Genomic DNA, 57671 nt, shown 5'->3' with positions numbered 1-57671 from the left:
TGATCGAAATGTTGACAATCTATCAGTTTAGTTATAAACTGAAGTTGAAGGAGGCATTCTCCATGACACTATCCAAGCGCGATAAACAGCGGGGACTTCTTCTATGGTTCCGGCTTGCCCATTTTTATAATCAAAGCGTCAAAGCGTCAAACCAGCATTTGATTCAATTCGATCTCTCGATCGCCCAATTTGATGTACTCGTGCAAATCGGCGCCCACCAACCAATCACTCAACAAGAACTCGCCCACAAGTTACTCGTTTCCAAAGGAAACATTACGCAATTGATTCAAAAATTGGAAGATAGAGCATTAATTACACGCAGACAAGAGTGGAAAACAAAATATATCAGCTTGTCGGAGCAAGGAACACAGCTCTACCAAAAGGTTGTTCCACAACAAGAACAATTCCAAGCCTCCCAATTCCAGGCGTTAAGCAAGGAAGAACAAATACAACTACTTGAGCTGTTAACGAAATTACAAAAACAACAGGAGGATACTTAAACGATGGAATTAAAAGGCATTCACCATCTCTCAGCCCTCACCGCCAATGCCGATAAAAACGTTGAATTCTACACCGAAGTAATGGGCATGCGGCTCGTCAAGAAAACCGTTAACCAGGATGATGTCGGCGTTTACCACCTTTTCTACGGCGATGAGCGAGGCAATCCCGGCACAGAACTCACCTTTTTCGAAATTCCGATGGCTGCTCCCAATCATCGCGGAGCAAGCAGTATATCCGGAACCTCTTTAAGGGTGAGAAATGACGCAGCCCTTGGCTATTGGAAGAAACGGTTTGAAGAGTATGAAATGGCACATGAAGACATTCGCATACGCGCGGGACGAAACACCCTTGCCTTTGAAGATTTTGAAGGCCAACGCCTCGTCCTCGTCTCTGATGAAAATAACACAGGCGTCGCGGGCGGAGTTCCATGGGAGCAGGCGTCGGTGCCCCAGGAATATGGCATCATCGGCCTCGGCCCCATTTACCTTACCATTCGTGATCCCGATCCTACGGCCCAAATCTTGACAAAAGTAATGGGTTTTCGCAGAAAAGAAAATGCCGACTATACCACGGATGACAGTGATGTCCTCGTGTTTGAAACCGGTGAAGGCGGAACCGGGGCAGAAGTGCATATCATAAAAGCGCCGGAACTTCCCTTTGAACGCCAGGGACGGGGCGGTGTTCACCACGTCGCGTTTCGGGTTGAAAACGAGGAAGAGCTAAAGAAATGGATCAACCATATTAATGACACCGGACTTTCCAATTCCGGGTTTGTCGAACGTTACTATTTCCGTTCCCTATATTTTCGCGAACCGAACGGGATTTTATTTGAACTTGCCACCGATGGGCCCGGCTTTGACACCGATGAAGATCTTGCTCATTTAGGCGAATCGTTGGCATTACCGCCCTATCTAGAATCGCAACGCGAGCAAATTGAAGCAAAACTAAAGCCATTGGATACAAAACGTTCGTAAGGAGGATTGCTCAAATGAAGCATATTTTTAAGGAAGGTACGAACAAACAAGCACCCGTTCTTTTGCTTTTACACGGAACGGGTGGGGATGAAAATGATCTGTTGCCACTAGCGGAAATGATTGCCCCTGAATCGTCGGTATTAAGCGTCCGTGGCAACGTCTCCGAAGGGGGCATGCCCAGGTTCTTCCGGCGCCTGGCCGAGGGTGTCTTTGACGAAGAAGACCTTGTAAAACGCACAGAGGAACTGGCCGGTTTCCTTGATAAAAGCGCTGAAGATTATGGCTTTGACCGCAGTCAGATTGTCGCTGTCGGTTATTCCAACGGCGCCAACATCGCTGCCAGCCTGCTCTATCACTATGAAGATGTACTAAAAGGCGCGATATTGCATCACCCAATGGTGCCGTTGCGGAATGTCACACTCCCTCCGCTAAAGGAGTTGCCTATATTTATTGGAGCCGGAAAGCAAGATCCGATCTGCCGCCCGGAAGAAACGAATGAATTGGCTTCAACCCTGGAAGCAGGCGGATCGAACGTCGAATTATTTTGGGAAAATGCCGGCCATCAACTTACAAAAAATGAAATCGAGGCTGCGAGCGAATGGTTTCGGAACAATTTTTAACGTTTTAAAGATGCTTTTTAAGGCATCTTTTTTTCATCGTGCTACAATAGGAGGGTAGCATTTCAGCAACAAAGGAGTCCTGTCACGTCATGAAGAAGCGTATATTTAACCCTAAGGTGTGGATCATCCTCGCGATCATCCTCGTCGCCTTTAATTTACGTCCGGCGATCACGGGGGTCGGTCCGCTAATCGGCATGATCCGGGATGATCTGCAATTAACGAATAGCCAGGCAGGGATACTCACAACCCTTCCTTTGCTCGCTTTTGCCGGTCTTTCCATAGCCACCCCAAGGCTCGCGAGAAAATGGGGGATCGAATGGGCGATTTTTGCAGGACTTTTCACATTACTCATCGGTATCCTTTTGCGATCAGGCGGCTATCCTACCACTTTATTTATGGGGACTGCCATTATTGGCATCGGCATCGCCATTTGCAACGTCCTCTTACCGGGATTTGTGAAATTAAAATTTGAAAAACATACAGGAGTTATGACGAGTGTGTACACCACTTCCATGAGCCTTTTCGCCACCGTCGGTTCCGGGCTCAGCATTCCCCTTGCTATAAATCTTGGATTGGATTGGCGAGGCGCACTCGTATTTTGGTGCGTGATCACCGTAACAGCGATGGCGGTTTGGACGAGCCAACTCCGAAGTGCGCAAAAACCCGAGAAAAATGAGGGACGTGAAGCAGAAGCCCCAAAACTATGGCGCTCTCCGCTCGCTTGGCATGTCACCGCGTTTATGGGATTACAATCAACTATCTTTTATAGCCTGGTCACGTGGCTCCCCGAGATCGTGCAAGCGAATGGGATCAATGCCGCAACCGCGGGATGGTTACTTAGTTTCATGCAACTTTGCGGTCTGCCCGCCAATTTTATAACACCGATCCTCGCTTCCCGCATGCAAAATCAACGAATCATTGTGTTGGCCATTATCTTTTTATATTTAATCGGATTTAGCGGATTATTGATTGTCGGAAATTCTTTGCCCCTTCATTTTGTGTTTACTTCATTTATTGGCGTTTCCATGGGGGGCAGCATAAGTCTATCTTTCATTTTATTTAATTTACGAACGACATCGGCCCCGCAAGCCTCCCAGTTATCGGGCATGGCCCAATCGTTCGGGTATTTACTGGCAGCTGTCGGACCGATATTACTCGGATCCCTTTATGATTACACAAGTGCGTGGACCTTGCCACTGCTGATCCTTACCGGCGTAAGCCTCCTCCTCGCGATCGCCGGATGGAACGCCGGGAAGGATACGTATGTGTTTTCGAAGAAGCCGGTGCGAGGGGAGAGAGCGTAAATACTTGGGGGAGATCGCTAGTGGCGCATCCATGCTTCACGACTGCTTCATCGTCAGGTTCAACGACGTCGACAACGGGGCGATCCGTTTTTGAACGTCGCGAGGCACCTAGGCTGTATCGTTTATCAGCCAACCCCGACCTTGTAGTGTGAGAGAATGAACGGCTCTTTCCATGCCGATCGAAAGAAGAGTAAAGAAGTTAAAAAACTCCTTGAAGAGGAAAAATAGCAAACAGACAAAATGAATCTGATCGTGTTTTTTGAAAGATCGCAACGTATTTTTCGTCCTATCAGGGAGGCTCTCCTTCGATCATAAACGGAAAGGAAAACTCTATTTCTCCGATCACTCATCCCCCAAAATAATATACGTCGCCCTCACCGGTCCGTGCACACCGACGACGAGGCTCATTTCAATATCAGCGCTATTGGATGGTCCGGAGACAAAATGAATCTGCGAAGAAATCTCCTCGCCGTTTTGTACGCGTTCATGAACGCGGCGGGTCGCTTGCGTCATGCGCGGCACCAATGAACTGCGGGGGATGACCGCAATATAATTTTCCGGGAGGAGGTTGACGAGCCTGCCTTTCTCGGGAGAGTTAAGCAATACGACGGTCCCTGATTCAGCTAGCGTAATATCGCTGTACGTAATGCCGACACCAGCGCGTTCCGCTAGCCTGATGTTCTCTTCCCCTTTAGACGTGTCCCACACCTTTGTTTCCACGCCCAATGCGCTCATCTGCGATCGAAAGCCATCATCAAGCCCTGCGCGTTCAAGTCTGACATCGTCCCACATGATCACCGAATCTGCTTGATAAGCACCGATCGTTTCCGCTACTGCTTCCCGGAACCCGTTAACATCTGTTTCAATTACATTTGTATGAATCTTATCGCACTGTGCCTTAAAACGTTCCATGAGCTGTTCAGTGTTTTCACCCGCAAAAACATCCCATTGCGGTTGCACCTGCCACTCGGGACGTTCCACATGTTCACTCCGTGGCCGACCAATTTTTTCGGCGATTCGATTTAAAAAATCCTCACGTCCTTGGATTGTGCCTCTACTCATCGAACTCTGACCTCCTTCGATTCGCAAACCAGTCGCGAAAACGTTCGCTAGCCGGGGCGGGTAAATCGCGAAAATTTGTCCATGCTTTCAATGGCCCGGGCCCATTTGAAATACGCGAACCTTTCGTCCATGGCGACATGACGCGGTGCGCTTGTTTAGATGCCAGTCGATAAAGTTTTGGTGCAGAGACCCCCGTGCCGAACATTTTCATTGCCCATTTTTCCGGCATGGAACCGAGTTTTTCCTTTTCCGTAATGATCTGGCGATGAGCGATTAATTGCTCATGCAAAGGAATTTTTACCGGACATGCTTCTGTACAGGCTGCACAAAGGGACGATGCATAGGGTAAATCTTTATTATTTTCATAGCCATCGAGAAGCGGCGTCAACACCGCACCAATCGGACCATTATAAATGGAACCGTAAGCGTGGCCGCCAACGTGACGATAAACCGGGCATACGTTCACACACGCGGCACATCGGATACAGTGAAGAGCCGATTGAAATTGCGTGCCGAGGATATCGGAGCGGCCGTTATCTACAATGACGAGATGGAAGTCCTCCGGTCCATCGATCTCCTCCTCGCCCTTTGGTCCCGTTAAAGTGGTAATATAGGACGTCAACTTCTGACCAACAGCGGAACGGCACAGCAGGCTCACCATGACATCGAGTTCTTCCCACGTGGGCACGATCCGTTCCATGCTCATCACTGATATCTGTGTTTTCGGCAACGCCGTTACCAGATCGGCGTTCCCCTCATTGGTGACGAGCGATATCGAACCTGATTCGGCGACGGCAAAATTGCAGCCCGTAATGCCGATGTCCGCATCCAAAAACTCCTCGCGCAGCTCGCCCCGGACAAAGCGAGTGATATCATTTGCGTTGTCACTGTCTTCATAGTCTTTTTTTTCAGCAAAAACGTCTTTAATTTGTGCGCGATTTTTGTGCAAAGAAGGAGCTACAATATGGGATGGCGGGTCATGGTCATCCACTTGCAAAATGTACTCCCCCAAATCCGTCTCCACAACTTCCAAGCCATCCTCTTCCAGAGCATCGTTTAACGACATTTCCTCGGTGACCATTGATTTCGACTTCACGATTTTTTTCGCTTCTTGCTCACGGGCTACTTTCCGGACGTAAGCATTCCCTTCTTCAGCTGTCTTGGCAAAATAAACATGGCCGCCCCGTTCCGCAACCTTGTCGCTTAACTGTTCAAGATAGTAGTCGAGGTGCTCGAGCGTATGGGTGCGTATTTCCTCCCCGAGTGACCGCCACGCTTCCCAATCGCCCAGTTCTTCCGAGGACGCTTGCTTTCTTGTTCGCAATTGTTCTTGTGCAGAACGGACGGTGCCGCGCATAAAAGCATCGTCCAGCCCTTTGTTCACGCGTGTTTGAAAATCTTTTTCCCCTACTCGCAGTGGCATGGGATCACCTCTCTTCCGTATGATTTAGAACTTCGGCAATGTGCATGACTTTGACGGGGGTCTCTTCGCGACTCATACGCCCACCTATATTCATCAGGCAGCCAGCATCAGCACCGATGAGAATGTCAGCTTCGGTAGCTTGAATACAGTTCACCTTCTCATCAACCATCTCTTTTGAAATTTCCGGCATTTTAACGGCAAACGTGCCTCCGAATCCACAACAATCGTGTTTATGGGACAAGTCAACCATTTCCAAACCGTTCACGTTGCCAAGTAACGTTTGCGGTGCACGTGTCACCTGAAGCAGGCGCGACATGTGACAAGACGTGTGATAAGTCGCTTTGGCATGAAAGGAAGCACCAGTGTTCTCGACTTGAAGTACATCGACGAGAAACTGCGTGAGTTCGTAACTTTTCGCGCTCAGTGCATCCGCTTCCTGTTGCCACTGCGGCTCATCTTTCAATAAATGGCTGTACTCATGCAACATCGCCGCGCAAGACCCGGACGGCGTTACGACATAGGCAGCGTCTTTAAACGCTTCGATCGTCTGCTTTGCGGCTTTGCGCGCATCGCTGTGATACCCGCTGTTAAAAGCCGGTTGCCCACAACACGTCTGTTGTTCCGGGAAATCCACAGTACAGTCGAATTTCTCCAGCAATTCAACCGTCGCCTTTCCGGCATTTGGATAAAACATATCGCCTAAACAAGTAATAAAAAGTGACACCTTCACAAAAAATCTTCCTCTCCTTTACAGTCATCTGATGACCTGTCCTCTTAGTATAAACGAAAGCGATTTCATCATTCAATAGCCTTTTTCTTTACTTTGGTGATCGCATAATGATCGCAACAAGCAACTTCGTTATTCTCCTACTGAAACAAAACTTGTTCCACGCTTTCCAAATGTTCACGCATGCGTTGCTGTGCAAGTACAGCGTCTCTTGCTTTTATCGCTTCATAGATGCACGCATGTTGCTCATATAGACGTTCCGCTCTGACTTTTTCGGAAAAAAGCCAAATTCTTCTAGTCTCAAGCATCGTTCGCTTCGTTTTCTGCGCAATGTTTTCCTGGAAATCGACAAGCATGTTATTTTGCGTAGCTCGCGCGATCGCGAGATGAAATTGCCAATCGGCTTCCTCACCGAGCTTTCCATCTCTAATTGGCACAGCCATCTGTTGAAGGGCCTCTTCGATCACTACTAGTTGATTCTTTTCCCAACGATGCGCAGCGCTCCCTGCAGCGCCAACTTCTACGATTTTTCTCACTTCCAAAAGATCTCGAATCTCTTCCGAGTTTAGGTTTAATAAAGCGGATACCGGCAATTTTAACGTAAGGCGATTCACAGATTTGATGAACGTGCCTTCTCCGTGTTTAATATCCACCAATCCAATGGCCTTCAGGGCGCTCAATGCTTCGCGAACGGCAGAGCGTCCGACATTAAACTGGCGGGCCAGCCTTTCCACGGAATCCAGCCGATCACCCGGTTGCAACTCCCCGTTATCAATGCGTCCTTTGATATCATCAGCTACTATTTCGTATATTTTTTTCGATTGAACTTGTTTATAATTCATGGACATCTCCATTCCCGTTCACCCGGAATATAGCCCCATTCCTGCACCGTAGGATTCCGATTCTGAAAAAGAAAACACCGTCATTCGGAAACGTTTTCCTTTTTCGCACGCCTAACGTTCATTTCCTCTTCTCTTTTTCGTCTCCGTTCTTCAGCATCTCCTAACACTTCTTCCAGATCATCTTGCACACTTTCCTCATAGAGGGGGACCCCTGAGCGATAAGCCGCGCGACAGCAGACATGGCCGACAACGGGAGCGGTTAAAAACACAAACACAATCCCCAAGAGCAAACGGACACTAAAAAAACCTTCCACTAAACCAAAGTGGATAAAAACGCCTGCCAACGTACATAAAACACCTAATGTAGCGCTTTTCGTCGCGCCATGGGAACGTGTATACACATCGGGGAGCCGCATGAGCCCAAAGGCGCTGATGAGGATCATGATCACACCGACGATTAAAAGGATGGCAACAAATATCTCAATCATCACGTTTGCGCTCAATGATAACCCCCCTTTCAATATACTTCGCAAAGGCTATAGCCCCGATGAACGCCAGAATTCCGAGTAACAGTATCGCTTCCAAAAAAGCATCCGTTTCTAAATAAAGGGAAACCACCCCTATCAACGCGATCATCATAATGCTGATAAGATCTAACGCGATGACACGATCAGCCATCGAGGGTCCTTTTATCGCTCGATATAACCCCGCCAGTATCGCGATCGCAAGTAAAAGAAGCAACAAAAGCAGGACAGCGTCAAACATTAGCGCGTCACCTCCATAATCGCTTTTTCAAATCTCACGTGTGAGGTGAAAACCATATCGCTGGAAACGGGGATATCCATCGCGTGCATATAAAACGTTCGCCTATCCGGAGAAACTTCTACAACGACCGAACCTGGTGTGAGCATAAAAAGTAAAGCGAGTGTGGTAATTTCCCAATTGCTTTCAAGCTCTGTTTCCAACTTGAAAATCCCGGGTGTAATATTTAATTTCGGTCGCAAAATTTGTCCGGTGACGATAATAGTCGAGTGAATGAGCTCCCACAAGAATATAAATAACAATACGATAATCGCCCAGACTCTGTATAAATAAAATTTTTCGTTGAAGAAACGCCGCATCAAAAACACGATCGCGAGCCCCAGTAAATACCCTAACGTGAACGTAGGAAGACTCCAATCATCTTGTAACGTCACCCATAAGAGGGCAATGATTAAGTTGGTCAGTATTTGAAAAGGCATTGGTTCACCCCATTTCGATCAATTTTGCAGAACAGCGTCGATATAAACTTGAGGGTTGTTCAAAACTTCCGCTGCCTGTAACACATACACATTCACCCATTCAACGCCGACCCCGAGACCGACGCTCAGGATCGCCAATATTGCACACGGAAACAACAGTCCTTTGGTCGACATTTTCTCATCTTCGACAGACAATTGATTTTCTCCCCAAAAGCCATTCATAAATATTTTCATGACCGAATAAAGCACCATAAGGCTTGTAATCAAACCGGTCGCAGCCATCACATAAAAGCCTTCGTCGATAGCCCCCTGCAGTGTCAACAGCTTGCCGATAAACCCACTAAGCGGCGGTACGCCGGCCAATGCAAATGCAGCGAGGAAAAACATCCAGCCCAGCAATGCGTGATTGCGAATCATACCACTCATCTCACGCAATTGATTCGTTCCTGTCAACCCGATCATCACTCCGCCAAGTAAAAACAACAACGCTTTAACGATCATGTCATGGATCAAATAGTAAATGGAACCTGCCAGTGCGCCTTCTGTAAAAACGGCAAGCCCGATCATAATAAATCCAACGGCGATAATAACATTGTAGGCTAGAATTCGTCGTAGATCCCAGTATGCCACGGCGCCGATGCCGCCGAGAACCATCGTTGCGACACCTAACCAGCCAATCAACTCATGAGTGATGGCAGTTTCGTGATAAAAAATCAGCGTGAATGTCCGGAAAATAGAATAAATACCAACCTTTGTCAACAATGCCGCAAACATGGCAGAAATGGCCATGGGTGGAACAACGTATGCGCCCGGGAGCCAAAAAAACATGAGCAGGGCAGCTTTGATGGCAAACACGAGCAAAAGAAAGATAGCCACCGTTGTAATTAACCCGTCTTGTCCCGTTTCGGCAATTCTCACCGACAAATCGGCAAAATTCAACGTGCCGGTAATGGCATAAAGATATCCAATCGCCACCAGAAAAAACATGGACGAGACAATATTGATAACCACATACTTCAAAGACTCCCGCAGTTGGCTTTTTTCTCCCCCGAGGGAAATGAGTATGTACGAAGAAAGCAGCATAACCTCAAAAAATACAAACAGGTTGAAAAGATCGCCGGTTAAAAATGATCCCATGATGCCAACGATCATAAAATGAATAAACGTGTAAAGATAATGCTTTTCTCTTTCTTCTCCGATCGTTCGAAAGCCATAAAGCACACAGCAAAAGGTAACAATCGCCGTTGCCAGCACGAGCAGCAGGGCAAACATATCAGCAACAAGCACAATGCCATAAGGCGGCTCCCATCCGCCCAAATTCAACGTTTGTATCCCCTCCACCGACACTTGATGGATAAGCACAATTGTCACGGCCATTAACAACAATAAAGACACGGTAGTCACATAACGTTGCACACGTATTTGTTTTCGGAAAAAGATCAGTAGCACACCCGTCAACAACGGGATGAGCAAAGGTAAAATAACTAAATTATTCATCTTCAGTGCCCCTTAATTCCTCCATATCATCTGTTCCCAACTCTTGATAAGAACGATACGAGAGTACGAGGAAAAATCCCAGCGTTCCAAAATTAATGACGATAGCAGTTAAAATCAATGCTTGCGGCAGCGGGTCGGTGTAAGAAGCACTTTCCAACCCCAATAACGGGGGCGCTCCGGTCTTAATCCCGCCCATCGTGAGCAGCAAAAGCAAGGCGCCATGGCCGATAATTGCCGTGCCTAAAACGATCCGTATTAAACTTTTGGCCAGTACCAGGTAAGTGCCTGCTGTAAACAAAATCCCGGCAAGGACAGACATTAAAATTTCCATATCTATGCATCCTCACTAATACTTAGGATAATCGTCATCGTAGCGCCTACAACGGCAAGCGACACACCCACTTCAAACAATACGGAAGTCGCCAGTTCGATTTCGCCGAAAAAGGGGAAATCCACATATTCAAACGTATGGGTGAGAAAAGGAAAACCGAGGAGCATGGCCCCGATTCCCGTCAGTGTGGAGAGGCCAACGCCTATGCCCGTTAAAATTTTATAGTCGACACGGATGCCTTGTTGAACAGTTTCCATGTCAAATGCCAAATACAAAAGCACAAGCGCGGAAGCAAATACAAGCCCTGCGATAAACCCGCCTCCGGGATCATGGTGACCGGCAAAGAACAAATAGGCGCCAAACGCAAGAATGATAAACGCCGAAACACTGCTGATGGTTTGTAAAATCACATCATTGGTTTTCATTCTTTTCCCTCCTTGCCAGCCTTACTTTGACTAGCGCAAAAACGCCTAGACCTGCAATACAAAGCACAAAGATTTCAAGCAATGTATCAAGGGCGCGAAAATCCGCTAAAATCGCATTTACCATATTTGCTGCACCGGCCAGTTCGTAGGCATCCAAGTAGTATTCGGAAATCGCCGGAAAGAGACGGTGACCGTTTGCGGATAACGCCACCAACGTTACAAGGGTCCCTACGGCACCCGCAATCAACATATTAATCACATTGAAGCCATCTCCTTCCTCCTTTTGCCGCAATCGCGGAAGATGATAGAAACACACCAAAAACAATGCGACGGTGACCGTTTCAATCGCGAGCTGTGTCAACGCCAAGTCCGGTGCTCGCAACACAACAAAGAATAAAGCAACGATATAGCCCAAAACACCGACACAGATCACTGCTGCCAATCGTGATCGTGTAAAGACAACCATCGCCGTGGCGCCTACGAGCACAAGAGAAAGGATGATTTCAAACATATTGATATGCGCGACATTACCCGTATCAAAAGAAAACCCATCCAACAGAAATAAGCTTGCACCGACGACCAAAACAAAGATTAAGAAAATATAACGTAGATAGTCACGGCTAAATCCGGTCATATGCGCATTCGTGATTTTTCTTGAAATGCTTTCCATCCCTTTAAGCCCCGAATTATATGCGTTCGTAATCGTTAGAACTCTTGGCATATGGTTGTACAATCCAATCCACTTTTTTAACGTCAAATACAAGATTATACCGAGAGCAACGAGGGCAATCGTCATAAACAATTCCGGCTCAAAACCATGCCATGCTTCAATATGAAAATCAAATTGCCCGGCCAATGTCGGCAAGATTGACGCCATCATTGGTTCCAAAACATATTCGCCAAGTACGTTAGGAACAAAAAAGATCACAACGACGAACAGCGCTAAGATCGCCGGCGGGAGCAACATCCCCCACGGCGCTTCGTGGGCCTCTTTTTCCAAACGTTCCGGTTGATAGTTGCCGAAGAACGTTTTAAATACAAGAATGAGGCTGTAAATGAACGTAAACACACTGGCAACCCAAGCAATAACCGGGATTAAAAATCCATATGTCTCCATCCTGAAGATGTCAAGGCTTGCTGCATTTAGCGTCCCGGTAAAGAAAAGTTCTTTGCTGAGAAAACCGTTAAACGGGGGCAAGCCTGCCATCGATAAACTCCCGATCAATGCCAGCGTAAACGATATCGGCATAATTGACATAAGACCGCCGAGTTTGCGAATATCACGCGTCCCCGTTTCATGGTCGACGATACCGACAACCATGAACAGGCTGCCTTTAAAAGTAGCATGGTTCAGCAAATGAAAAACAGCGGCAAGGACTGCCATGGAATGTAGGTCGGCCAGTTCACCCTCTCCGTAATAAAGCGCCGCCGAACCCATTCCCAAAAGCGACATGATAAGCCCAAGTTGGCTGATCGTGGAAAAAGCCAATAATGCTTTTAAATCCCGCTGTTTCACTGCCAACAAAGCACCCCAGAAGAGTGTGAGGAGCCCAACGCCCGTCACGATCCAAAACCACTCCATCGTGCCCCCGAAAAGCGGTGTGAAACGGGCGACAAGATAAATGCCCGCTTTTACCATTGTCGCCGAATGCAGATAGGCACTGATCGGCGTCGGGGCTTCCATGGCATCCGGCAACCATATATGGAACGGAAATTGCGCCGACTTTGTAAAAGCTCCAATCAACAGCAAGATCATCGCAGGAATAAACAACGGGTGCTGCACAAGTTGCCCACCCTGGGAAATCAATTCGCGGATGCTGAACGTATCACCCATTATGCCAAGCATAATGATCGCCGCCAGCAGAGAGAAGCCGCCAAAGATCGTAATGAGCATTGCTTTTTGTGCGCCATAACGCGATTGCCGCCTTGCGTACCAATAAGCAATCAATAAGAAAGAGGAAATACTCGTCAATTCCCAGAAAAGATAAAGGACAATGAGGTTATCCGAAAACACAACCCCAAGCATGGCCGTCATGAATATCATGAGATAGACATAAAAATTATGAAGCGCTTCGCGGGCTTTATCCAAATAATAAATAGAATAAAGAACGACGAGTGTTCCGATCCCCGAGATGATCAAGCCGAAAACGAGTCCGAGACCATCGACATAAAAGCTGATGTCAATATTAAAAGCCGGGATCCACGGCAATGCATACATCGCCGTTTCACCTCCTGCAATCATAGGGAGAAACATAAGCAAATAAACGAAAATCGACAGCGGAACAACTAATACGAACCAGCCAGTATGTATCTTTGCGATTTTTTTATACAAAATCGGAATAATAACGGCAAATAGCAAAGGTAACAAAATAAATAGATGTAACCAAGACAAGATGTATCAACCCCTTATGTACTTCGCATTGGGACAGGCTTTATTCTCCCCAAATGACGGAACGAGATACCATCAAACATGAAAGTTGATTTCCCCCTTGAAAAGGGTACAAAAAAGGCGTATTATCCTTTTAAGTAGATCATTATTAGTTGGCATTTTTAATTTTCTGCAAATATTCATCGGTGCTTCTTGGACCTACATCTGCTACTTTATTATAATAAAGCCTTTTGCCTCTGTATAGCGATAAGGCCGAACGGTTGAAGAATTGTAACATTTTTTAATCCCGCCTTTAGATCAGTGTATAAGAAACAGAAAAATGACGTACGGTAAAATGGATAATTGCAACGGATGTCCTTTTCGTTATCTATCCTTTTCACCCCTGCTATGACAGACGCCTAAAAAAATTTTAAGAAAGAACGAAAATGACATTGACAGCATAAAACAAACAGGAGTAAGCTGTTAATTGGCATTATCAAACAGCGCATAATGCTCCCTATTTTGTTGTAAGAGGTGAAGGCATATGGATCAAAACCAAACGCAAACAGACGAATGCATTCTAACCTGCGTTTACTACGGTCCAAATGGGGAAAAATTGATCAAAAGAGGCGGCAAAATCGCCAAAAAACTAGGGTGTCCATTCTATATATTAACGATCAACGAAGCGGACGTAGATGATCTTGACCATGATAAAAGCCATTATCTGGAGTATTGGAAGACGCTCGCCGACGAATATAACGCGACGGAGTTCATTATAAAATCAAATAACAAACGCCCCATCACCAAAGTGATTGCGCAAGTGGCTAAGGATAAACAAGCAACACAAGTTGTCATCGGGCAGACCGCCAGAAACCGCTGGCAGGAGCTAACAAAGGGATCTCTTATTAATTCGTTGCTCAAAGAGCTCCCCTTTGTTGACCTGCATATCATTGCCATGACACGAGGATTGGAAAATTATAAAGATGAGCATTTCGAAACAGGCGTTCGTGCCTACCTCATCAAAACCGATGACGACAACTATCGCCTGTCCTTTAATCATACGCATGCCTGTTCATACTCGGGTGTTTTTTATAAAGAAATTGGCACTGATTTCAACAATGGCGTTTTTTCATTCATCAACGGAAACAAAAAGTGCGATGTCCACGTAACGGATGATTATGTGCAAGAGTCTCTGCCTCCGCAACAGAAGTCCGGGACATCTAAATCTTAACCGCCAATAAAAGAGATCTCATAGGCTCGTACGTTCACCAATCCCTTTGCACAGCCATTCCGCCTAAGTGAAGCAGCGGGATGGCTTTTATCATTAGGCGTTTGTTAGTGCATGGGCTGCTATGTATCTGCACAAACCTAGCCAATTATCGATTTTATGCCCCAAGAATGCTTCTATTGATCACTGTAATTGGCGCCCTAGACAGGAGTCGAACCTGTGACCTACAGCTTAGGAGGCTGTTGCTCTTCCTCTGAGCTACTAGGGCAGGTTAATTATAATTATCTACAATTCTTTTTACCGCTTTTATATCTTAACAAAAATCGCTTTCGGCTGTCACGAATAACGAATTTTACTTGTCAAATATTTCCGGAGAATAGGAGGATAAATCAATTCTTATCTCTTTTCCTGGAAGCGACTGCAACGATCCGGGTCAGGAAACTTCAATTTTCCCGTCAATGGATGTGCAAATCACATCGCATTCGGCCACATCCCCTTTGGTCCTTTATTGTACATAGGGAATGCTGAACAACTTGCAGCTATCAGCTGAAGCCGGGATGCCGCTTCCATGGCTTCGCTTTCCGCGGACGAACGGTCAAGCCTCCTAGCGCAAAACCGGCGCTGCGGGGGCTTGATGCGTCCGTTTTTCCGCTGGAGTCTCGCCATTGCAGCACCGTCCCTCCGTCCGTTGCCAGAAGTGCAAGGGTTTTTTGCTTATAGGATGGATTTCCTTGCATCCAGTTTTGACAACACCAACGGAAAATGCTTATGTGCCAGTCTTTTTCCATTATTCAGCAGTCCCTACATATGAGAGTGAAATGGCTCAAGTTAGGCGAAAATAATCAGACCCCCTCCGTGCTCACTTCATGTGCGCTTTTGACATAAATTACTTTAGGAACGGTACGTTAGCTTCTTTTTATCTGAATCATACTTTCGGATAGTGTTAGAAAACTTGGTTTTTCGCCAAACTTTTATGGCGAAAGCCTTCGTTGCACTTTCTTATCTACCAAAAAAATGGTAGCCTTGCTATGATAGAAGGGTTTGTATGGATCGAACGCAAAGGGTGAACAAACATGAGTGATGATAAATTATATGAGGCTTTAAAGCTGTCGTTGCCGAGTGAAAGGATTCGTCGAAATGAGTCGCTTGACAACTATACACACACGAAAACTGGGGGAAAGGCAGATTATCTCGTATTGCCGAATACGTATGAAGAAGCAAGCGCGGTGACTGCTCTTGCTTATAAAACAGGAGTCCCGCTGACGATGCTCGGCAACGGCTCCAACATGATCATACGAGACGGCGGAATAAGAGGAATCGTTCTGCATTTTAATCGCTTAAACAAAATAACCGTACAAGGAAACACCATTATTGCACAGAGCGGAGCTGCCATCATAGATGTTTCAAGAACAGCCCTTAACCAAACACTGACAGGCATAGAATTTGCTTGCGGCATTCCCGGTTCCGTAGGCGGAGCGCTTGTCATGAACGCAGGGGCGTATGGCGGAGAGGTTGCGCACGTGCTAGTAAATGCAACACTCCTAACAACAGACGGGGAGATTATTTCTCTCAACAATGAAGAATTGGAACTTTCTTACCGTAGTAGTATTATATCAAAAAAGGATTTCATTGTTTTGGAAGCTGTTTTCCGGTTGAAGCCGGGGCAGTATTATGCCATTAAAGCAAAGATGGATGAATTGACCTATTTACGAGAGTCCAAACAACCGTTGGAATTCCCCTCGTGCGGAAGCGTGTTTAAACGCCCGCCCAATCATTTCGCAGGAAAATTGATTCAAGATAGCGGCTTGCAAAAAGTGCGCATCGGCGGCGCTGAAGTTTCCGGCAAGCACGCAGGTTTTATCGTCAACGTCGACCGGGCAACCGCCACTGATTATTTATCATTGATCAATCATATCCAACTTACCGTAAAGGAAAAATTCGACGTCGACTTACACACGGAGGTCAAAATTATAGGAGAGGATCAATAAAAGCACTGAAAAGGGATGCCCAAAAACAGTATTGCAAGAAAGCTTGACCACCGCTTATAATTAAGTAAACTTCCATCAGAGGGGATTCTTTCCTCCCCTCTGTTGATTTTAAGTCCGGTTTCCGAGGCCTGACTTCCGGAATAATAGGTGCTTGACCAAAAACATAAGCAGTAAGCCAATCTTTTGAGTATGATAAGGGGGTATTTACGATTGAACATCGGATTTTTTCTGTTGCCAAAGCAAGAAGTAAAATATTTAAGCCCGGAAGCAACGGTACGACAAGCACTCGAAAAAATGCGCCATCATAGTTACACAGCAGCCCCGCTCGTTAATGAAGAAGGAAGATATGCCGGCACAGTCACCGAAGGAGATCTCCTTTGGCAGCTTGTCGATAATAAAGAAGAGGGACTCGACAAAGCGATGAACCTCAGACTTAAAGACATTACGCTACGCGTGCAAAACATACCTATTTTCATTCACGCACAGATGGAAGATCTCGTCGCCCTGTCAGCAGATCAAAACTTCATTCCCGTCACGGATGACTCGGAATATTTCATCGGAATTGTAAGACGCCGCGACATTATTAAACATTGCGCTTCGTTAATATTTGAACATAAGGAATAAAAGACCCCCCTCCCAATTATCCGGAGAGGGGGTTGCTTATTGGTTAGATCCTTTACGGCGTTTCTCCTTTTGAAACAGGATTATGGCCGTACGAGGCCCAATCGCTCCAACTTCCGGGGTACAATTTCACATTTTTTATGCCTGCTTGTTTTAAAGCGATAATGTTCGCATTCGCGGACACACCGGAGCCACAATAAACGACGACGGCGTCCTTCTCTTGCAAGGAACGGAAGCGTTCGACGAGTGCCTCGGTTGATTTCCACTTTCCGTCGCTTCCCACATTCTCCTTCCAAAACCAATTTTCTGCCCCCGGGATGTGACCGGCTTTTTTATCCAGTGGTTCCTGTTCTCCGCGGTAACGTTCTGGTGTCCGCGCATCAAGAACGACGACGTTTTCTTTTTCTTTTAATTTTTTAACATCGTCTATATCGACACGCATGTCAGATTGTAGTCGGGCTTCGAAATCGGTTGGTTGGGGAATCGGGACTTCCACGCTCGTCGGATACTCTTGGGCCTCCCATTCGGAATAGTTCTCATCCAGAAGCGAGACAGTGGGATGGCCGACATAGCGCAACAACCACCATAACCGAGCCGCCATTGATCCGTGCTGGTTGTCGTAGACGACGACATGCTTGTCACCGTCGATTCCGGCAGCATTCAATGTTTCCGTGAAGTCACCGATCGCCGGCAGTGGGTGTCTTCCGCCATGGGTACCGACGGAGCCTGAAAGATCTTTTTTCAAATCAAAAAAGACGGCTCCAGGAATATGACCCTTCCGATAAGCTTTCCAACCGGATTCCGGATCCTGTAGATCATAGCGACAATCGGCAATGACAACGCCGGAATCATCGAGATGGTCGTAAAGCCATTCTTTTGTGACAAAATAATCCACGTGCATATGATCGCCTCCTTGTTATGGGATGATTTTGGTTATTTATTAAACTATCCCTATAAAGTCTTGTTCGTAAAATGTTCTCTCGTCTGAGCGTCTCATGGCGACCGAACTGGGGGATCGGCTTCGAATTCAGGGACCATGCACGCTTGATGACGACCGAACCCGGTGGCCTGTTCGAATTTCGGGATCCATGAGCACTTCATGGCGACCACATCAGAGGCTCGATCAAGATTTCGGGCATCATGGACCCTTCATGACACCCGAATCGAGCGTCACATGCTTTATGGTGACCGAATCGGATGATTTGTTCGAAATTCAGGCTCCCTATCAAGCACGCAACCACTGCAATTGATCACCGGGTACGAGCCCTTCTTTGGCTGCCCGCCCCAAAAATGCCTCAACAGCGCCGTAGCCTTCTTCGCCCAGTTCTTTCGTGAATTCATTGACGTATAGATCAATATGATTTTGGGCGACGGTCTCATCCATTTCTTGTGAATGAGCCCGCACATATTCTCGCGATGCTTCCGGGTATTCCCAAGCGTAGTCAACCGATTGCTTAATCCATCCGGCGAGGGCTCCCCGGTCCATAGAGCGGCGGGCAATGATCGCACCTAGCGGAATCGCATAACCGGTGTCTTTTTCCCACCAATCGCCGAGGTCGACTAATTTTTTCAACCCATAGTTTTGGTACGTAAAACGAGCTTCGTGGATAACGAGTCCGGCGTCCACATCCCCGTTTTGTACGGCCGGCATAATCTCATGGAACGGCATCACAACGATGTCGCCAATATTGCCTTCCACTTGCTGTGCCGTCCACAGCCGAAACAATAAGTAAGCGGTGGAACGTTCGCTTGGGACCGCCACCCGTTTACCTCGCAAATGATTCGGATCATTTTCATTACTTACGGTTAAAACAAGTGGGCCGCAGCCACGTCCGAGCGCACCGCCACAAGATAGGAGCGCGTAATCTTCCAACACCCACGGGAGAGCCGCGAATGAAATTTTCATAACGTCGTGTTTGTCGGGATCCCCGTCAATCGCCAAATGGTTCGTGACATCGATATCCGCATAGGTAACGTCAAAAGGGGGTGTCCCTTCAATCAAACCGTGGGTCAGGGCATGAAAAACAAATGTATCGTTCGGGCACGGGGAATAAGCGATTTTCATGTAAATAACTCCTTTATTGCCACACCGGTATTTTCAAGCGTGGCAAGCGCTTCTTTAATGTTCCAGTTTTCTTTATTTCTTAGGCCTATGAGGTTGGAAATCGTGCGGATTTCCAAGACGGACAGATTTTTTTCAGCCGCTGCTGTAGCGACACCGAATCCTTCCATTGCTTCTGCACGGGCATCGGTAAATCTTTGCATAAGCATTGCGGCAGTGTCTTCCGTTCCCGTCACTGTCGAGAGTGTCACAATGGTACCTGATCGCACCTTTTGCCCATTTTCGCGTAATCTGGCGGACATTTGTTGAGTGGAAGAAGCATCGGCAGCAATCTCGTTCGAACCAAACCCGAGTTCATCGATGGGAAGGAAGCTTTCCGATGATTCCGCACCTAAGTCAGCGGCAATCAGGCGCTCGCCAATAACTACGTCACCGACCTCTGCTCTGTTTTTAAAACCGCCCGCGATTCCCGCGCTTATCACCATATCGTAGTCATCTTTTGTCAAAGCAAAAGCAGTCCGAGCCGCTGCCTGAGCCGGACCAACACCAGAGAGCGCGACATTAATGTTTTGCACCTCGCCGATCCCGCGTTCAACCGCCTCTTTCTCTGCTTCTACTGCGGTCATAATCAGTATTTTTACCACTTTCGTGATCAACTCCTCTGCTTTATTTATAACATTTTCAGCAAAAAAAGTAGAGAAAAATTGTTTTTGTTAATATTCCGCTATCGAACGGTCTATCGGTTCTACAAATCTTTTTTGTACATATTTATTAGTGACCGATTGTGATCCTATTCTTGAATATTGATATTTGATAGTGTATTCTTCATAAAAGAATGTGGGGGTGGATGATATGGTCACAAAGGTGTAAACGTTTTATTATTTATTTTTTCTGATTCATCAGTCTTTTCTTCATCACGAGCCTGTTCATCCCTTCATAAAAAGAAAGGAGCGTTTTAGGTGCGACTATCATTAGTCACGCAAATTTTAATCGCATTCATCCTTGCCATCCTATTCGGTGCGATTTTCGGTGAAGGCATGTTCGTTGTGGAACCGCTCGGCGACCTCTTTTTGCGGTTGATTCAATTTATCATCGTTCCGCTTGTGCTGGCCTCGCTCATCGTCGGTGTAACTAGTTTGGGATCCGGAAAGCAAATGCTCAGGCTCGGCGGGAAAACGGTTGGTTATTTTCTTGTCACTTCTTTCATAGCAGTAACCATTGGTCTAGCTATGGGCTTTTTGTTCAACCCCGGCGAAGTCGCCGATATCGATGAGCCGACCGAAGAAGAAGTGGACGAAGAATTGGAAGACGCCGAAGAAGAAGACGATGATATCATTGACGTGATTTTAAACATTGTCCCCGAAAACCCTATACAGGGCATGGCTGAAGCAGAAATTTTGCAAGTCATCTTTTTCGCATTAGCTTTAGGGATTGGCATTCTTCTCGTCGGTGAACGTGCGGCGCCTGTGAAAAACTTTTTTGACGCCCTTGCCGAGATTATGTTTAAAATTACCGGCGGTATCATGAAAGTCGCTCCGCTTGGTGTTTTTGGCATTTTGGCACCGGTGGTCGGCGAGCATGGTTTGGCTGTTTTAATGCCGCTATTCGTCGTTATTCTTGCTCTCGCGGTTGGTTGCTTGCTCCATATCCTATTTATTTACGGGGGCACAGTCCGGTTGCTTGGAAAGATTTCACCGCTAAGGTTTTTCAAGGGGATGACTCCCGCGTTTCTATTTGCCTTCTCAAGCGCGAGCAGTGCGGCCACCATCCCGCTTTCCATGAAAAACGTACAAGAGAATGTCGGTGTGTCCAACAAAACGAGCAGTTTTATCATCCCTTTCGGCTCGACCATAAACATGGATGGAACCGCTCTTTACAACGGCGTCGCGGTCCTGTTTATCGCCCAGTTTTACGGGGTTCAGCTCTCTTTTCTTGAGATAGGCACCGTCATGATTGTAGCCACACTTGCCGCTATCGGCACCGCCGGTGTACCCGGGGCAGGGCTCATTATGCTGACCATTACCCTTACAGCGGTCGGCTTGCCGCTCGAAGGGGTTGCGCTCGTCGCTGCCATCGACCGTATCCTTGATATGATTCGAACCGGCACGAACATTCTCGGGGACAGTGCTGCTGCCGTTTATGTTGAGCGGTCCGAATACAAAGACAAAGCATTCCAATCGAAAACTAATGAAACGTCCTAGCAACCAAAGAATGATTGACACGTTGGCACGGTAAGTCAGCGTGTCTGTTTCTATACAATGAAACTTTTTTAGAAAAACTTGGCTTCTGCCAAGTCCTTATAACGGAAACCTTAGTTTTACTTATACTTTAATCCTTTACTAAGGTTAAATATTCCTAAAGTGAAAAAAATACTAAACGTTTGCAGGTTTTTGATAAACAAATGTCGTATATTGTAAAGGGAAATGATAAAATCATGGGGTTGGCAACAGCAAAGCAAGTCTTCGTTACTTATCTATGAAAGGAGTAGGTACTGAATGGAATTCGGAGTTTTATCGTTGCTTCCTCCGATGCTGGCGATCATCCTCGCAATCATCACGCGCAATGTGATTCCTTCCTTATTCGCCGGTGTTTGGATTGGGGCAACGATGTTGGCAGACTGGAATCCGTTGGCGGGCATTTATGTTTCGTTTCAGAATTTTATTATTCCTGTCATTGGGGATGAAGGGAATGCAACCATTTTAGTTTATGTCGCGTTATTTGGCGTCTTGATCGCGTTTTTCCAACGAACCGGAGGCGCTGAAGCGTTAGCCGAATTTATCTCGGAAAAAGTGAAAAGCCGCCGGGGCGCACAAGGAGGTACCGGAGGCTTAGGCATCCTTTTATTCATTGATGACTATTTTAATGCGTTAACTGCCGGAAGCGTTATGCGGGCTGTGACGGATCGAATGAAAGTGTCACGGGAGAAACTTGCCTATATCGTTGATTCTACTTCCGCACCCACTGCGCTGCTCGTTCCCGTTTCCACCTGGGTCGTGTTTGTCATGGGGTTAATCAGCGCCCAATTTGCGGAAATCGGCATTTCCCAGTCGGAATATTTCGCCTATCTATCAACGATCCCGTTTAACTTTTACTCCATCTTTGCAGTCTTGTTTGTTTTTGTCATTATTTATTTAAAACTTGATTATGGACCGATGGCAAAAGCGGAATTCCGTACAATGACGACCGGAAAAGTACAACGTGACGGTGCGCAACCGCCATCCGCGGATGAAATCACCCAAGCAGAACCAATGACTTCCAAGCCAAAATTAATGAATTTACTCATTCCACTAATTGTCTTGCTTGCTATGATTCCACCGTTATTTTTATGGACGGGAGGATATCCGGAAAATGATTTTGTCACCGCCATCGGCGAAGCAGACGGTGCGATATCCATTCTTCTCGCCGCGTTCACGGCAGGGATTCTTGGCTTGATTATGGGGTTGTCGCAAAAATTATTCTCATTTAAAGAAGCGATATCGATTTATATGGGCGGCATTAAAGGAATGGTCCTGGTGTTCCTCATCTTAATCCTTGCCTGGTCCATCGGGGATGTCGCCTCGGAAGTCGGAACAGCGGAATACGTGAGCAACCTCGCTCAGCAGTTGTTTACGCCTGCGATTATACCGGCGCTGATCTTCATCGTATCCGGGATTGTTGCGTTTACAGCCGGTACTTCTTACGGCACCTTCGCGATTATGATCCCGATTGCGATGCCAATTGCTGCTTCCCTGGACATCTCGATGCCGTTGGTAATTGCTGCTGTGCTAAGCGGAGGGGTATTCGGGGATCATTGTTCTCCGATCTCGGATACGACCGTGCTTTCATCTGCAGGTTCATCGTGTGATTTGGTCGATCATGTTTATACCCAACTCCCCTATGCGCTCACCGCGGGTGTGAGTGGAATTATAGCCTTCGTGATTGCCGGATATACAGAATCCATATGGCTGTCACTCGCAGTGGGCATTATCGCCCTGATTCTATTGGCATTTTTATTGAATCGCATGTTCGGACAAAAAATGCCAAAAGAACAGGAAACGAATGCTTAGATTAGAGATTGCTGAACAACTTGCAGCTATCAGCTGAAGCCGGGATGCCGCTTCCATGGCTTCGCTTTCCGCGGACGAACGGTCAAGCCTCCTCGCGCAACACCGGCGCTGCGGGGGCTTGACGCGTCCGTTTTTCCACTGGAGTCTCGCCATTGCAGCACCGTCCCTCCGTACGTTGCCAGAAGTGCAAGGGTTTTTTTGTTTATGGGATAGATTACCTTACATCCAGCTTTGACAACACCAACGGAAAATGCTTATGTGCCAGTCTTTTTCCGTTATTCAGCAGTCCCTAGATTAGAAAAAGCCTGAGTTCACCGGAAATGAACTCAGGCTTTTTATTTTTCCTCTGTTTGAAAAATCATCTCGAAACTTGGATGCCCCGGGTTATAGGCCTTTGTACCATCATCCGTTCTTCATGATGACCGAAGCCGTGGGAGATCGGCGATTTCGGGATTCATGGTCCGCTTATGGTGACCGAAGCTAGAGCGATGCGGCGATCTCGGACTCTATATCCCACTCGACCGCATCCGGCGCAGATCAGCACTTTATGAACGCTTCACTCATTTTCAATTAATGTTTTCTCAAGCTCGTGATCTTTCACGTATGCTTTCGGTTTCATGATGCTTCCGGCATCAAAGGCCTCCAACGGCTTATTTTCCAATACGCGATTAGGTGTATCCGGATTGGCCAACGCTTGCCGGGCGATTGCGACGAAATCGCATTGCCCATCGGAAATGAGTTGGGCCGCAGTCTCCGGATCGCTAAGGTTTCCGCAAGCAATAATCGGTTTCCCGGAATATTTTTTTGCCGCTTCAGCCATCGTCATCGTTCCTTCCCCAAAGCCGGGGGTACTCGCATCGTCATCGGAAAGATGGATAAAATCCACGGACGTTTCCCCCAGTGTCGAGAAAATGACTTCCGCATCCTTCTCTCCACCTGGCCATTTATAAGCCCCGTTCGTCGCTTTCAATTGAGAAATGCGAATGCCAAGCATCATTTGCTCTCCCACTGCTCCTCGCACATCATCGATTAATTCAACGAGAAAGCGCAGACGATTTTCGATGGAACCGCCGTATTCATCTTCTCTTTTATTAATATTCTCCGATAAAAACTGATCGAGAAGATAGCCATTGGCGCCGTGAAGCTCAATCCCATCAAACCCGGCACTCATGGCTAAGCGGGCGGACCGGACAAACCCATCTTTCACATCTTCGATTTCATCTTTTGTCAACGCTTTTGCGACTGGAAAATCTCCTTGGCCGCCGTATACTTCCACCTTCGGATTCGGTGGTTGAAAGGGTGAAGGGGCAACACTCGTATCCTTGTAATAATTCCCTTGTGATTGACCGCCGGCGTGCATCAGTTGCACAATCATTTTTGCGCCGTGCGCCTTTACATCGCTTACGATCGGCGCCCAAGCCTCGGCGTGTTTCTCTGTTGCCAGCCCTGCCTGGTTTTCATACCCCTGGCTATACATCGTATCCGGGTACGTGCCCTCGGTCATCACCGCGGCAAATCCGCCTTTCGCAAAACGTTCATAATAACGATGGACCCGTTCATTCGGCGTGCCATCAGCCTCGGAACTTACCCTCGTCATCGGCCCGACGATATATCGGTTTTTTAAAATGTGATTACTGATATGTTCTTGATCGAACAATGTATCCTTATATCTTTGCATTCCCATCACCTTACATTATTTTTTCCTGGCTTCTATTCCTTTTTATTGTTCACGTTAAACCTCTCGAAATTCCTTTGCTTTGAAAAAAACAACGAGCGCGATCATCATTCCTATTGTTCCCAATCCAAACAAAACCATTTGCACCGGGATTCCCGCTGATACAAAGCCGGCAATAATGCCATAAGAAACCGGGTCAAATCCATTCATGGCAAGGAAAATAATACTCATAACCCTTCCCATGATCCGGTTTTCCGTTTTCTCTTGCGACACCGTAAAAAAAGGAATGTAAACGAAAACCATCGCGAAGCCGATAAAAAACAAAAACACGGTGAGCCACGATAAAGACGGCACTTGACTAAAGGCCACAAAAAGAAGCAAAGACGCTATTAATCCATAAATGGTCACCGCTCCCCGTCGTTTTTTTATCGTATACACACTTAAAATAAAACTGCCCAGCAGCATGCCGATGCCTAAACTAGCCTCCATAAAACTTAAATTCAACGGCGAGCCACCATGCACGTCCACGAGTAACGGCATGGCTATGTGAAGCGCGCCGAACACAAAAAAGTTAAGGGCGATCAAAACGATAAGCCCGGTCAGGAGAAAACTTGATTGCCGAACGTAAGCCAATCCCTCTTTTAAATCTTTCCAAGGGCTTTGCGGCACGCTTTCATCGACCGGCGCTTCTTTAAGAAATGGCGGAAAAATGATAGCCGCCGAGAAAAAGACGAGGATCGTCGCGATCAAAAAGCTGGAAGCCACTCCCAACGATTCCATCGTTATCCCAGCCACTATCGGACCAACGATAAAAGCAATCTGATCGGCACCCTGAAAAATCGCATTTGCCCGTTGCAATTGCTTTTTCGGGACGACTTTCGGAATTAATGATACACTCGCCGGTCCGAAAAAAGCATCCAGCATCCCAAAAACACCGGCAAGCACGAGCAATACCGTTAATGTTAAAAGGTCATTGGCAACGAACAGATACATACTGAACAGCATGATGGCTTGGATAAGGTTTGTCGTAAACATAATGGTTGTTTTTTTATATTTATCAGCAACGACACCGCCGAAAATCATCATCACCAAGCGGGGGATCGTAGCCGCGATTAAAACCAGACCAACAGCAGTTGCCGAACCCAGCTCGCTAATAGCATACCAGGAGACCGTCGTTAAAAACATGCTAAAGCCGACAACCGCAAAGATGCCGGCAATAAAAAGAAGAACGAATATTCGATTTCGTAATAATGGTGTTTGTTCCACTCTTTTTTCCCTACTTTCTTAAATCAACCGACCTACAACATACAATATGAAAACGACTATTTGCAAACGCAGAAGACTGTGAAGCCTTCCTATTTCTACATCTGTTGCAGTGAATGATAGAATGTTGAAAGATAGGACATCTCGAGGTGAACCGATGTATCGTAAAATTTTTGTTTTCCTGTTCCTAGCTTCCCTGGCGGGCACCGTCTTTTTATATGGCGAAGCGATCGCGGTTTGGATCGATGAACACGGCACAGAATCGATCGTTCTCACGGCCGCCCTCGCCACACTCATGTCGTTGTTCCCGATCATTCCTTACCCGATTATCGGCGGGATCCTCGGGGCTATTTACGGTTCTTTCCTTGGAAGCTTTATCACCTGGTTCGGATCTGCCATGGCATCCATTATTATGTTTGTGTTCGTGCGCTTCGGCTACCAAGATTGGGGATTAACAATCATCGGCAAGTACGATGCGATTTCCAAAGTGACGATGCTTTTTGAGCGCAACGCCTTTATGACAATCTTTTTAACGCGGCTTATCCCGATCGTCCCTTCGATCATCGTCAACATCTACTCGGCGCTCAGCCGTGTCGGTTTTTGGGCATACACGGTCGCTTCCTCGGTCGGAAAAATCCCTTCGATGATTTTGTTCGCCACCGTCGGGAGCACGATCGTGAACAACCCTGCCGATTTATTCTATATCGGTCTGTTTTACGGAAGTTTTATGCTTATCGTTTACGGTTGCTTCCGTCTATGGAACCGTTACGTCGTGAAAGAGAAAAGCCAACCGGCAAAATAACCACGATGCGCCGGAGCATTTTTCGTGCTGCAACATACATCGCGGCCCCAAGAAATACTCCGACTGTGTTCAATACAAGATCATCAATGTCACTCACGCGCAATGTAAAGGCAAATTGGTACAGTTCAATGACAAGCGAGAGCAACATTCCAACGAGCGTCACTCTCCCAATGCTTCGCAAGCTCCGAAACAATAACGGCAAAAATATACCGAGCGGCAAGAAAAGAAAAACGTTGCCGATTAATATTTTCAAGGGATCCCAAAAGTCAGGGCTGAAAACGCCAATCCGATAGATGCTTCGAAAGGGAATCAAATTATAATTTCGCCCTCCGGGACCGTCAGGTCCCAGAGAGGCGCCATAGTTCCAAGCGAACGCAGTAATGTATAGAAGCACCGCCATGTAGACGGCAAACATCGACCAAGAAAAAATCCGGAAAGAACGTTGCCTCATCTTCGCACACCTTCCATCATAGGGGCTCGTCTAGTATATGCAGCAGCGTTCCTCGCTCATGATGAAAGAAAAGCGACTGCCGAGTCGCAGCCGCATCCTTTCTTCATATGTCCTCTGCCGGCATTTTTTTTATTTCAATTCGTTTTAACGTCGCGTCTTCTACCGCTAAGATCGTAAACATTAGATTTTCATATTCAAAGGCGTCTCCCTCCATCGGGATATACTCCAGCTCATCTAAAATAAAAGCCGCAAGTACATCTTCTTTTTCCGGAATAGCCGTATCAAACACCGAATTCAAGCGACGTAACGTAAGTTTTCCGTTACAGATGATGGAAGTATCCGTTAAGCGCTCGATCAACCGATCATTTCCCAAATCCGTTTCATCCTCAATTTCCTGACCGATCATCGTCTCAATGATATCTTCATGGCTGAGCAAGCCAACTGTTCCCCCGTATTCATCAAGTACAATCGCCAAATGTTTCTGTTCTTTCGACATCTGGCGAAATACTTGCTCAATGGGCTGAAATTCATGGACAAACATCGGGGACATGTCCGAGAGTTGTGTCAATTCCTGACCGAAATCAACAGACCAATAGATCAACCCTTTGGAATGAAAAACACCGATAATGGTATCCATGTCATCGCGATAAATCGGGTAACGCGTAAATCGGTTAGCAAGAATAAGGTCACGTGCATGCTCATAGGATGCGTCTTGTGGAATACCGACAATTTCGACGCGCGGTGTTTTCATGGCATCGCGGACGTTCAAGTTATAAAAGTCCAGTACACCTTTGATGCGATGGCTTTCCTCCTGAGCGAAGGCCCCCTCAGTCTGGGCAATATCCACCATTGTTCGCAGTTCTTCTTTCGAGATCGAAGATGTCCCGTCCTCCTCTCTCGATAATCCCTTGATAACAGCTCCGGTTAATTTTGATAGCAAGTAAATAAACGGCGTCAAAAGCCATAAAACAAAACGAATGACGGGATACACAGTGTAAGCAATACGATCCGGAAACGTAGCGGAAATTGACTTCGGAATAACTTCTGCAAATACGATTAAGGTAACCGTTAATATCGCCGTAGCAATACCTACATTAAAACCTAGTTCAATCGCTACCATCGTCACAAGGGTTGGCAGGATAATATTAACCACATTGTTGCTAATCAATATCCCGGTAATAAATTTATCCGGTTGTGACAGCGTTTGCAGAAGCTTTTGTGATTTCCGGTCTTGATTGTCCGCTCTCGTTTGCACCTTCGTTCGATTCGCCGCTGTCATCGCCGTTTCACTTCCGGAAAAAAAAGCAGAGGCACATAAAAGAAACACTATTGCGATACCTATAAACACGGTTTCAACTCCTATTGGAATAAGGGCTCGTTCATCGTACTACAACTATACAAAATTATTGAAAAAACGACAAACGAGTCGTTTATAATTTCGGGGCAGAAAAACTGCCACAAACTATTCACATTTGCGAGAAACTGTTTTAAAATTAGTAAAGATCAAAACCCAAAGGGGGATTTGCATGCTCGAATGGTTCGAATACATAACAGGAGAAATCAGTGATTTTGTCTGGGGTTTGCCATTAATTATTTTGCTCGTAGGTACAGGGTTATACTTAACCCTTCGCTTAGGCTTCTATTCTTTTCGGATGTTGCCTTACGCGTTTAAACTCACGTTTTCTAAACAAGATAAGGAATCCGAAGGAGACATTTCCCATTTTCAGGCACTGATGACTTCTACGGCCGCAACCGTCGGAACAGGAAATGTCGTCGGGGTTGCTACCGCCGTCGTTGCCGGCGGACCCGGAGCCGTCTTTTGGATGTGGATGACCGCCCTTGTCGGGATGGCCACCAAATATTCCGAAGCGATTCTCGGGGTCAAATATCGCCAAGAAAATGCCCGGGGGGAAATGTCCGGTGGTCCAATGTATTACATTGAGAAAGGGTTGGGCCAAAAATGGCTCGCTGTTCTGTTTGCATTTTTCGCCGTATTCGCGGCTATTTTCGGTATTGGAAACATGATTCAAGCAAACGCAGCCGCAGACGTGGCCAATGATGTTTTTAATGTACCGGTATGGGTCACCGGCATCATCTTTATGATTCTGATTGGCTTGGTCATCCTCGGTGGCATTAAGAGCATTGGACGCGTGGTCAGTTTTATCGTCCCGTTTATGATTGTTATTTACGTCGTGGCCGGTGTTTTGCTGATTGTTTTCAATGTGGACGCTGTTGGCGATGCCTTTTCCTTAATCTTTACCGATGCCTTTACCGGACAAGCAGTGGCAGGCGGCGCGATTGGCACAGTCATTCAAATGGGGGTCGCTCGCGGACTCTTTTCCAACGAAGCAGGCCTGGGTACCGGCGGTATCGCCGCTGCCGCTGCCCGTACCGATGTACCGGCCCGCCAGGCCTTGATTTCCATGACGCAAGTATTCATTGACACCATTATCGTGTGTACCGTAACCGGGCTAGCCCTTGTCATGGCGGACATGTACATGATTGATATTGAAGGCGCTGCCCTCACCGCGCAATCTTTTGATGAATTGCTTCCGTCATTCGGCGGCATCATTGTTGCGGTAACGTTACTGTTCTTTATCTACTCAACGATTCTTGGTTGGGCGTATTTCGGGGAGAAGTGTTTCACCTATCTTGCCGGCACCAATTTTACAATGACGTACCGTATCGTTTTCGTTTTGGCGATTTTTCCCGGGGCGACGTTATCGCTCGATACCGTTTGGAATCTCGGGGATACCTTTAACGCCTTAATGGCAATTCCGAACCTCATCGGACTCTTGCTCTTATCAGGCGTCGTCGTGAAAGAAACGAAACGATTCAATGAAATACCAGCCTATGAAAAAGGGAAAACAAGCATGTAGATAAAAGCGCCTCGAACGAGGCGCTTTCTTCACGAAAACAGGATTAAATTTAAACCTGCGACCAGCACAAGAAGCATCGCGATGGTACGGATCATGTACACCGGCAATTTTTCAAACCATCGTAATCCCAATGTCGCTCCAACAATGACACTCACGACACCGACGGCAAAATAAAGCAGAAACGACAGATCAAAATCCCCATTCACGCCATGCAGAAGCAACGAAAATGAACTTGTCATTAATGTAACGATTTGCACATTTGCCGTATACCTGTGTTTATCTTCTTTATATAAGTATAAACAATAAACGACGAGAAATGTTCCCCCCACCGCAAACAGTCCTCCAAAAAAACCATTAAGAACACCGAGGCTAAGCGGCACGAATGGGTTGATTTTTTTTAGGTTTACGCTTCCTTTGTTGTTAAAATATAAGTAAACGACGAGGGCGATAAGAAAAATTCCGAGCCAGGTTTTCAGCACGTCCATTTCACCATACGTCGTTAATACAAAAAAAGAAAGGATTCGACCTGCAAAGGAAGCCACAACAAACAAAATCAACCCTTTTAATTGAACCGACCGATAATTTTTTATAAGAATCGTCACTGCCGTCACGGCCAAAAACGATAAGACGAGCAATGTGCTTTCCTGAACGCTTAGCATAAAGGGCAGGAATCCCATTACGACTAGACCGAGACCAAAACCGCTCGCGCCCTGCACGAAGGCACCAATTAAAACAATCAAGACGATGAACAATAACTCCCAAACCATCTCTATCCGTCCTATACTTCTTTTGTGACTAACTTTTATATTCTATCATGTTTTGAAGAAAGTTGGGCGTTTTATGAGCTGCGCAGGAAGGAGAGATGAACGAGATGTGCCTCATTAATTTTCAATGGAAATCCCATGAAAAGTATCCACTCATCATTGCCGCAAATCGCGATGAATTTTACGAACGGTCGACGGCGCCTGCCCATTTCTGGGAAGACGCGCCGGACCTGTTGGCGGGACGCGATCTATTGCAAAAAGGAACCTGGCTCGGCATCACAAAACAAGGGAAATTCGCGGCATTAACCAATTTTCGTGATCCACAACAAATCGTCCCCGGCAAATCCTCCCGAGGAGCAATTGTAAAGCAGTTTTTAACAGAAAATCGGTCCCCAAAGGGGTTTATGGAATCTTTACGGAAGCATCGTGACGATTACACCGGTTACAACGTGGTTGCCGGAACCCTCGACGAGATGTACCACTATAATAATGTTCACGATGAATTGAATAAGATTAACCCCGGCACGCACGGATTGAGCAATGATTCCTTAAATACGTCATGGCCCAAAGTCGTAAAAGGAAAGCAGGCGCTAAACGCCTACACAAGCAAAGAAATCAAGACAGAGCCGTTATTTCAGATGCTTTCCGATACAGAACAAGCGCCGGATGAAGCCTTGCCGTCAACGGGCATTGATCCTGACTTTGAAAGACAATTGTCTCCGTTGTTTATCCATACGGACAATTACGGGACACGTGCCTCTACCGTACTTCTGATCGACAACCGGGACAACGTAACCTTTGTGGAACGAAGGTTTGATAAAGGAGTTTTCACGGGCGAGCAATCGTTTTCGTTTCAGGTCATTCAATAGTCGGCTAGACTGATCGCATCTTCATTCTTGCTTTGAAGTACATCTTGATATTTCGGAGCTTGAGCGACACCTTCTCCGTGCGAAGTTCCTCTGATATGTACGTATGGTCCACAGCCAATTTCGCGAGTCCTTACAGCATCTTATAATAAAAGACACATTTGAAAAAGACCGGCGATTATTCGGCAGCCTAATTACTTTATATTCTTTTAGGGAAAGTAGGGAAAGGCATTAATAATATGTTAAAATAAGATTCATAGGGTTCGTTTCCTCAGGTGGCGGTCTTTCACCGTTGGTACCTCTGATGTTCATTTGATTAATTATGAGCAAGGAGGGAGGTGATTTTATGTCAACATATGAAGCCTTAATGCTGTGCGTTACCGTCGGTACGCTCGTATACTTCATCACTGCTGACAACAAAGACAAAAATAACCGCCCCTGAGTTTGATCGGCTCGGGCGGTTATTCCAGTAAAACGGTGAAACCGCTACTTGGGTCGCGACTCTATACTGACCTGTGAACGCAATGTGTTCACGGGCCCTTTTTAATTTATGTCTTTCTTGCGTTTATTATACACTAGTAAATGAATGATTACAACACTCCTATTACTTCGGATTCGTCGCCCACAACTCGGCATTTTTCACGAACATGCGCGGATGCAGTTTCAATTGCGAGATGACGACATCCGCCAAGTCTTCTGCTTGCATAAAGTGTTCGGCGTCTTCCGTCCCGTCGCTTAAGTTGTGTTCGGACGCAAAATCGGTGATCACTTTACTTGGGCTGATCGCTTGGACACGAACATTCTCTCTTCGCATTTCTCTCATTAATGACTCTGTCATCCCAAGCACAGCGAACTTCGAAGCGCTGTAGGCACTGGAACCCTCGGTGCCGCGGAGCCCTGATGTCGAAGAAATATTGACGATTTCCCCGGCCTGGCGCTCGATCATTTCCGGCAGCACGGCTTGGGTGACATGATAGACGCCCATGACATTCACATCCCACACACTCCGCCAATCATCTTCGCTGAGGTCGAGAAAACGGCCATACCTCCCGATACCGGCATTATTAATCAAGATATCGATCTTCCCGAGCGTGTCTTTCACGCTTTGAACAGCGTCTTTCACCATACCGACATCGGAAACATCCGCTTGGACGCTCAACACTTTAACATCATATGTCTCCAACTCTTTTTCCACATTTTCCACATTCGCACGCGTTCTTCCCATGAGTGCCACGTGAACGCCTTCGCGGGCAAACGCATGGGCAAGTGCGCGTCCGATGCCGCGTCCCGCTCCGGTGATTAATGCTGTCTTCCCTGTGATCGATTGCATGTTTTAAAACTCCTTTTCCAATATTTTGCTATCACTTGTTTCTTTTTCATTTAAAAATACGGTAAGTGCGCCTACACCTATAATAACGAGCAAAAGGCCTGTAATGCGAACGGGACCAAGAGCTTCGTCAAAAGCAATCAATCCAATGAGTGCGACAGTGCCAGTACCCGCACCGACCCAAATCGCATAGGCAATAGCCAAAGGAATATAAACCAAAGCTTTTGAGAGAAAATAAATCGCGGCAAACATTCCTATAAAAACAAGCACGGTCGGCCATCCATTTGTAAAGCCAGCAGCCAGCTTCACATTTGTCGTTGCGATCACTTCGAAAATAACCGCGATGCCGAGTAAAATAAACCCTTTATATTTTCCCATCTCGCACCCCCTCCTAAACATTCAAAAGAACAACACCAAGAATAATCATGCCCATGGAGAGTATCACCTTTTGATTTAATTTCTCTTTAAAAAAAAGCACACCGACGACAGCAGTCAAAATAACACCAATCCCGCTCCATGTCGCATACGTCACACTGATCGGGAGTTCAGTCATAATAATCGAAAGCAGATAAAACGTAAGAAAATAAATCATCACACCTGCGAACGCCGGCCCCGGACGTCGAAATCCGTTTGATTTTTTTAAGGCTGCATCGCCAACGGAAGCAATCACGACGGCAATAAACAATGCAACATAGAGCATTGACGCCCCTCCTTTTAAACCGTCTGGACGGTAAGTTTTGTTTTAGAAAAAATGCTTTATCTTTTTTCTATCAATGCCTTCACAACGTTCAAGACATGGGTGCGATCCTCGTTCCCGTGTAGGTGTATGTCGAACAAGTTTTCAAACCATAAGCCGCTCGTGATCAAGCGGATAATCGTAGCGACTTCTTCGCTGTTTTCCGCACGCAATAGACGCATCCATTCGTTATATTGCTGCTGCATGGGGGTTAATAAATCACGATCGTTGGCGATGGCCATTATGGCACTTTTATCCATCGTTGAAATATCGCCCTCGCGGTCGACATCGTCTAACGTTGACAACACATAACTGAGGGAAAAATCATGCGCATTCTCATACTCCGCAATTGCTTCGTTCGAGCGTTTAAACACATAGTCAACCATCCCTTTAAGAAGTGCCTGTTTGCTCGGAAAATGATACAATAACCCGCCTTTGCTGATACCGGCTTCTTCGGCCACTTGCTCAAGGGTGACATTGCCAATGCCGACACGCGAAACGGTCTTTGCCGCAGCTTTTAAAATTTTTTCTCGTTTTGTCATGATCATCATCTCTTTTCTAGAAAATAATTGTACCGTCCGGACAGTCCGTTTGTCAAAATAAAAGAAGTACTCCATTAATCGGAGTACCCTCCATTCATGAAAAATCGCAGAAATGCCAAGACCAGTAAAACTTGTGAAATGACCAATGTCACGATCCAAAGCATGTTTCCATATACGGCAAAAATAGCTGCAACCATCGCCAAAATGATCGAGAGAACGAACATTCCGACCGCTTTTTTATCTTTTAAAAGTTTCATCTTCGCTTCCTTATTCCCAGAGTTTATAGATCGATTGTGTGCCGCTATTTTCCTCCCCTTGCTCAGCAAGTTTATCATACAATGCTTTCACCAACTCGACGCCGGGCAACCCTTCCTTCATTTGCTCGGACTCTTCGATCGCAATTTCCATATCTTTGATAAAATGCTTGACATAAAAGCCAGGAGCGAAATCTTCGTTCAACATGCGCGGCGCCAAATTTTGCAGTGTCCAACTACCGCCGGCACCCGTTGAAATACTCTTTAACACTTTTTCCTGATCAAGCCCTGCATGTTTTGCATACCCCATCGCTTCCGCCGCTCCGATCATGCTAGCCGCCACGGCAATTTGGTTGCACATTTTCGTATGTTGCCCGCTGCCTGCAGGTCCTAAATGTTGAATGTTTTCCCCCATTGCTTCAAATAAAGGAAGGCACTGATCGTATACGTCTTCATCACCACCGGCCATGATCACAAGTTTGCCGTTTCGTGCGCCCACGTCGCCGCCGGAAACAGGGGCGTCCAAAGCTGTACCCCCTTTTTCTTTTGCCGTTTTTGCAATTTTCTTTGCTAAAGATGGTTTCGACGTTGTCATATCGATCAACGTAGCGCCCTTTTTCATATGCGCGAGCAACCCATTTTCTGAAAAATAAACATCCTCCACATCTTTCGGATATCCGATCATCGTAATGACAATGTCAGCCTCGGATGCGAGATCCTGCACAGAATCTTTCCAGGTGGCACCGCTCGCCACGAGATCGTTCGCTTTCGCTTTCGTTCGTGTGTAGACGAGCAGCGGATAGCCTGCGTCCAAGATATGCTTCCCCATGCTTTTCCCCATTACGCCAATGCCAATAAACCCTACTGTTTTACTCACCGGAAAATCTCCTCCTTTGAAACTTCTCTATGAAACCATACTATCATACCTATCCAATAGAATTCCAAATCATGTATAATGGATATGGAAGCGTTGTATTTTCATTTGGCATAGTTTTTGCATTTATGCTACATAAGGAGGTTTTTTTATGACTAACTACAACTATGTAAACGTATCCACAGAGTCTTTTGTCACGACGGTAGAAATCGACCATCCCCCGGCGAATACACTGTCTCCAGACTCAATCAACGAGTTGCGGGGTGTCTTTAAAACATTGTCTAATGACCCAGACACGAGAGCGATCCTTTTGACAGGTGCCGGACGTTTTTTCGTCGCCGGTGCCGACATAAAAAAATTCGCAGAAGCGTTTGACGACGCGTCGAAAGCAGAGGAAATCTCCCGAGCCGGCCAGGAGCTTTGTGAGGAAATTGAACAATCAAAAAAACCAGTGGTTGCCGCGATTAACGGCGCGGCCTTAGGCGGCGGCCTTGAGGTAGCCATGGCCTGCCACTATCGCTTTGCATCCGAAGATGCGGTGCTTGGTTTGCCGGAACTCAAACTCGGTTTAATCCCATCTTTCGGCGGCACGCAACGCTTGCGCAGGTACTTAGGCTCGGCACGGGCTATGGAATTTATTTTGACGAGCAAAAACATGAAAGCAAATGAAGCCGCTGATCTCGGCCTCGTCCAACGCATCGTTTCGGGCGAAACGGTACGTGCGGATGCCCACGCTTTTGCGGAGCAACTGATTGAAGGCAAAAGCATGACGAGCATCGAGCGGGCTGTTGAGGCGATCATGAAAGGTATCGATGATTCAACGGAAAACAGCTTGGCGCGGGAACAGCAATTCTTTGGCGAACTCTTTTGCAGCGATGACGGTAAAGAAGGCGTCCGGGCGTTTATCGACAAACGAACCCCTGATTTTAGGCATTCCTAGGAGGTAAAAATGACAAACGAAGTTACATTTTCAACAAACCGAAAAGGATTGGCAACGATCACATTAAATCGGCCAAAAGCACTGAATTCATTAAGCCTCGATATGATTATAGCGATCGGGGAGCAGTTGGACGCTTGGCGCAACGATCATTCCGTACAAGTGATCGTCATGGAAGGCGCCGGAGAAAAAGGCTTCTGTGCCGGCGGTGACATTAAAACGTTATCGGAAGCGCAAAACGGTGGAGAAGCGTTCGCAAAGGCAAGGGAATTTTTCAAGGAAGAATATCGTGTGGACCTAATGGTGAAGGAGTACCCGAAACCGATCGTCGCCTGCCTTGATGGCGTCGTTATGGGCGGCGGTGTCGGTCTCACGCAAGGAGCAAGCCATCGGGTTGTTACCGCCCGTACGAAATGGGCGATGCCGGAAATGAACATCGGCTTCTTTCCGGATGTGGGTGCGGTCCATCTTTTAAACCAAGCCCCCGGCTATACCGGTCGTTATCTTGCCTTGACATCGGCAACCATAAAAGCCGCGGACGTGCTCTATATAGGGGCGGCCGAGCATTACGTCTCGGAATTGACGGACTTACTTGATAAGTTGCATGAAATCGATTGGGTGAACAAAACAGATCCAACAGGCAAACTCGATGACATTCTCGCCGAACAAAACAGTACGCCGGAAGAAGAAGCACCCCTTGCTTCCATGCAAGAAGCGATCGATCGTTATTTTAACGCGGATTCGATTGAAAAGATCGTGGAACAATTGGAAAGCGGGGACGAAGCATTCGCTGCAGAAACACGAGAAACATTGCTGTCAAAATCACCGGTTTCCGAAAAAGTAACATTGAAACACATGATCGACAGTGAAAACAAATCACTCGCCGAAACGTTAGAGATGGACCTCGTTATTGCCGTCAATTTTTTGAAGCACGACGATTTCTACAAAGGTGTCGAAGCGGTTATTTTCAAAAAGAGCCAAAGCCCAGACTACACGTACAAACGCTTGGCAGATGTTTCAGAAGCGATGGTGGCGCAGTTTTTTGAAGCTTCATAGCAAAGCGGACGTTATTTATGTGATTGAACGCGACCAGTGGATGATGGATATTCTAGAGGCGGTAAAGGGTTTGCAGTTGCCTGATGACTGGATCTGCTCCGGTTTTGTGAGAGCGAAAATCTGGGATACATTGCATGGCTTTCGTAAACGGACACCTTTGCCGGATCTAGATGTCATCTATTTTGATCCTGTAAGCATCGGTGAAAGCGAAGAAAAGAAGCGGGAGGAGCAACTGAGAAGCATGCTTCCTCCCATTCCTTGGTCTGTGAAAAATCAAGCGAGAATGCATCTTGTGAACGGCGTCCCACCTTACGCGTCCTCCGTTGACGCAATCTCCAAATTTCCGGAAACGGCAACTGCCATCGGCGTGAAACTGAGGGATGATGCCCGTGTGATGCTAGTTGCTCCATGCGGAGTGGAGGATGTGCTTAAAGGGGCGGTGCAACCCACGCCTTTTTTCATGGAAACGGAGGAACGGCTTGCTGTATACAGGGAAAGGGTCATGAAAAAAGATTGGGCTGCGACGTGGAAGATGTTGGATATATGGGATGGATATTAGGTCCATACGACGACCATATGTAAGAAAAGATTCGAAGCGAGGCTTAGAATCCTCGCTTCCCTAATCTAGGGATTGCTGAATAACATGCAGCTATCAGCTGAAGCCGGAATACCGCTTCCATGGCTTCGCTTTCCGCGGACGAACGGTCAAGCCTCCTCGCGCAAAACCGGCGTGCGGGGTCTTGACGCGTCCGTTTTTCCGCGAGAGTCTCGCCATTGCAGCACCGTCCCTCCATATGTTGCCAGAAGTGCAAGGGTTTTTTTGCTTATAGGATGGATTTCCTTGCATCCAACTTTGACAACACCAACAGAAAATGCTTATGTGCCAGTCTTTTTCCGTGATTCAGCAGTCCCTAATCTAACATTTTAATATGCTACTTGTCGCAGCGGCTCTTCACCAAAATCTATCGTTGATAAAAGTGAACACTTAGTATAGTGACTAGCCAGCGGAGGAAAAACACGGAGACTCCTGTGGGGAAGCGCAAAGGGAAGACCCCGCAGAAAAAAGCGATTTTCTTTTTCCGAGGAGGCTGGACTGGGAGCCCACGGAAAGCGTCGTGTTTTCCGTAGCGCTGATCAAGCATCCATACATTGGCTTGTCGACCATAGATTTTAGTGTTGATCCATCGCAGCTGTTATTTTCCGTTTAATTCCAATTATATATCCGTGTTAACAGTCCCTTTTTATTAGCCCAAGAAATTTTACATTCATAACCATTTTTTCATCTTGGTTATAGGTGTTTAATAAAATTGAGATATACCCTCTATCTTTTTGGTCACTATGCTCTTGCTTATCAATAATGCGGGCTTTTACAGTTAATATATCTTCCGGGTAGACAGGTTTTAAAAATTCTACATGCTCCATCCTGACGCCACCAATGATATCTTCTCCAATCAAATTCATATCAACCCATAGTTTCCAGCTGATACTCAAGGTATGAAGTCCTGAAGCGATTATTCCTCCAAAAATACTTTTACTTGCTTTCTCATCATCAATATGCATATATTGCGGATCGAATTTTAAAGCAAAGTTATATATTTCATCTTTTGTCACCGTATAGGTTGATGTTTTATAAACTTTATTTATTAGCATTTGCTCATACTTCATATCATAATCTACCCTTTCCAAAAGATTGGGTACTTACAAACATTCAGAAAACCACGAGCCTCGAACTCTTGTCCCTTTACCATCACTCGGTTAACAACTCACTTCGTTGTTTATAAAGTCGGAACTGGTAAAATGAGATAGTACACACTCGTAAAAAATACAAAAGAAGCTAATACAGAAAGATAAGCTTTCGCCTTGGAGAATTGTTGTGTCGTTTCTATTATTCTGACACAAATGAGATACATCCAACCGATCCCAAAGAATAGTCCTATGATTACCAAAATTAAGCTTAAACTTAGTATATCGATCCCTATAAGAAATGGCGCACTTAAAAGCCCTGGAAGAAGAGAGATTGAAACAATTTGATTTACCTCCTTCATTCGCCCCGGTCCACCAAAGGCACGTGCGCCGGCCCAAAGAAGTAATGTCAAACCAAATTTGGTAACAACCGCCATTAATATGCCTAGTGCAATTAATAAAAATGGCGCAATGACAAACCCCAAAAATAAGGAATCAAAACCGGATAGAAATTGGAGATTAGCAATAACAGCCATCATACCATAGATAACACCCACCATAACTAAAGTTGCTCGACTGTATTTCGATGCTTTTTGACTTTCCATGAATGTTTGATATGCATCTCGCTCCAATACTATCATTTTTCCAATCAAAATTTTCTCCCCCCAATCTTATAATTTTCTACATCCCCCAAGGAAAAAGCGCCCATATACCAACAGCAAAACTAAGGGCTAACGCAATCACTGGTCCAAGTTTACTGTTATAGCGATAAGCTTGTACATCCTTCCAACCGTGTATCCGTTCGACTAATTCATGGTCCACTTTCGTCGTCAATTTCTCTGACAGGCTTGGCATGCGATTTGTTACATAGGAAACAACGATCAAAATAATAAAACTTAAGGGAACAGCAAACATAGCGCCGGATATTCCCATCTCATTTGTAACACCGTGGTCGGTAAGAACCAGACTTGGAGCAACGAAGGGCGAAAGAAGGATGTAAACGACCCCGCCAATGGATGAGGCTGCTATTGCGCCATAGCGATTCGTTTCCTTCCACCATACTCCCATGATGATGAGTGGAGCAATGGTTACTCCGGCTAAGCCAAAAGCCCAGAATATACTGATCGTAAGGAATTCCGGTGGATTGATACCAAGAAGAATACTGGCAACTCCTCCTAGGAATATGGCTAAATAACCCATACGAACTTTAGCTCTCTCCGTTAATTCCGGTTTAAGCGTTGCTATAATATCTTGCGATAACAAAGCTCCAATCGACAAAAGATTGCCGCTCAATGTTGAGACGCCTGCAGCAATAGCTCCGGCAATTACTAAGGCCGCAACCCATTCAGGGTTATACACAATATTCAGGATCATCGTTAACCTGTCAGCATCTCCGGCTTCAATAAATAATCCTTGAGTTTCAGTAGCATAAACGCCAACAAATCCCATAGCGTAAGTAGCTGAAAACACTAGTCCTGTTACAAAAGCGTACCAAACCATTGCCGACCTTGCACTTCTTAAACTAGACGAAGTATAGACCCTCATAGCCAAATGGGGAAGTCCCAAAGCCCCAATTGTAATTGCCGGTATAAGCGCAATAAACCACTTTGTTGGAAATTCATAGTCAAAAAAACTTGGGAATGCTTCTAACATAGCAGGAACCATATCTGAATATAAAAGAGGTGGGAAAAACCAACCGTCTCCTCCTAACGCTTTCATAATGGCACCCAGAGGGAGGATAAACATGAGCGCAATAATTACCATTTGAATAGCTGCATTCGTTGTCGCTCCTGACATCCCTCCAATGGTTATATACCCGACAATGATCAGCCCCCCTACAAAAAGCCCAGCAATATATGGAACACCTAAAAGCGTCTCAAAGGCAGCCGCCACCCCAATCATTTGCCCAAGCGCATACATAATCGAAACAATAATCATAAACACAGCGGCGATAATACAAGCTTTAACACCATACCGCTCACGAATAAAGTGTGTTGGAGACGTTACCCCCATCCTTCGTAGGCTCGTTCCGTAAATAATCGTAATTAGCGGGATTGCAACGATTAGCTGAATCCACAAAATAATTAACGGCATTTGCAGTTCAAGAATGAGGGCTGTAATGCCTAAAAAGGTAGCTAGACTCATATAACTAGATGACATGGCTAATCCATTTGTGAATGCGCCTACTTTACCACCTGCAATGTATAGATCTCCAACGGTAGATTGTTTTCGATTAGAAACGTAACTTACCACATAAAATAAGGCGAATGTTACTAGAACGACTACTACCCCAAATATTGGGTTTGATAATTGATAGGTTTCCTCCATTTAACCCACTTCCTTTCGCGATTCTGTTCCTTCAATTTCTTGTACAATTTCATCATCTAACCGATTTCCCATCCGGCCTGCCAAAATGGTCAAAAAGTAGACACCAAACCACCCGAAAATAATTGGTATAATGTACCTTATTGGAAAACCAAATAACAAAACTCCATCAAAGGGAAACATGGAAAACATGATTCCAAATCCATTTCCAAAAGCAATAAAAGCTAGCACCATCCAAAATGTGAATTTCACTTCTTTTTTATAAGCTTTCACAAATCCACCTCCATGAGAAATTAGTATCTTTTAATTACTAATTTTTAGCAATTTTTCTAATATATTATCAGTGTTTTAAAACGCATTCATTGGTTCTCACCCAAAAAGGTCAGATAAGCATTTTTGCCACAACATGTAGTGTTTAATACGGCGGTCGTAAAACAATATACTGTGTTTTTAAGGACATATTTTGAAAAAACCTACCTTTTTGGGAGCAAACCATTCATTTTCTTAAGTGAGAGAACCCTATATGGGCTCTCCGTCAATTTAAATTGTTTAATACCACCGCTCCGTAACGACTTTCTTCCTCGTATAAAATTGCACTCCGTCTTTCCCGTTCGTGCCTAAATCTCCGTAAAAGGACGCTTTATTGCCGGCAAAAGCGAAGAATGCCATTGGTGCAGGTACGTTAACGTTGACGCCGATCAAACCGGCATCGATACGGTCGCGAAATGTTTGCGCTTCTTTGCCGTTTGACGTATAAATGACCGCTCCATTTGCGAACCGTGAATGGTTCGTTACCGCGATGGCTTCGTCAAGATCACGGACACGTACAACGCTAAGCACCGGTGCGAAAATTTCATCTTTCCAAACGGCCATATCGGTATTTACATGGTCAAAGATCGTAGCGCCGACATAAAAGCCTTGTTCTTTTTCCGCTCCTTTATCACGCCCATCAACGACGAGATCCGCGCCTTCCTGAACGCCTTGGTCAATATATCCGAGGACCCGCTCTTTATGCGTCTCCCGGATGACCGGTCCAACAAAATTCTCTTCGTATCTTCCATCCCCGACCTTCAAATCTTTTGTCGCGGCGGTGAGATTCTCCATAAATTCATCGGCAATGTCATCGACAACGGCCACGACCGAACAAGCCATGCATCGTTGGCCGCTGCTGCCGAACGCAGACCCTATGACGCCTTCAACCGTTTTCTCCATATGGCAGCCCGGCATAACGACCGCATGATTTTTCGCTCCGGCCAATGCTTGCACTCGCTTGCCATGGGCGGTGCCGGTTTCATAGACATGTTTGGCGACAGGCTCGGAACCAACGAACGAAATCGCTTCGATATCCGGTTGCGTTAACACACGGTTGACGACATCTTTTGCTCCGTGAACGAGGTTTAACACGCCTTTGGGAAAGCCTGCTTCATAAAACAATTCTACGAGCCGCTCCGCTAACAGTGGCGTTCGCTCCGATGTTTTTAAAACAAACGTATTGCCACAAGCGATCGCCAACGGAAACATCCATAAGGGCACCATCATCGGAAAATTAAACGGTGTAATGCCTGCGACGACACCGAGAGGATAGCGCCAGACCGAACCATCAATGCCGCGAGCAATCTGCGGTAATGCATCCCCCATCATTAAATTGGGCGCCGATGTCGCGAGTTCGACGACTTCAATGCCTCTTTGCACTTCTCCGTGGGCATCTTTCAATGTTTTTCCATTTTCTAGCGTGATAATTTCGCCCAATTCTTCCCGATGTTCATTCAATAGCTGTAAATACTTGAACATATAACGCGCCCGATCGGGCACCGGCACTAATGACCAACTTTCATACGCTTCTTTCGCTGCCTCCACCGCTCGGTCAACGTCCGCCGCCGTTGAGATTGGCACTGTGGCGATCGTTTCCCCGGTTGCCGGGTTTGGAACCGATTCTGTAACACCACCCTCCGTATCTACCCATTCGCCATTGATCGCGTTGCGCATTGTTTTTACATCCGTGGTCATTTTATTCGCTCCTTTTTCGCTTCAAATGAAATATCTTGTTTGCCAACATGCTCATAGAGCACAGCCATGTCATTTGCTCCCAACCCTGCCTCTTTCGCTTCCTCATAAACTTGCAATAACACGTCTGTCACCGGTAGGTGGAGGTTTTCTTTTGTCATTGTTTCTTTTACAAAATTTAAATCTTTATGCAATAACTTTAATGTAAAGCCTGGATCGTAATTATCGTTGGCGATGAAAGTTTTGTAATTCCGTTCATAGATACGGCTCTGGCCATAGCTGACACTTAACACGTTAAACAGCGCATCCAAATCCATGTTTTGTTTTTTGGCCAACGCAAGCGCTTCACTGACTCCAGCTGTGTAAAAACCAATGAACAAATTGTTAATCAGTTTCGTCAGCGTCCCGCTTTCAATTCGTTCGTCAATATGAAAAATATCCTCGCCAAGCACATCCATAAGCGGAAACGCATCATCATAAATTTTCTTAGAACCGCCCGCCATAAACGTCAGCGTCCGGTTCACAGCACCGACGACGCCCCCGCTCACCGGCGTTTCCAAAAAACGTACAGCCTGTTCCTTCGCTACCTCGGCCACTTTTTTATTGCTCTCCGGAGCCACGGTGCTTGTGTCCAGAAGCAGAATGTTCTCGTGGCTATTTCGAACTAATCCGTCTTCGCCGAGATACACAGATTCATAGGCTTCTACCGAAGGCAAACTGGTGATAATCGCATCACAGGATTTTGCCAAATCATCCATGGAACGTCCGACCTGTCCGCCGGCTTTTTCAAAACGCGTTTCCGCTTCATGGTTTACATCAACCCCATACACGTCGTAGCCGGCATCTACCAGGTTTTCCGACATCGGCATTCCCATATTTCCAAGGCCGATAAAACCAATCTTCTTCATAAAAAACTCCCCCGTTTACGTCTGATATTTTCCAGCGGTAATGACGTACTCGCTAATGTCTCTTTTTTTCTTCAACACGTTTTCAGCAGCTGGCATATGTGCACGGGCGCGAATGCTTCCGATCATTTCTTGTCCTTTCGCTCCTTCGTCAACCGCACTCCAAAGCCGAATAAGATCCCTTTCCACTTTTTCATATCCTTCTTCGCAAATGACATCTGTCATCAACTGCTTAAGCGTAGCTCCGCTCCCTGCTTTTTCAGTGCGTAAATAAGCGGCGCGCATGACACTAATTTCCTTGTAAATATCGGCAACCAAACGCGAGAATTCCTGATTTTTCGCTACGCCTGTTTTCAATAGATCAGTAAAATGCCGCTCCGCTTCCAAAATAAAAATGGCATTCCGGTCGGTTTCGATTTGTTTTTCAACCGGTTGATCCCGGAATCGGGAAAACAAATCCTTCGCCACCGCCAGTCGATTAATCTCATTCGTCCCTTCGAAAATACGGCTAATACGAGCGTCACGGTAAATCCGTTCGACCTCGTATTCTTGCATAAATCCGTATCCACCGTGTATTTGAACCGCTTCATCAGCAACAGCTGCAAGCACTTCCGAACCTTGAATTTTGCCGGCGGCGCATTCGGCGATAAATTGGCCGACGACTGCCTGCGCATCTTGCTCGCTGCTTTTCTCCAACGCATCGTCAATACGTGCTGCGGTTTGATACACCAAGCTTTCAACACCGAAGATCGCGGTGTTCATAGTCGCGATTTTTTCCTTGATCATTGGAAAATCAACGAGCAGTTGCTGAAATTGTTTTCGTTCTTTTCCATATTTAACGCTCAATTCTAACGCCCGTTTAGCTGTGCCCAGATTTGCAAAGGACAATTTTAAGCGTGCCAAGTTGAGCGTATTCATTGCAATTTTGTGTCCTTTTCCAACCTCACCGAGCATATTTTCTTGCGGAACCGCTACTTCATCGAGGATAAGCGTGGCCGTTGATGTACCGTTAATGCCCATCTTTTTTTCTTCTGGGCCAACGGAAAGTCCGTCCATCTCCCTTTCCACGATAAACGCGGTCATGCCGGCATCAGTATTGGCAAAGACGACATAAACTTGGGCAAGTTTCGCGTTCGTTATCCATTGCTTTTCGCCCGTCAGAACCCATGCGTTTTTCTCTTTATTCCATACCGCTTTCGTTTTTCCTTTAAGGGCATCGGAACCGGCAGACGGCTCTGTTAATGCATAGGCCCCGACCCACGCTCCGCTTCCGAGCTGTGAGAGATATTTTTTCTTTTGTTCCTCATTTCCATAGTTAACGTAAGGAGACGTACCGACGCCCGCGTGAATGTTATAGGAGACACTGAACGAACCTCCGCCATTCCCGATATTTTCGGCTACCAGCCCGGCGACGTGCTTGCCGAGTTCGAGCCCCCCGTAAGCTTCCGGGATTTCAATAGCTAAAAGTCCGAGCTCGCCCGCTGCCGCAAATGTTTCTTGCTCCTTTTGGTAATCATGCAGTTCCAAGCTCTCCACATTCGGAAGGATTTGCTGTTCCACGAATTTTTCCGTCGTTTTCGCGATCATGACCTCGTCCTCGGTTAAGTCTTCCGGTGTGAAAATGTCGGGATAGTCCAATAGATCCTCCCACCAAGGTGTTCCCGATAACCGTGTGCTCATCATCTGACCCCCTTTTGTAATCGGCTTTTATCATTGGCTTATGTGAGCGCGCTTCTCACAGTCACTACATCACAAGATGCGTGTCGCACACAGGCTTCTGCCACACTGCCAATCAGCATTCGTTCAAAGGCATTGCGGCCGGTGGAACCGGTGACCAATAAATCGACGTCATTTTCGGTGAGTAGTTTTCCGGTTAATTGATTTCGTGGATTTCCGGATCTCAATAATGTTTCTACATCTTTCAATCCTTCATCACCGGCTTTTTCTTTATATTCTTTTAGCATTTGCTCCGCTTTTTTTTCTGTTTCATCATACAACGATTGAGGGGTATAATCCTGTGTGTAGAAATTTCGAATATCAACAACATGCGCGATTGTCAATGATGCACCGTGGAGTTTTGCCAATTGAATAGCTTTATCCAACGCTTGTTCGGACTGTACTGATCCATCCACAGCAACTAAAATTTTTTTATACATCTCAATCACCTTCCTTTCCCTTAATTTAAATGCAATAATTGTGCCATACTTCCAAACCGTCACGAAAAACGGGAAAGTTTATTATATAACGTCGCCCGAGAGATCCCTAAGCGTTTCGCTGCCTTTGATTTATTGCCATCTACTTCTCCCAAAACCTTCTCGATCTGTTTTCGTTCAAATTTTTCTTCTTGCTTTTGTTTTCTTTCCTGCCACTCACTTAAAGATTCAGTCACTTGAGTTTGTTCATTGAAACCATCCGGAAGATCTTCGAGTCGAATGTGATCATCCTCGCATAAATGGAACATTTGCTCTAAAACATTTAACAACTCTCGCACGTTCCCCGGCCAATCGTATTGAAACATCCTTTCCAAGACTTCTTTTTCAATCGTCGTTTCCTGCGTTTCGTTTTCCTCACTTAATTTCGGCAGCCGATCAGCAATAATTAAAGGAATATCCTGTTTCCGATCCCTTAAAGGCGGGATATGAAGCGGCATCACGTGCAGGCGATAAAATAAATCTTCCCGGAATTTATCTTCTTCCATCTGTTTTTTTAAATCTTTATTCGTCGCCGCGATGAGGCGGAAATCGACGGGAATCGGGGTGGTTCCTCCCACGCGGTCAACTTCTTTTTCTTGCAGAACCCGTAAAATTTTTGCTTGAGTAGTATGGGGCATATCTCCGATTTCATCCAAAAATAAGGTTCCGCCACTTGCCAGTTCAACTTTCCCCGGTTTGCCGTTATTGCGTGTCCCGGTAAATGCCCCTTGCATATAACCAAATAATTCCGATTCCAAAAGATTTTCCGGGATTGCCGCGCAGTTCACGGCCACGAATGGGCCACTGCTTCTACTCCCATCTTCATGAATGGCACGGGCAAATGGCTCTTTGCCAACGCCAGATTCTCCCGTTATTAAAACCGTTGCTTTTGCTTTAGAGGCTTTTCTTCCGATCTTTTTTGCTTTCGAAATTCCGGGGCTTTCCCCGATAATATCGTCAAAATGCGTCGGCCCTTGGGCGAGCGGTTCTCGGCTCATTTGCTTTTCAGATTGTTTGTCTGTTGTTTGCAAACGTTCCATCCTTTGAAGGACTTGCCGGATCTCGGAAATACCTTCATAAACCAAAATTCCGACCGCACCGATGACCTGGCCATTCTTCCAAATCGGCAAACGGTGAACGACCAATTCTTGCCCCTGTAATCGGTGGGGTTGGCTTCGTTCTGGAACACCAGTTTTCAGTACGGCTGGCAAGCGTGAATTTTCGATAACATCCGCTGCCGGCCTCCCCAAAGCTTCTTCTTTGCTTACCCCGACATAACGGCTGTACGACTCATTAAACAACAGTATCGTCCCTTTTTCGTCAACAATGGCAACTCCTTCGTACGCCGTGTCAAACCCAAGTTTCAACCATTCAATCGTTTGCCTGGCATCTTTCTCTCGCTCCCGCACGTATTCGTAATAAGCGATCATTTCCTCGTTCCCGACCACACCTTCCAGGGCACCGTTTTTTTCATGAAGGACATAGAGCGGTCGTTCCGGTGTTTTTTTATCATTTAATGAAAAATCTTCACTAACGGCGTAATAATCGGTTTTCATTATGCATAAAATGTCGTTTTTTTCGTATAAATACGTTACACAATCTTGCAAAGTGATGACCCCGAGCAAATGACCATTTTCCACGACAGGCAATTCCTTGTCTGCAATTTCCGAGAAAAGCACAAGCGTTTCCGGAAGCGTATCTTCCTTAGACAATGTAACCGGCTGTAGATTCATCCATTGCTTGACGTGATCATTTGAAATCATTTGCATCCGACCCCTCACCTTTTTAGAAACCTTGGCTTTTCGCCAAGGTTTATGGCGAAAGCCTTAGTTGCACTTATGCATGTAAGAAAGTTGATTTTTACTTTCTTACATGCCAAAAGATTGCAAGCGCTTACTAATATTATACTAAAAAAACGTTGCAACTTTAACCATTCATCACGTCGTCTCTTTTGCTTCATTCCTGAGTGTAATGCGTCTGATTTTTCCTGAGGTCGTTTTGGGCAATTCCTCGATAAATTCAATTTTTCTCGGATATTTATAAGGAGCGGTCAAACGTTTGGTGTGATCTTGCAATTCAGTGATAAGCGCTTCAGGATTGCAAATGCTTTCGGAATCCCGGAGCACAACATATGCTTTGACAACATTGCCCCTGATGTCATCAGGAACCCCGACGACCGCACACTCTTTTACTGCATCGTGTTTTACCAAGGCATCTTCCACTTCAAATGGGCCGATGGTATAACCGGAACTAATGATGATGTCGTCACTTCTGCCTACAAACCAAAAATAACCATCTTCATCCCGGAAAGCTTGGTCCCCAGTTAAATACCAGTCGCCTCGATAAGTCGCTTGCGTTCGCTCAGGATCACGATAGTAAGCTTTAAAAAGAGCCGGAGAATCTTTATGAACGGCAATGTCCCCAACCTCTCCCGTTGAACAAGGGGCCCCATTCTCATCAATCACTTCGACTTGATTGCCCGGTGTCGGCGTACCCATGGATCCCGGTTTGATGTCCATGCCTTCTTGGATGCTTACAAGCAATGTGTTTTCGGTTTGCCCATAACCATCACGAACATTAATGTTAAAGGCTCGTTGAAAAGCTTCTATCACGGGGCGATTGAGAGGTTCGCCCGCAGAAACCGCGCTTTTCAGATTTGAAAGATCGTAGCTTTTAAGATCATCGACACTCACCATCAAACGATATTCGGTCGGCGTACAGCATAATACTTCAATTTTTTCTTTTTCCAATAATTGTAAATAAGTGTCTGGATTAAAACCTCCGTGATAAACAAACGCTGTCGCTCCAAGGCTGATCGTTGACAAGAAGGGGCTCCAGACCCACTTTTGCCATCCGGGTGCGGCTGTTGCCCAAACGAGGTCTCCTTCCTTCACGTTCAACCATTTTTTTGCAGCAGTCTCTACATGAGCATAACCCCATCCATGTGTGTGGGCGACACCTTTGGGATTCCCCGTTGTCCCGGATGTATAGGAAAGGAAAGCCATGTCATCTCTCGATGTTTTTTCACCCTCGTATTGTTCGTTTTCTTTCTCGGCGAGTTCTTCGATCGAGGACCATCCATCAACCTTTTGTCCAATAATAAATCTCCGCTCGAGTGCTTCATGACCGTTCTCGATGGCATTGACTTCGGCAATTGCCTGATCATAAGCCACAATCCCTCTCGCCCCGGAGTGTTCCATTCGAAATTCCAGATCTTTTTTTCGAAGCATCTCGGAGCATGGAATGGCAACCAAACCGGCTTTGAGGCAAGCAAGATAAGTGATGTAGGCCTCAGGAATTCGAGGCAGGATAATTAAAACTCTGTCCCCTTTTTCCAGCCCAGAACGCCGTAACACATGTGCGTATTGATTTGTTTTTGCGGCCAACGCCGAATAGGAAACTTCTCGAATGTCTCCCTGCTCATTCTTCCAACGAATTGCCGTACGGTTAGGGCCTTCTGCGAATTTCGCCACCGCATCAGCAATATTATACTGGGCTGGCGCAATCAAATCTTGAACATTCATCGGTCAACCTCCTCATATAAACAATGTCATCCATTTCTTATGCAAACCCCGTGCCACATATTAGAAAACGTGACTTTTCATTAAAAAAGAAGAGATAACGGATTTTAATTCTATCTGTATAAGGTAACCGAAAATCCCCTTCCACCTTCTGATTATTTCAAACCGTGTAAAGCAAGAGATGTATAACTGTATAAGTGTATAGACACTACTGTTAAACAAAAATGTCCATGCCCATTTGTTCTATCTTCGCATACTTGTATAAACACAAAATCAACCACTTCACTAAATATCTTGGTAACGGCATAGAAATTGCATTTATCGTGGGTACGAATTTGATAAAAGAAAGGTGATCACCATGTATACTATGCATTTTCCGAGACAAGTCGTCTATGGGGAAGACAGCTTGAAGAATGTGGGAGAGATCGCGCGACAGGAAGGAACACGCGCGCTTTTGATCAGCGATCAGATCATGGAAGAACTAGGAAATGTTTCGGTCTGTCGCCAGCTAATGGAAGAAGCGGGCATTGACGTCATTACTTATCTAGGCGTGGAATCGGAGCCTACCGACGCATACGTCGATGAGGCGTTATTTATTTGCCGAGAAGCTGCTTGTGATCTTATTGTCAGCATTGGCGGCGGCAGTTGCATCGACACGGCAAAAGCGGTATCGGTCGTCATGACAAACGGCGGATTTGTGAGCGATTACATGAACCAAAAAACAATCGCCTCAAATGATGGGCTCCCGTTAATCGCTATTCCGACAACCGGCGGAACCGGTTCAGAAGCAACCGATGCCACTGTGATTACGAATAAAAATAACGGAATTAAAATGATGATCAAGCAACCCGCACTTATGCCAAAGATAGCGATCGTCGATCCGCTCCTTACCATTTCCACCCCGAAAAACACGACAGCGGCTGTCGGCATCGATTCATTAACCCATGCACTGGAGGCCTACATTTCCAAACGCGCCCATCCGTTCACAGATCAGCTCGCCCGATCTTCTTTTCAATTAATCATGGAAAATTTGAAAACTGCTTACCAAGATGGATCCAACAGGACAGCGAGAGCCAATACCATGTTTGCCTCCATGCAAGCCGGCATGGCTTTTTCCAACGCCTCTGTTTGCCTTGTCCACGGCATGTCGAGGCCGATTGGTGCCCTTTTTCATGTTCCTCATGGCATTTCCAACGCCATGTTGTTGCCTGTTGTTTTGGAATATAGCAAAGATTCTTGCCAAGAACGTTTACATGAACTGGCTTCTCACGTCTACCCCGAATTAAAAGACGAATCACCAAACGAAGGCGCGGACATCCTTGTTCATCGTATTCTTACCCTTTGCGAGGAATTAAACATTCCCAACTTGGGCTCATGGGGCATCGACAAGGAAGCATTTGAACAGGCATGTCCGAAAATGGCGGAAGACGCTCTCATGAGCGGAAGTCCCGCCAACAACCCCAAAGTACCGGCAAAAGACGAGATCATTGATCTCTACCAACAAGCATTTCGGTATCAATATTCATCTAAAACAACATAGATCCAATATTAAGAAAAAGGAGCAAATGTTCATGCTTGGCATACTACTCGGACTAATCCTTTTGATGATCCTGGCCTATCGAGGCTGGTCCATCATATGGATCGCCCCGATATGCGCCGGTATTGTGGCAATCACCGGTGGTCTTGACTTGTTGGACGCCTATACGAACACATATATGGGTGGATTTGTGGATTTTGCCAAAGAGTGGTTCCCGGTGTTCATGCTTGGCGCAGTTTTCGGCAAATTGATGGAATACACCGGCATGGCAAATTCAATTGCCACAGGCATTATCAACGTACTCGGCGCAAAACGCGCAATTCTCGGTGTATCGATCTCGTGCGCGGTACTTGCGTACGGTGGCATTAGTGTATTCGTCGTCGCATTTGCCGTTTATCCCCTCGCGTTAGCTATGTTTAAAGAAGCGAATCTGCCTCGACGGTTAATGCCAGCAACGCTTGCGTTTGGAACACTAACATTTGCTATGGTTGCTCTCCCTGGCACCCCGCAAATCCAAAACTTAATCCCCACAGACTACTATGGGACGACTGCAGCAGCGGCCCCCATCATGGGGTTAACCGCGGGCGCTTTTATGGCCATTACCGGCTACACGTATTTAAAATGGCGAGAGAAAAAAATAACAACGGCCGGTGAAACATATACAGAACCCCCGCAAACAAATGAAGTGGAAAATACGATAAAAGGGGCACCGCCCCCGTTTCTAGTATCCATTTTACCACTTTTTACTGTCGTCATCACATTGAATATTTTGCAGTTTGACATTATCGTTGCCTTATTGTCGGGCATTGTATTGAATTTGCTTTTATGTATTCAAAAATACAGAGGATTTATCACAGCCATGAATGAAGGAGCCAGCGGTTCCGTTTTGGCTATCATCAACACAAGTGCGGCCGTTGGGTTTGGAACGGTTGTGCAAAATGTCCCCGGATTTGCTCAGCTTTCCGACCTTATTTTAAACGTTCCCGGAAGCCCACTTGTTTCCCAAGCCGTTGCCGCCAATGTGTTGGCGGGAGCAACCGGTTCAGCCTCCGGGGGTTTGGGAATAGCGATGGAAGCTCTAAGTGATACTTATATGTCTGCGGCACAGACCTTTGGTATAGATCCTGAAGCATTTCACAGGATCGCATCGTTGGCTTCGGCAGGGCTTGATTCACTTCCCCATAATGGTGCGATCTTAACGATCCTCATTGTCACCGGTATGTCTCATAAAGAATCTTATAAGGATATCGCTGTAGTATCGGTCATTATTCCAATCTTGTCGGTCATTCCGGCAATCATTCTCGCCAGCTTCGGCATTTATTAAAATAAGGTCCCAATATAAGATGTTTAACATGTATCACAACAAGGGTATTCTCAATTAGATGAACTCTATCTAATGAGGCAAAAGAAAGGACGATGCAAAGATGAATGAAGAACAGATTTTCCAACAAATTAATATGGTCAGACAAAGTACATTGAATGAACTGGACAGCTTATCAGAACAACAGGCAGATCAAATGCCCGAGGGATTTAGTAACACAATCCGTTGGAACTTGGGCCACACCTACACGGTTCAAAACGTTTTACTTTCAAATTACGGCGGAAAAAATATTGAAACGCCTTCTCGCTACTTAGAATTGTTTGCCCCGGGCACAAAGCCCGCCGATTGGAAAGGTGAGATCCCGACGCTCGACGAAATAAAACAACATCTTGAAGAGCAACCGAAAAAATTGAAGGAAACATTGTCCGGGCAACTCGATGATGAAGCGCCGAAACCATTTATGTCCCTCTCAACGGTCGGTGAGATTTTGAATTTTACGTTGTACCATGAAGGGATGCACGCCGGAATGATTAAGGGCATCAAAAAAGCGATCGGCGGAGCAGATTAACGTATATAATCATTTATGAAAGAGATTGAACACCGACAAACGTACAGATCCCGAGTTTAGTCATCCTCGGGATCTTATTTTTAACTATCCTTCCTCCACATCTTTTAACAGGTTCGTCAATGTTAACCAACGGACGGAAGGATAACGATCTTGCCCACATGCTTTCGTTGTTGAAAAAACCGCTGTGCTTCATGAATCTTGCTTAACGGAAAAATTCCAACCACTTGAGGGTTTATTCTACCGGCGTATGCATGGACGACCCGATTAACCTCCGGTTGTGCAGGTAGAGCCGACGTAAGTCGAATGTCATATTTGCTCCACCAACGGCTCCTGCGATCACCCATCGTCCCCCTTCTCGAATGAGCGATAAAACGCTTGCTACAGCTTTTCCTCCCACAACGTCAACAACCGCACCCAAACCTTGGGGTGCCGCATCTAATATGTTTGTCTCCATATCAGCAGAATCACGGTCAACAACGTAAGTTGCACCGGCTGCAGTGACCTTCTTCATTTTATCCGATTTGGTTAGAGCTATAATTATGGCACCTCGTGCCGCTGCGAGCTGTATCAACTCCATCCCAACTCCACTCGAAGCACCTGTGACAAAGACCGTTTCCCCATGCCCAATTTCGGCACGCTCTAACATTCCAAGAGCCGTTCCGTATGCCGTGGGCAAGCACGCCAATTGTTCATTATTGTTGACAGATGCGGCGCTTACGCGCATCAGTACTTGACCGGTTTGAACATCAGGAATGGACATATCGTCTTGCACATGCAAGGCGTCTGAGCCACCAAACGCGATAAGCACTGCTGCTGTCATGACATTGGCTTCGCTTTCCGCGGACGAACGGTCAAGCCTCCTCGCGCAAAACCGGCGCTGCGGGGCCTTGACGCGTCCGTTTTTCCGCTGGAGTCGCGCCATTGCAGCACCGTCCCTCCGTACGTTGCCAGAAGTGCAAGGGTTTTTTGCTTATAGGGTGGGTTCCTTGCATCCAACTTTGACAACACCAACGGAAAATGCTTATGTGCCAGTCTTTTTCCGTTATTCAACAATCCCTAATTAGCGACATGATCCCAATGCCCGATGGTTTTCCCGATATGGACATGCCGTACAATTTTTCAAAATATAAACCCTTATCTTTACTTTAGATGGAATTATTCTTTATATAACAGTCGTGTTGATTTACCATAAAATACCTATCCATAGGTGTCCTATATTGAGTCCTCAGAAACGAGATCTGCGGACTCCGAGGTTGACTCAGGAGCCAGATGAGTCCTCAGGCTCGGGTTTTGGGGGTTGATAATGAGTGCCGAACGGCAAATTTACCATAGTATACATCTTTAAAGGGGTGTAACAAAGCGCCGCGGTTGGATAAATTAGGATAATCAACGCGCCTGTTTATATAATAAACACATTGTATATATAATCATGATTATGTTATAGTCATGATTATGTGTTACGAACGGTATTAACGATCCTTGTTTAGCTTGACTTTAACTCGTTTTGACAATATATTTGGACGTTCTGGGGTGGAATTAGTTTTGTTAAAAGGGAATAGTGTTTATAAAATTTCTCTGCTGTTAAGCATTGTATTTGTCGTTGTCGGCGTTATTTTTTATGATTGGTTAGGTGAACAAGCATCCGTTTTCTTGGACTTTGCTGTCGCGAACTTTAATTGGTTTTATCTTTTGGTAGGTTCTATCCTCGTTTCACTTTGTTTATATTTAATGTTTTCGAAATACGGTAATATTCGGCTGGGAAAGGATACGGAAAAACCGGAATATAGTACTTTTACCTGGATTACAATGCTGTTTGCTGCCGGAATGGGTGTTGGTTTAGTATTTTGGAGTGTTGCAGAACCTGTTGGCCACTACACAACGCCGCCTTATGGTGAAGGATCAACATCTGCAGCTGCAAATTTGTCCCTGCAATATACGTTTTTCCATTGGGGATTACACCCATGGGCGATTTTCGGGGTAATAGCCTTAGGGTTAGCTTACTTTAGTTATCGTAAAGGGTTGCCAACAACGATAAGCTCCATTTTTTATCCGGTATTGGGTAATAAAATTCATGGAAGCGCCGGAAAAACGATCGACATTCTCGCTGTTTTTGTTGCGGCGGTTGGAGTGGCCAGTACGTTTGGCTTAAGTACATTGCAAATATCAAGTGGCTTAAACTATCAATTTGGCACTCCCGACACATTTACTTCCCATCTCATTATTATTGGGCTCGCTACCACTCTTTTTATCATGTCCTCATGGTCCGGACTAAATCGCGGGATAAAATACTTGTCCCACTTTAATATGGCATTGGTGTTTTTACTCATGGCGATCGTGCTTATAGTCGGCCCCGCAAAACAGATTTTCGAAATGTTAATTAGTACAACGGGAAGCTATGTTGGGAACATTGTGCCTATGAGTTTAAGACTGGACGCTTTTAATGGTGAAGCCAGTCAATGGATTGGCAATTGGACAGTCTTTTATTGGGCTTGGTGGACAACATGGGCACCTTTCGTCGGCGCTTTTATTGCAAGAATATCCAGAGGCCGTACGATTAGGCAATTTGTTTCGGCTGTTTTATTAATTCCTTCGTTAGTATCTTTTGTTTGGTTTTCAGTTATCGGAGGTTCTGCTTTGCATTTCGTTCATAATTTAGGCTATACAGCGCTCGCAAGTAATATTAATGCCGATGTTGAAGCAGCGTTATTTATGTTTTTCGAAAGCATGCCGTTGGGGTTTTTGCTTAGTGTACTCGCAATTATATTGATTTTTGCTTTCTTTATCACTTCAGCTGACTCAGCCACTTTTGTACTTGGAATGCTAAGCAATAATGGAAACCTTCATCCATCATCTTTCGTTAAAATAACCTGGGGAGTGGTTACCGCAGGGGCTGCGACTGTTTTTATATTAGCCGGTGGTGTCGATGCAGTGAGAACCATCTCAATTGTTATCGCCTCTCCATTTACCATTATATTGTTGTTTATATCCTATGTTTTACTGAAGGAAGTAAGAAAAGAAACACAAACAATAAAAAGTTAGGAGTTGAATCTTTTCCAATGAACAACTAAACGATTGGATACGACTGACACTCATAACGTGAAAAACGCACCTGAGCAAATTGCCAGGTGCGTTTTTCATATCTACTCTTTTATCATGCCTTCATACAAATCATAATTTTCCATGTCAAAACAAATAAAAAAAACTTTTTCAATCGAAGGTTTATACCCAAACTTTTGTTCGACCGTTTCTACTGCAACCCTTGCCGCACGTTCCTTCGGAAATCCATAAACGCCGGTACTGATATTAGGAAACGCGATCGTTTTCAGATCATGCTCCACCGCGACCTGCAAGGAATTTTTATAACAATTTTGAAGCAGCTCGTCTTCGTTATTTTCACCCCCGTTCCACACCGGTCCCACGGTATGAATAACGTGGTGCGCAGGCATTTTCCCCGCGGTTGTAATCACTGCTTCCCCGGTCTCACAACCGCCGATTTTTTTGCATTCTTCCAGTATTTCTTTTCCGCCGGCACGATGGATTGCGCCGTCCACGCCACCTCCGCCACGTAACGTTTTGTTGGCAGCGTTAACGATCGCATCTACATCGAGTGTCGTTATGTCTTCCCGGAGAACTTCAATTTTCATCGCCTTTTCACCTCACGTTACAATGATCGGCTCGTTTTTTGTCACAATAATGGTATGTTCGATCTGGGCGACCATGCTTTTATCCCGTGTCGTTAGCGTCCAACCATCTTCTTTTTCATAAATTTGTTCGGCTTTCGTAGAGACGAATGGCTCGTAGGCAATTACCATGCCATCTTCTAAAAGTGTTCGATCCCATGGGTTAAAATAATTAAAAATATGATCGGGGGCGTCACGCAAGGAATGGCCGACGCCGTGCCCGGTTAAATTTTTAATGACTTTGAACCC

General features: G+C 45.9%; 61 protein-coding genes and 1 tRNA gene (1 of these 62 cut by a window edge). 19 read left to right on the top strand and 43 right to left on the bottom strand.

Annotated features, from left to right (window positions below; all coding sequences use genetic code 11):
- Positions 1–62: 62 nt before the first annotated feature.
- The 4 genes from HUG20_RS03930 (at position 63) to HUG20_RS03915 (ending at position 3399) form a co-directional block, all read left to right on the top strand.
- Positions 63–500: a MarR family winged helix-turn-helix transcriptional regulator gene (locus HUG20_RS03930; protein ID WP_200088322.1), complete on the top strand. Its 438-nt coding sequence runs from the start codon at positions 63–65 to the stop codon at positions 498–500.
- A gap of 3 nt (positions 501–503) precedes the next feature.
- Positions 504–1475, top strand: coding sequence for a ring-cleaving dioxygenase (locus HUG20_RS03925; RefSeq protein ID WP_200088320.1), 972 nt, complete (start codon positions 504–506; stop codon positions 1473–1475).
- Between the two features lie 14 nt (positions 1476–1489).
- A complete protein-coding gene (locus tag HUG20_RS03920) occupies positions 1490–2095 on the top strand; it encodes an alpha/beta hydrolase (RefSeq protein WP_200088318.1) in 606 nt (201 codons plus the stop codon).
- A gap of 89 nt (positions 2096–2184) precedes the next feature.
- Positions 2185–3399, top strand: coding sequence for a CynX/NimT family MFS transporter (locus HUG20_RS03915; protein WP_200088316.1), 1215 nt, complete (start codon positions 2185–2187; stop codon positions 3397–3399).
- A 342-nt stretch (positions 3400–3741) separates the two neighbouring features.
- On the opposite strand, the gene HUG20_RS03910 is transcribed toward HUG20_RS03915, so the two are convergent.
- The 11 genes from HUG20_RS03910 to HUG20_RS03860 all read right to left on the bottom strand — a co-directional run bounded on the left by HUG20_RS03910 (position 3742) and on the right by HUG20_RS03860 (position 13339).
- Positions 3742–4461: a LutC/YkgG family protein gene (locus tag HUG20_RS03910; protein WP_200088314.1), complete on the bottom strand. Its 720-nt coding sequence runs from the start codon at positions 4459–4461 to the stop codon at positions 3742–3744.
- The gene (locus tag HUG20_RS03905) at positions 4454–5884 is read right to left on the bottom strand and encodes a LutB/LldF family L-lactate oxidation iron-sulfur protein (RefSeq protein ID WP_200088313.1); all 1431 of its coding nucleotides are present in this window, start codon (positions 5882–5884) and stop codon (positions 4454–4456) included. The genes HUG20_RS03910 and HUG20_RS03905 overlap by 8 nt, the downstream gene beginning before the upstream one ends.
- A gap of 4 nt (positions 5885–5888) precedes the next feature.
- Entirely contained in the window at positions 5889–6614 is a 726-nt protein-coding gene (locus HUG20_RS03900) for a (Fe-S)-binding protein (protein ID WP_200088311.1), read from the bottom strand.
- Between the two features lie 137 nt (positions 6615–6751).
- Positions 6752–7453: a FadR/GntR family transcriptional regulator gene (locus HUG20_RS03895; RefSeq protein WP_200088309.1), complete on the bottom strand. Its 702-nt coding sequence runs from the start codon at positions 7451–7453 to the stop codon at positions 6752–6754.
- Between the two features lie 80 nt (positions 7454–7533).
- Positions 7534–7956 carry a Na+/H+ antiporter subunit G gene (locus HUG20_RS03890; RefSeq protein WP_246476528.1) on the bottom strand — a complete coding sequence of 141 codons (423 nt, stop codon included), beginning with the start codon at positions 7954–7956 and terminating at the stop codon, positions 7534–7536.
- On the bottom strand, positions 7934–8218 hold the full coding sequence (locus tag HUG20_RS03885) for a Na(+)/H(+) antiporter subunit F1 (RefSeq protein ID WP_200088307.1): 285 nt from the start codon (positions 8216–8218) through the stop codon (positions 7934–7936). The genes HUG20_RS03890 and HUG20_RS03885 overlap by 23 nt, the downstream gene beginning before the upstream one ends.
- On the bottom strand, positions 8218–8694 hold the full coding sequence (locus HUG20_RS03880; RefSeq protein WP_200088299.1) for a Na+/H+ antiporter subunit E: 477 nt from the start codon (positions 8692–8694) through the stop codon (positions 8218–8220). Before HUG20_RS03880 ends, HUG20_RS03885 begins: the two co-directional genes overlap by 1 nt.
- A gap of 18 nt (positions 8695–8712) precedes the next feature.
- A complete protein-coding gene (locus HUG20_RS03875; protein ID WP_200088297.1) occupies positions 8713–10191 on the bottom strand; it encodes a Na+/H+ antiporter subunit D in 1479 nt (492 codons plus the stop codon).
- The gene (locus tag HUG20_RS03870) at positions 10184–10522 is read right to left on the bottom strand and encodes a Na(+)/H(+) antiporter subunit C (RefSeq protein WP_200088295.1); all 339 of its coding nucleotides are present in this window, start codon (positions 10520–10522) and stop codon (positions 10184–10186) included. Before HUG20_RS03870 ends, HUG20_RS03875 begins: the two co-directional genes overlap by 8 nt.
- A gap of 2 nt (positions 10523–10524) precedes the next feature.
- A complete protein-coding gene (locus HUG20_RS03865) occupies positions 10525–10947 on the bottom strand; it encodes a Na(+)/H(+) antiporter subunit B (protein WP_200088293.1) in 423 nt (140 codons plus the stop codon).
- Positions 10934–13339, bottom strand: coding sequence for a Na+/H+ antiporter subunit A (locus HUG20_RS03860; protein WP_200088291.1), 2406 nt, complete (start codon positions 13337–13339; stop codon positions 10934–10936). The genes HUG20_RS03865 and HUG20_RS03860 overlap by 14 nt, the downstream gene beginning before the upstream one ends.
- 520 nt (positions 13340–13859) lie before the next feature.
- Between HUG20_RS03860 and HUG20_RS03855 the strand changes: the two genes are divergently transcribed.
- A complete protein-coding gene (locus tag HUG20_RS03855) occupies positions 13860–14546 on the top strand; it encodes an adenine nucleotide alpha hydrolase family protein (RefSeq protein WP_200088289.1) in 687 nt (228 codons plus the stop codon).
- A 190-nt stretch (positions 14547–14736) separates the two neighbouring features.
- On the opposite strand, the gene HUG20_RS03850 is transcribed toward HUG20_RS03855, so the two are convergent.
- Together HUG20_RS03850 and HUG20_RS03845 are read right to left on the bottom strand one after the other, a co-directional pair.
- A tRNA-Arg gene (locus HUG20_RS03850) sits at positions 14737–14811 on the bottom strand.
- Positions 14812–15085: 274 nt separating this feature from the next.
- Complete coding sequence (locus HUG20_RS03845) at positions 15086–15280, bottom strand: hypothetical protein (protein ID WP_211200002.1); 195 nt, start codon at positions 15278–15280, stop codon at positions 15086–15088.
- Positions 15281–15616: 336 nt separating this feature from the next.
- Here HUG20_RS03845 and murB point away from each other — a divergent pair, with 336 nt between their 5' ends.
- Positions 15617–16531 carry a UDP-N-acetylmuramate dehydrogenase gene (gene murB / locus HUG20_RS03840; protein WP_200088285.1) on the top strand — a complete coding sequence of 305 codons (915 nt, stop codon included), beginning with the start codon at positions 15617–15619 and terminating at the stop codon, positions 16529–16531.
- Positions 16532–16741: 210 nt separating this feature from the next.
- Entirely contained in the window at positions 16742–17155 is a 414-nt protein-coding gene (locus HUG20_RS03835) for a CBS domain-containing protein (protein WP_200088277.1), read from the top strand.
- Positions 17156–17207: 52 nt separating this feature from the next.
- Here the strand turns inward: HUG20_RS03835 and HUG20_RS03830 are convergent, their stop codons facing one another.
- From HUG20_RS03830 to HUG20_RS03820, 3 genes are all read right to left on the bottom strand, one after another.
- The gene (locus tag HUG20_RS03830; protein ID WP_200088275.1) at positions 17208–18053 is read right to left on the bottom strand and encodes a sulfurtransferase; all 846 of its coding nucleotides are present in this window, start codon (positions 18051–18053) and stop codon (positions 17208–17210) included.
- Between the two features lie 324 nt (positions 18054–18377).
- Positions 18378–19217, bottom strand: a complete 840-nt coding sequence (locus HUG20_RS03825; protein WP_200088273.1) for a 1,4-dihydroxy-6-naphtoate synthase — start codon at positions 19215–19217, stop codon at positions 18378–18380.
- Complete coding sequence (locus HUG20_RS03820) at positions 19214–19858, bottom strand: futalosine hydrolase (protein WP_343073199.1); 645 nt, start codon at positions 19856–19858, stop codon at positions 19214–19216. The genes HUG20_RS03825 and HUG20_RS03820 overlap by 4 nt, the downstream gene beginning before the upstream one ends.
- Positions 19859–20173: 315 nt before the next feature.
- Here HUG20_RS03820 and HUG20_RS03815 point away from each other — a divergent pair, with 315 nt between their 5' ends.
- Both HUG20_RS03815 and HUG20_RS03810 read left to right on the top strand, forming a co-directional pair.
- Complete coding sequence (locus HUG20_RS03815) at positions 20174–21415, top strand: dicarboxylate/amino acid:cation symporter (RefSeq protein WP_200088271.1); 1242 nt, start codon at positions 20174–20176, stop codon at positions 21413–21415.
- Positions 21416–21709: 294 nt separating this feature from the next.
- Entirely contained in the window at positions 21710–23260 is a 1551-nt protein-coding gene (locus HUG20_RS03810) for a Na+/H+ antiporter NhaC family protein (RefSeq protein ID WP_200088269.1), read from the top strand.
- Between the two features lie 29 nt (positions 23261–23289).
- Here the strand turns inward: HUG20_RS03810 and HUG20_RS19355 are convergent, their stop codons facing one another.
- The 3 genes from HUG20_RS19355 to HUG20_RS03800 form a co-directional block, all read right to left on the bottom strand.
- Complete coding sequence (locus tag HUG20_RS19355; protein ID WP_281392506.1) at positions 23290–23421, bottom strand: hypothetical protein; 132 nt, start codon at positions 23419–23421, stop codon at positions 23290–23292.
- Positions 23422–23816: 395 nt separating this feature from the next.
- Entirely contained in the window at positions 23817–24938 is a 1122-nt protein-coding gene (locus HUG20_RS03805) for an oxidoreductase (RefSeq protein WP_200088267.1), read from the bottom strand.
- Between the two features lie 54 nt (positions 24939–24992).
- Positions 24993–26201 carry an MFS transporter gene (locus HUG20_RS03800; RefSeq protein ID WP_200088265.1) on the bottom strand — a complete coding sequence of 403 codons (1209 nt, stop codon included), beginning with the start codon at positions 26199–26201 and terminating at the stop codon, positions 24993–24995.
- 154 nt (positions 26202–26355) lie between these two features.
- Between HUG20_RS03800 and HUG20_RS03795 the strand changes: the two genes are divergently transcribed.
- Entirely contained in the window at positions 26356–27000 is a 645-nt protein-coding gene (locus tag HUG20_RS03795) for a TVP38/TMEM64 family protein (protein ID WP_200088263.1), read from the top strand.
- Here HUG20_RS03795 and HUG20_RS03790 read toward each other — a convergent pair.
- Entirely contained in the window at positions 26930–27451 is a 522-nt protein-coding gene (locus HUG20_RS03790) for a VanZ family protein (protein WP_200088261.1), read from the bottom strand. The two genes, HUG20_RS03795 and HUG20_RS03790, sit on opposite strands and share 71 nt — an antisense overlap.
- A gap of 103 nt (positions 27452–27554) precedes the next feature.
- The gene (locus tag HUG20_RS03785; RefSeq protein WP_200090373.1) at positions 27555–28793 is read right to left on the bottom strand and encodes a CNNM domain-containing protein; all 1239 of its coding nucleotides are present in this window, start codon (positions 28791–28793) and stop codon (positions 27555–27557) included.
- 184 nt (positions 28794–28977) lie between these two features.
- Between HUG20_RS03785 and HUG20_RS03780 the strand changes: the two genes are divergently transcribed.
- A complete protein-coding gene (locus HUG20_RS03780) occupies positions 28978–30330 on the top strand; it encodes an alanine/glycine:cation symporter family protein (RefSeq protein WP_200088259.1) in 1353 nt (450 codons plus the stop codon).
- Between the two features lie 29 nt (positions 30331–30359).
- On the opposite strand, the gene HUG20_RS03775 is transcribed toward HUG20_RS03780, so the two are convergent.
- Positions 30360–31097, bottom strand: a complete 738-nt coding sequence (locus HUG20_RS03775) for a sulfite exporter TauE/SafE family protein (protein ID WP_200088257.1) — start codon at positions 31095–31097, stop codon at positions 30360–30362.
- Positions 31098–31192: 95 nt separating this feature from the next.
- On the opposite strand from HUG20_RS03775, the gene HUG20_RS03770 reads away from it, so the two are divergent.
- Positions 31193–31963 (top strand): NRDE family protein, encoded by a 771-nt coding sequence (locus tag HUG20_RS03770; protein ID WP_343073198.1) that lies wholly within the window; start codon positions 31193–31195, stop codon positions 31961–31963.
- Between the two features lie 601 nt (positions 31964–32564).
- Here HUG20_RS03770 and HUG20_RS03765 read toward each other — a convergent pair.
- From HUG20_RS03765 to HUG20_RS03740, 6 genes are all read right to left on the bottom strand, one after another.
- Positions 32565–33290, bottom strand: coding sequence for a 3-ketoacyl-ACP reductase (locus tag HUG20_RS03765; RefSeq protein ID WP_200088255.1), 726 nt, complete (start codon positions 33288–33290; stop codon positions 32565–32567).
- 3 nt (positions 33291–33293) lie between these two features.
- A complete protein-coding gene (locus HUG20_RS03760; RefSeq protein WP_200088253.1) occupies positions 33294–33665 on the bottom strand; it encodes a DMT family transporter in 372 nt (123 codons plus the stop codon).
- Positions 33666–33678: 13 nt separating this feature from the next.
- The gene (locus HUG20_RS03755) at positions 33679–33987 is read right to left on the bottom strand and encodes a DMT family transporter (RefSeq protein WP_200088251.1); all 309 of its coding nucleotides are present in this window, start codon (positions 33985–33987) and stop codon (positions 33679–33681) included.
- 56 nt (positions 33988–34043) lie between these two features.
- Positions 34044–34565: a TetR/AcrR family transcriptional regulator gene (locus HUG20_RS03750; RefSeq protein WP_200088249.1), complete on the bottom strand. Its 522-nt coding sequence runs from the start codon at positions 34563–34565 to the stop codon at positions 34044–34046.
- 74 nt (positions 34566–34639) lie between these two features.
- Positions 34640–34822 carry a hypothetical protein gene (locus tag HUG20_RS03745; RefSeq protein ID WP_200088248.1) on the bottom strand — a complete coding sequence of 61 codons (183 nt, stop codon included), beginning with the start codon at positions 34820–34822 and terminating at the stop codon, positions 34640–34642.
- A gap of 10 nt (positions 34823–34832) precedes the next feature.
- Positions 34833–35696: an NAD(P)-dependent oxidoreductase gene (locus tag HUG20_RS03740; RefSeq protein ID WP_200088245.1), complete on the bottom strand. Its 864-nt coding sequence runs from the start codon at positions 35694–35696 to the stop codon at positions 34833–34835.
- 148 nt (positions 35697–35844) lie between these two features.
- Here HUG20_RS03740 and HUG20_RS03735 point away from each other — a divergent pair, with 148 nt between their 5' ends.
- The 3 genes from HUG20_RS03735 to HUG20_RS03725 are packed head-to-tail and all read left to right on the top strand — an operon-like array spanning position 35845 to position 38245.
- Positions 35845–36633 (top strand): enoyl-CoA hydratase-related protein, encoded by a 789-nt coding sequence (locus HUG20_RS03735; RefSeq protein ID WP_200088243.1) that lies wholly within the window; start codon positions 35845–35847, stop codon positions 36631–36633.
- Positions 36634–36642: 9 nt separating this feature from the next.
- Entirely contained in the window at positions 36643–37686 is a 1044-nt protein-coding gene (locus HUG20_RS03730) for an enoyl-CoA hydratase/isomerase family protein (protein ID WP_200088241.1), read from the top strand.
- Positions 37673–38245 (top strand): nucleotidyltransferase family protein, encoded by a 573-nt coding sequence (locus HUG20_RS03725; RefSeq protein ID WP_200088239.1) that lies wholly within the window; start codon positions 37673–37675, stop codon positions 38243–38245. The genes HUG20_RS03730 and HUG20_RS03725 overlap by 14 nt, the downstream gene beginning before the upstream one ends.
- Positions 38246–38338: 93 nt before the next feature.
- Here the strand turns inward: HUG20_RS03725 and HUG20_RS19350 are convergent, their stop codons facing one another.
- The 11 genes from HUG20_RS19350 to mbcS form a co-directional block, all read right to left on the bottom strand.
- Positions 38339–38461 carry a hypothetical protein gene (locus HUG20_RS19350; RefSeq protein ID WP_281392504.1) on the bottom strand — a complete coding sequence of 41 codons (123 nt, stop codon included), beginning with the start codon at positions 38459–38461 and terminating at the stop codon, positions 38339–38341.
- Between the two features lie 452 nt (positions 38462–38913).
- The gene (locus HUG20_RS03720; protein ID WP_200088237.1) at positions 38914–39351 is read right to left on the bottom strand and encodes a MaoC/PaaZ C-terminal domain-containing protein; all 438 of its coding nucleotides are present in this window, start codon (positions 39349–39351) and stop codon (positions 38914–38916) included.
- A 110-nt stretch (positions 39352–39461) separates the two neighbouring features.
- Entirely contained in the window at positions 39462–40022 is a 561-nt protein-coding gene (locus HUG20_RS03715; protein WP_200088235.1) for a YIP1 family protein, read from the bottom strand.
- A 28-nt stretch (positions 40023–40050) separates the two neighbouring features.
- Positions 40051–41697 (bottom strand): sodium:solute symporter family transporter, encoded by a 1647-nt coding sequence (locus HUG20_RS03710; RefSeq protein WP_200088233.1) that lies wholly within the window; start codon positions 41695–41697, stop codon positions 40051–40053.
- Positions 41698–41967, bottom strand: a complete 270-nt coding sequence (locus HUG20_RS03705) for a hypothetical protein (RefSeq protein ID WP_200088231.1) — start codon at positions 41965–41967, stop codon at positions 41698–41700.
- 276 nt (positions 41968–42243) lie between these two features.
- Positions 42244–43701 (bottom strand): CoA-acylating methylmalonate-semialdehyde dehydrogenase, encoded by a 1458-nt coding sequence (locus HUG20_RS03700; RefSeq protein WP_200088228.1) that lies wholly within the window; start codon positions 43699–43701, stop codon positions 42244–42246.
- Complete coding sequence (locus HUG20_RS03695) at positions 43698–44606, bottom strand: NAD(P)-dependent oxidoreductase (protein ID WP_200088226.1); 909 nt, start codon at positions 44604–44606, stop codon at positions 43698–43700. The genes HUG20_RS03700 and HUG20_RS03695 overlap by 4 nt, the downstream gene beginning before the upstream one ends.
- Positions 44607–44621: 15 nt before the next feature.
- Positions 44622–46286 (bottom strand): acyl-CoA dehydrogenase family protein, encoded by a 1665-nt coding sequence (locus HUG20_RS03690; RefSeq protein ID WP_425504090.1) that lies wholly within the window; start codon positions 46284–46286, stop codon positions 44622–44624.
- A 35-nt stretch (positions 46287–46321) separates the two neighbouring features.
- Positions 46322–46759, bottom strand: coding sequence for a universal stress protein (locus HUG20_RS03685; protein ID WP_200088222.1), 438 nt, complete (start codon positions 46757–46759; stop codon positions 46322–46324).
- 59 nt (positions 46760–46818) lie between these two features.
- A complete protein-coding gene (locus HUG20_RS03680; RefSeq protein ID WP_246476527.1) occupies positions 46819–48558 on the bottom strand; it encodes a sigma 54-interacting transcriptional regulator in 1740 nt (579 codons plus the stop codon).
- Positions 48559–48732: 174 nt separating this feature from the next.
- On the bottom strand, positions 48733–50319 hold the full coding sequence (mbcS, locus tag HUG20_RS03675; RefSeq protein ID WP_200088211.1) for an acyl-CoA synthetase MbcS: 1587 nt from the start codon (positions 50317–50319) through the stop codon (positions 48733–48735).
- A 355-nt stretch (positions 50320–50674) separates the two neighbouring features.
- On the opposite strand from mbcS, the gene HUG20_RS03670 reads away from it, so the two are divergent.
- The 3 genes from HUG20_RS03670 to HUG20_RS03660 all read left to right on the top strand — a co-directional run bounded on the left by HUG20_RS03670 (position 50675) and on the right by HUG20_RS03660 (position 53742).
- Positions 50675–51856 (top strand): iron-containing alcohol dehydrogenase, encoded by a 1182-nt coding sequence (locus HUG20_RS03670; protein ID WP_200088209.1) that lies wholly within the window; start codon positions 50675–50677, stop codon positions 51854–51856.
- 31 nt (positions 51857–51887) lie between these two features.
- Positions 51888–53177, top strand: a complete 1290-nt coding sequence (locus tag HUG20_RS03665) for a GntP family permease (RefSeq protein WP_200088206.1) — start codon at positions 51888–51890, stop codon at positions 53175–53177.
- 100 nt (positions 53178–53277) lie between these two features.
- A complete protein-coding gene (locus HUG20_RS03660; protein WP_200088204.1) occupies positions 53278–53742 on the top strand; it encodes a DinB family protein in 465 nt (154 codons plus the stop codon).
- A gap of 232 nt (positions 53743–53974) precedes the next feature.
- On the opposite strand, the gene HUG20_RS03655 is transcribed toward HUG20_RS03660, so the two are convergent.
- Positions 53975–54562 (bottom strand): zinc-binding dehydrogenase, encoded by a 588-nt coding sequence (locus HUG20_RS03655; protein ID WP_200088202.1) that lies wholly within the window; start codon positions 54560–54562, stop codon positions 53975–53977.
- Complete coding sequence (locus tag HUG20_RS03650; RefSeq protein ID WP_200088200.1) at positions 54559–54738, bottom strand: hypothetical protein; 180 nt, start codon at positions 54736–54738, stop codon at positions 54559–54561. The genes HUG20_RS03655 and HUG20_RS03650 overlap by 4 nt, the downstream gene beginning before the upstream one ends.
- 534 nt (positions 54739–55272) lie before the next feature.
- On the opposite strand from HUG20_RS03650, the gene HUG20_RS03645 reads away from it, so the two are divergent.
- Positions 55273–56781, top strand: coding sequence for a BCCT family transporter (locus tag HUG20_RS03645; protein WP_246476526.1), 1509 nt, complete (start codon positions 55273–55275; stop codon positions 56779–56781).
- A 101-nt stretch (positions 56782–56882) separates the two neighbouring features.
- On the opposite strand, the gene HUG20_RS03640 is transcribed toward HUG20_RS03645, so the two are convergent.
- A complete protein-coding gene (locus HUG20_RS03640) occupies positions 56883–57386 on the bottom strand; it encodes an O-acetyl-ADP-ribose deacetylase (protein ID WP_200088198.1) in 504 nt (167 codons plus the stop codon).
- Between the two features lie 12 nt (positions 57387–57398).
- On the bottom strand, positions 57399–57671 hold the end of the coding sequence (gene map / locus HUG20_RS03635) for a type I methionyl aminopeptidase (RefSeq protein ID WP_200088196.1). Its footprint extends 468 nt past the window's final position; the window shows 273 of its 741 coding nt (coding positions 469–741); the start codon falls outside the window, past its right edge — the gene reads right to left on this strand; its stop codon occupies positions 57399–57401.

The sequence above is a fragment of the Salicibibacter cibi genome, from assembly GCF_016495865.1.
Classification (GTDB): Bacteria; Bacillota; Bacilli; order Bacillales; family Marinococcaceae; genus Salicibibacter; species Salicibibacter cibi.
Note: the sequence above shows the minus strand (reverse complement) of the source record. Positions and strands in the feature narration are given on the sequence as shown.

What these genes read in the sequence shown, in the direction of transcription:
- HUG20_RS03880 (WP_200088299.1), bottom strand. Translation starts at nt 8,694, where the DNA reads ATGCCTTTTCAAATACTGACCAACTTAATCATTGCCCTCTTATGGGTG.
- HUG20_RS03855 (WP_200088289.1), top strand. Translation starts at nt 13,860, where the DNA reads ATGGATCAAAACCAAACGCAAACAGACGAATGCATTCTAACCTGCGTT.
- HUG20_RS03775 (WP_200088257.1), bottom strand. Translation starts at nt 31,097, where the DNA reads ATGGTTTGGGAGTTATTGTTCATCGTCTTGATTGTTTTAATTGGTGCC.
- HUG20_RS03720 (WP_200088237.1), bottom strand. Translation starts at nt 39,351, where the DNA reads ATGAAGTATGAGCAAATGCTAATAAATAAAGTTTATAAAACATCAACC.
- HUG20_RS03930 (WP_200088322.1), top strand. Translation starts at nt 63, where the DNA reads ATGACACTATCCAAGCGCGATAAACAGCGGGGACTTCTTCTATGGTTC.
- HUG20_RS03845 (WP_211200002.1), bottom strand. Translation starts at nt 15,280, where the DNA reads ATGCAAGGAAATCCATCCTATAAGCAAAAAACCCTTGCACTTCTGGCA.
- HUG20_RS03680 (WP_246476527.1), bottom strand. Translation starts at nt 48,558, where the DNA reads ATGATTTCAAATGATCACGTCAAGCAATGGATGAATCTACAGCCGGTT.
- HUG20_RS03895 (WP_200088309.1), bottom strand. Translation starts at nt 7,453, where the DNA reads ATGAATTATAAACAAGTTCAATCGAAAAAAATATACGAAATAGTAGCT.
- HUG20_RS03825 (WP_200088273.1), bottom strand. Translation starts at nt 19,217, where the DNA reads ATGAAAATCGCTTATTCCCCGTGCCCGAACGATACATTTGTTTTTCAT.
- HUG20_RS03670 (WP_200088209.1), top strand. Translation starts at nt 50,675, where the DNA reads ATGTATACTATGCATTTTCCGAGACAAGTCGTCTATGGGGAAGACAGC.
- HUG20_RS03875 (WP_200088297.1), bottom strand. Translation starts at nt 10,191, where the DNA reads ATGAATAATTTAGTTATTTTACCTTTGCTCATCCCGTTGTTGACGGGT.
- mbcS (WP_200088211.1), bottom strand. Translation starts at nt 50,319, where the DNA reads ATGAATGTTCAAGATTTGATTGCGCCAGCCCAGTATAATATTGCTGAT.
- HUG20_RS03905 (WP_200088313.1), bottom strand. Translation starts at nt 5,884, where the DNA reads ATGCCACTGCGAGTAGGGGAAAAAGATTTTCAAACACGCGTGAACAAA.
- HUG20_RS03640 (WP_200088198.1), bottom strand. Translation starts at nt 57,386, where the DNA reads ATGAAAATTGAAGTTCTCCGGGAAGACATAACGACACTCGATGTAGAT.
- HUG20_RS03735 (WP_200088243.1), top strand. Translation starts at nt 35,845, where the DNA reads ATGACTAACTACAACTATGTAAACGTATCCACAGAGTCTTTTGTCACG.
- HUG20_RS03755 (WP_200088251.1), bottom strand. Translation starts at nt 33,987, where the DNA reads ATGCTCTATGTTGCATTGTTTATTGCCGTCGTGATTGCTTCCGTTGGC.
- HUG20_RS03710 (WP_200088233.1), bottom strand. Translation starts at nt 41,697, where the DNA reads ATGGAGGAAACCTATCAATTATCAAACCCAATATTTGGGGTAGTAGTC.
- HUG20_RS03885 (WP_200088307.1), bottom strand. Translation starts at nt 8,218, where the DNA reads ATGTTTGACGCTGTCCTGCTTTTGTTGCTTCTTTTACTTGCGATCGCG.
- HUG20_RS03865 (WP_200088293.1), bottom strand. Translation starts at nt 10,947, where the DNA reads ATGAAAACCAATGATGTGATTTTACAAACCATCAGCAGTGTTTCGGCG.
- HUG20_RS03685 (WP_200088222.1), bottom strand. Translation starts at nt 46,759, where the DNA reads ATGTATAAAAAAATTTTAGTTGCTGTGGATGGATCAGTACAGTCCGAA.
- HUG20_RS03805 (WP_200088267.1), bottom strand. Translation starts at nt 24,938, where the DNA reads ATGCAAAGATATAAGGATACATTGTTCGATCAAGAACATATCAGTAAT.
- HUG20_RS03760 (WP_200088253.1), bottom strand. Translation starts at nt 33,665, where the DNA reads ATGGGAAAATATAAAGGGTTTATTTTACTCGGCATCGCGGTTATTTTC.
- HUG20_RS03770 (WP_343073198.1), top strand. Translation starts at nt 31,193, where the DNA reads ATGAACGAGATGTGCCTCATTAATTTTCAATGGAAATCCCATGAAAAG.
- HUG20_RS03915 (WP_200088316.1), top strand. Translation starts at nt 2,185, where the DNA reads ATGAAGAAGCGTATATTTAACCCTAAGGTGTGGATCATCCTCGCGATC.
- HUG20_RS03765 (WP_200088255.1), bottom strand. Translation starts at nt 33,290, where the DNA reads ATGCAATCGATCACAGGGAAGACAGCATTAATCACCGGAGCGGGACGC.
- HUG20_RS03750 (WP_200088249.1), bottom strand. Translation starts at nt 34,565, where the DNA reads ATGACAAAACGAGAAAAAATTTTAAAAGCTGCGGCAAAGACCGTTTCG.
- murB (WP_200088285.1), top strand. Translation starts at nt 15,617, where the DNA reads ATGAGTGATGATAAATTATATGAGGCTTTAAAGCTGTCGTTGCCGAGT.
- HUG20_RS03690 (WP_425504090.1), bottom strand. Translation starts at nt 46,286, where the DNA reads ATGATGAGCACACGGTTATCGGGAACACCTTGGTGGGAGGATCTATTG.
- HUG20_RS03810 (WP_200088269.1), top strand. Translation starts at nt 21,710, where the DNA reads ATGGAATTCGGAGTTTTATCGTTGCTTCCTCCGATGCTGGCGATCATC.
- HUG20_RS03700 (WP_200088228.1), bottom strand. Translation starts at nt 43,701, where the DNA reads ATGACCACGGATGTAAAAACAATGCGCAACGCGATCAATGGCGAATGG.
- HUG20_RS03730 (WP_200088241.1), top strand. Translation starts at nt 36,643, where the DNA reads ATGACAAACGAAGTTACATTTTCAACAAACCGAAAAGGATTGGCAACG.
- HUG20_RS03925 (WP_200088320.1), top strand. Translation starts at nt 504, where the DNA reads ATGGAATTAAAAGGCATTCACCATCTCTCAGCCCTCACCGCCAATGCC.
- HUG20_RS03745 (WP_200088248.1), bottom strand. Translation starts at nt 34,822, where the DNA reads ATGAAACTTTTAAAAGATAAAAAAGCGGTCGGAATGTTCGTTCTCTCG.
- HUG20_RS03920 (WP_200088318.1), top strand. Translation starts at nt 1,490, where the DNA reads ATGAAGCATATTTTTAAGGAAGGTACGAACAAACAAGCACCCGTTCTT.
- HUG20_RS19350 (WP_281392504.1), bottom strand. Translation starts at nt 38,461, where the DNA reads ATGGCGAGACTCTCGCGGAAAAACGGACGCGTCAAGACCCCGCACGCC.
- HUG20_RS03790 (WP_200088261.1), bottom strand. Translation starts at nt 27,451, where the DNA reads ATGAGGCAACGTTCTTTCCGGATTTTTTCTTGGTCGATGTTTGCCGTC.
- HUG20_RS03795 (WP_200088263.1), top strand. Translation starts at nt 26,356, where the DNA reads ATGTATCGTAAAATTTTTGTTTTCCTGTTCCTAGCTTCCCTGGCGGGC.
- HUG20_RS03660 (WP_200088204.1), top strand. Translation starts at nt 53,278, where the DNA reads ATGAATGAAGAACAGATTTTCCAACAAATTAATATGGTCAGACAAAGT.
- HUG20_RS03695 (WP_200088226.1), bottom strand. Translation starts at nt 44,606, where the DNA reads ATGAAGAAGATTGGTTTTATCGGCCTTGGAAATATGGGAATGCCGATG.
- HUG20_RS03830 (WP_200088275.1), bottom strand. Translation starts at nt 18,053, where the DNA reads ATGCACGTGGATTATTTTGTCACAAAAGAATGGCTTTACGACCATCTC.
- HUG20_RS03870 (WP_200088295.1), bottom strand. Translation starts at nt 10,522, where the DNA reads ATGGAAATTTTAATGTCTGTCCTTGCCGGGATTTTGTTTACAGCAGGC.
- HUG20_RS03655 (WP_200088202.1), bottom strand. Translation starts at nt 54,562, where the DNA reads ATGACAGCAGCAGTGCTTATCGCGTTTGGTGGCTCAGACGCCTTGCAT.
- HUG20_RS03780 (WP_200088259.1), top strand. Translation starts at nt 28,978, where the DNA reads ATGCTCGAATGGTTCGAATACATAACAGGAGAAATCAGTGATTTTGTC.
- HUG20_RS03665 (WP_200088206.1), top strand. Translation starts at nt 51,888, where the DNA reads ATGCTTGGCATACTACTCGGACTAATCCTTTTGATGATCCTGGCCTAT.
- HUG20_RS03910 (WP_200088314.1), bottom strand. Translation starts at nt 4,461, where the DNA reads ATGAGTAGAGGCACAATCCAAGGACGTGAGGATTTTTTAAATCGAATC.